The organism is Sphingomonas sp. GW822-FHT03G08, assembly GCF_058801135.1.
The window spans coordinates 1,973,495-2,027,845 of record NZ_JBXAMZ010000001.1; the positions used below are offsets into that span (position 1 = coordinate 1,973,495).

Here is a 54,351-nt window from a genome sequence, read left to right on the forward strand (position 1 = left end):
ACATGCAGAGCCGCGAATTAGTGTCGATATTGCCCGAGCCGATGAAACCCTTCATCAGCTTGTTGGCGACGTAATAGTCTTCGGTCAGCAGCTGGCCCGAGACGTAGAAGGCGACGCTGTCCGGTCCGTGCTCGGCGATCGCCTGGCGGAAGCGCTTCGCCACCAGGTCGAGCGCCTTGTCCCAGTTCGCCCGGCGCTTGCCGATCATCGGCTGGAGCAGGCGACCCTCCAGGCCCACCGTCTCGCCGAGATGCGTGCCCTTGGAGCAGAGCCGGCCATGATTGGCGGGATGCTCGGGATCGCCCTTGATCTCGACCGAGCGCGCGCCGGTGCGCGTCGCGACGATCCCGCAGCCGACGCCGCAATAGGCGCAGGTGGTGCGGGTCGCCGTCATGCTATGCCGCCGCCTTCAGCGTGCTCGCGCGGCAGATCAGCACGCGGCCGCCGCTGATCTTCACCGGGATCACCGGGGTGCAGCCCTTGTCCTCGCCCTGCGCCAGGCCAGTCGCCAGCGCGATGTTCCAATTGTGCAGCGGGCAGGCGACGCTATGGCCATGGACTATGCCCTGGCTGAGCGGGCCGCCCTTGTGCGGACAGCGATTGACCAGCGCGAACACCTTGTCGTCGCCGGTGCGGAATACCGCGATCTCCTCGCCGCCCTCGACCGGAATGGTGCGGCTGCCGCGCACCGGGATCTCCTGCAGCCAGCCGATATCGAGCCATTCGCCGATCATGCGATTTCCTCCACGCGGATGGGATTGAAGGCAGCCATGTGCGCATGCTGCTCGCGTTCCTGGCCGGCGGCGCGCTCGGCCCAGGGATCGTCCTGGCTGAAGGTCTGGGAGTGCCAGAAGCGCGCGGCGAGCGCGTCGCGACCGGCTTCGTCCTCGACGATGCGGTCCTTCACATATTGCAGGCCGATCCGCTCGATCCACGGCGCGGTGCGCTCGAGATAGCGCGCTTCCTCTCGGTAGAGCTGGACGAAGGCTGCAGCGTAGTGGAGCGACTCTTCTTCGGTCGCGACCTTCACCAGCAGGTCGGTTGCGCGGACATGGATGCCGCCATTGCCTCCGACATGGAGCTCATAGCCCGAATCCACGCAGACAACGCCGAAATCCTTGATCGTCGCCTCGGCGCAGTTCCTGGGACAGCCCGAGACCGCCATCTTGAACTTGTGCGGCATCCAGCTGCCCCAGAAGCCGCGCTCGAGCTTCACGCCGAGCCCCGTCGAATCCTGCGTGCCGAAGCGGCACCATTCGGAGCCGACACAGGTCTTCACCGTGCGCAGCGCCTTGCCGTATGCGTGTCCGGAGACCATCCCGGCAGCGTTGAGATCGGCCCAGACGGCGGGCAGATCCTCCTTCCTGATCCCGAAGATGTCGAGCCGCTGGCCGCCGGTGACCTTGACCATCGGCGCATCGTATTTCTCGACGACGTCGGCGATCGCGCGCAGCTCCTGCGGGGTGGTGATGCCGCCCCACATGCGCGGGACGACCGAATAGGTGCCGTCCTTCTGGATGTTGGCGTGCATCCGCTCGTTGACGAAGCGGCTCTGCTGGTCGTCCTGATAGTCGCCGGGCAGCGCGCAGAGCAGATAATAGTTGAGCGCCGGGCGGCAGGAGGAACAGCCGTCGGGCGTCGACCAGTGCAGCTTCTGCATCACCTCGGGGATCGACCGCATGCCCTGCGCGACGATCTCGCGACGGACATCGTCATGGCCGAAGCTGGTGCATTTGCACATCGTCTTGGGCCCGGCCTGGACTGCGTCGCCCAGCGTCACCGAGAGCAGCGTCTCGACCAGCCCGGTGCAGGAGCCGCAGCTCGCCGATGCCTTGCAGCCGGCGCGCACGGCATCGAGGCTGCACGCGCCCTTCTCGATGCAGGCGACGACCTGGCCCTTGGATACGCCGTTGCAGCCGCAGATCTCGGCATCGTCCGAGAGCGCCGCAACGGCCAGTTTAGGGTCCGCTTGCCCCCCTCCCTGGGCGAAGGCCTGACCGAAGATCAGCAGGTCGCGGAGATCGGAGATGTCCTCCTGCTTCTTGAGCAGGTCGAAATACCAGCTGCCATCGGCGGTATCGCCATAGAGGACGGCGCCGACGATGCGGTCGTCCTTGACCACCACGCGCTTGTAGATGCCGCGGCTGGCGTCGCGCAGGACGATGTCCTCGGCACCGTCGCCGCCCGAGAAGTCGCCGGCGGAGAACAGGTCGATGCCGGAGACCTTGAGCTTGGTCGAAGTGACCGAACCGCGATAGCCGGTATGTGCCTCGACCAGCCCGTCGGCGAGCGCCCGGCACATCTCCCAGAGCGGCGCTACCAGGCCATAGACATTGCCGTCATGCTCGACGCATTCGCCGACCGCGAGCACATTGGCGTCGCTGGTGACCATGTGATCGTCGACCTGGATGCCGCGGCCCACCGCCAGCCCGGCCTCGCGGGCAAGCGCGGTCGAGGGACGGATGCCCACCGCCATCACCACCAGGCTGGCCGGGATCACCCGCCCGTCCTTGAGCTTCACGCCCTCGACATGATCGGTACCGAGGATCTCGGCGGTGTCGGCGCCGGTGAGGATCGTCTGGCCGCGCGATTCCAGCTCGGACTTGAGCAGCCAGCCCGCCGCTTCGTCGAGCTGGCGCTCCATCAGCGTCGGCATCAGGTGCAGCACGGTGACCTTCATGCCGCGCAGGGTCAGGCCGTGCGCCGCCTCGAGCCCGAGCAGGCCGCCGCCGATCACCACCGCGTCACCGCCCTTCCCTGCGGCCGCCAGCATCGCATCGACATCCTTCATGTCGCGGAAGCTGATAACGCCGGGCAGGTCCTTGCCCGGCACCGGGATGATGAAGGGATCCGAACCGGTGGCGATCAGCAGCTTGTCATAGCTGACCGTGCGACCGCTGGCGGCGGTGACGGTTCGCGCCGCGCGGTCGATCCCGGTGACGCTGTCGCCGGCGACCAGCTCGATGCCGTTGTCGTCATACCAGTCGCGCGGGTTGATCACGATCTCGTCGAACGTCTTCTCGCCGGCGAGCACCGGGGAGAGCATGATCCGGTTGTAGTTCACATGCGGCTCGGCGCCGAAGATCGTCACCCGGTAGCGACCCGGATCGCGGGCGAGCAGTTCCTCGACGGCGCGGCAGCCGGCCATGCCGTTGCCGATCACCACCAGGTGCGGGCGGTCGATGTGATGGGTCATGCGTGCAACCTCACAGGGTAAAATCGAGCTCGAGCCACAGCTTGCGCGTATCGGTCGCGAAGCTGGCGGCGCGGTAATCGGCATATTTGATCAGGGCGGCGACGCGCTTGAGCGGCTTGAAACCGAGCTGCAGGTCCCATTCCTCGCCGTAGCGGCGCGCGTTCCGGTCGCTGTCGAAGCGGTGGTAGATCGCCTGCAGCGTGATCACCGGCACCTTGCCGAGCGCCAGCGCATAGCTGCCCCCGGCATAGAGGTCGCGGATGCCGTCCGCCGGGGTGACGAGGAACTTGTCCGCCCAGCCCTGGAACTTGTGCAGCGTGGCCAGCGGCGTCTGGAAGCTGGTGTTCGCCAGCCCCTTGTCCGCGCCGAGCACCTCATAGCCGCCGCTCACCCCGAAGGCCTTCACCTGGAGCTGCCCCTCGGCCAGCCAGTAATCGGCGGCATAGCGATTGGGATTGTCGCGCCAGTTCGACTGGCGGGCATAGCTGGCGGCGAGCGAAAGCTTGGCGGCGCCGAGCGGCAGCGTGGTCGCCGCCCGCCCGCCATAGGTCTGGCTGGAGAATTGCCGCCGGCCGGTCGAGTCCTGATCGACCAGATAGGCGAAGCCCTTGGCGCTGACCGGGCCGAGCTTCACGCTCGCGCCGGCGAAGACATTGTCGCCGCCGATCCCGGCGATCGGGCTCTCGACGCCGTAGATCGTGCGCGCCGCCCAGGCATAGGTCAGGTCGATCGCCACCGGCCCCAGCGCCTTGCTCTCGACGCGCACCGCATCGAAGGTCTGCTCGTTCTGCCGCCAGGCGACATTGCCAACGAAGCGCTGGTCGTCGAGCGCGATGCGCTGGCGGCCGGCGGTGAAGACGGTGTTCTTGATCCCGCGATACTGGAGCTGAATCCGGTTGATCTCGACATTCTCGGGATCGGCTACGATCGGCCAGGCGGTGCGGCCGTTCACGGTGCTGTTGTAGCGTTCGCTCAGCGCCAGCGTGCCTTCGCTCTCGGCGAGCAGCGCGAAAACACCCTGCTTGAGCTCGAACCCGGCGCGGACACGCAGCGTGAGCGCATCGGCATCCCGTGCCAGCCCGGCCTGATCGACACGCTCATAGCGAAGCCGCGCATCGACGATCGGCTTCATCTCCTGCGCCATCGCCGGCGTCGCGGCGATGGCCAGAGGAAGGAGGAGCGCGGCGCGCATCAGATCCGCACTCCCTGCGCCGCGGCGACCCAGCGCGCCCGCCACTTGCCCTTGACGAAGGTCAGGCCGGCAAGTGCGCCCAGCGCCAGCATCGCGAAGATCAGGAAGCCCGGGCCGAACCCACCGGTCGCCTGCCGCGCGAAACCGAGCGAGGAGGCAAGGTAGAAGCCGCCAATGCCGCCCGCCATGCCGACCAGACCGGTCAGGATGCCGATCTCCTTGCCGAAGCGCTGCGGCACCAGCTGGAACACCGCGCCATTGCCGGTTCCGAGCGCGAGCATCGCGATGACGAACAGGGTGAGCGCGACGCCAAGGCTGGCCGGTGACGTGCTGACGCCGAGCAGCGCGAGTGCCGCGACGATATAGACGGCGGTGAGCGCCGCGACGCCACCCACCTTGTCGGCGAGCGCCCCGCCGAGCGGGCGCACCAGCGACCCGGCGAACACGCAGGCCGCGGTGCAATAGCCGGCGACTACCGTGCTCAGCGCGAACTGATCGGTGAAGTAGATGGTCAGCGACGAGGCGAGGCCGGAGAAGCCGCCGAAGGTGACGCCGTAGAACAGCATGAACCACCAGGCGTCCGCGGTCTTGAGCGGCTCGAGATAGGCGGCGAGCGGCTTGGGCGCGGGCTGGTTCGGCGCGTCCTTGGCCAGCACGACATAGACAACCAGCACGATCGCCAGCGGGATGCAGACCAGGCCGAGCACGGCGTTCCAGCCGAACGCCTTGGCCAGCATCGGCGCGAACAGCGCGGCGAGCACGGTACCCGAATTGCCCATGCCGGCGATGCCCATCGCCTTGCCCTGATGCTCGGGCGGATACCAGCGGCTGGCGAGCGGCAGCGCCACCGCGAAGCTGGCGCCGGCAAAGCCGAGCACACCGCCCAGCGCCAGCGTGCCGGCAAAGCTGTGGACGCCCAGCCGCCAGGCGGTGAGCAATCCGGCGATCACGATCACCTGGCCGATCACCCCGGTGCGCTTCGGCCCGATCCGATCGGCGAGCAGGCCGACAAGCAGGCGGAGCACCGCGCCGGCCAGGGTGGGCGTTGCCACCATCAGGCCCTTCTGCGCGGGGCTGAGGTGCAGGTCCTTGGCGATCTCCGGCGCAAGCGGGCCGAGCAGCACCCAGACCATGAAGGCCAGGTCGAAATAGAGGAAGGCGGCGATCAGCGTCGGCGTATGACCGCTGCTCCAGAATGCCGACTTTGCCTTGCGTGCCGGAAAGGAATCGACATCGGCACCCCCGCCGATCGCCTCGAAGCCTTCGCGCGCCAGTTCCGCGATCTTCATCCGCTCTGCTCCCCCGTGCCGTCCGGCACGAAAAATCTGATGTGCCGCAGGCACGAAAAAAGCCGCTGCCGATCCCCCGCGAGGCGGTGATCGGACAGCGGCTTTGCTGAATTCCGGTGGATGTTCGCGCCTACGTCGCCGCGGACATCCGATAAGCGTCCCCCGGCCATTCGGGCGACTCGCATAAGCTGACGCGAAGTGGGTTTCTTCGCAAGTGCAAAAATTTCAGCTTTGTTTCAGGGCCTGCAGATAGCCAGAAATATCCTGCGGATCGAAAGACTTGCCATCGAAAAACCGATCGGGCGAGAGCATCAGGCTGCCCTGATGCGACGCAGCTGCGAGCGGATTCGCCAGCGAACCCTCGACCTTCATGCTCGCGCCCGGCATCGCGACACCGCGCCCGGCAAGCGCGCTGCGGTACAGGTCGGAGCGGAACACGCCCGCGGCCGCCCGCTCGGCCTCGGCACTCGGCTCGACCATCCCCCAGCGGACGAACTGCGAGTAGATCCAAAGCGCCTGGCTGCGCCACGGGAAGTTGGCCGCGCCACGGTGGAAGACCAGGAAATCGGGCAGGTCAATCACCTCCCCGCCGCGCATCAGCGGCATCCGCCCGGCCAGCGCCTGGGCGATCAGCTCGGCGGGCTGGCCGACATAGTCGGACCGGGCAAGCAGGGCCGCCACATCCTCCCGGTTGGCCGGATCGTCGCACCAGGCGGCGGCGCGGTCGAGCGCGCGGAGCAGCTGGCCGAGCTGATCGGCATTGGCTTCGGCCCAGTCGGCGCGGGTAGCGAGCACCTTCTCGACGCCGCGCTGCCAGATGTTCACGCCCGCGGCGGCGATCTCGCCGATCCCCTCGGCCACCGCGACGCTGCCCCAGGGCTCGCCCGCGATGAAGCCGTCGATCTCGCCCAGCCGCAACGCCTGCACCATCAGCGAGGGCGGCAGCACGCGCAGGGTCACATCGCGGTCCGGGTTCACCCCGGCATAGGCAAGCCAGTAGCGCAGCATCAGCGCGTGGCTCGAATAGCGATGGACGATGCCGATCACCGGCTTTCGGCGATGCAGCCCGATCGCGGCGGCGAAATCATGCGCGGTGGCGACGGGATCCTGCACGCGGTTGCGCGGATCGGGATCGAGCGCGGCCGCCAGCTCGGCCGAAAGCGTCAGCGCATTGCCATTGTCGTTGAGCTTGAACGGCGCGGCGATCGCGCAGGGCGCCTGGCTGAGCCCCAGCGTCACCGCCACGGCGAGCGGCGCGAGCATGTGCGCGCACTGGACCTGGCCATAGACCAGCCGGTCGCGCACCGTCGCCCAGCTGGTATCGCGCACCAGGGTGAGGGCGATGCCCTCGGCCTCGGCGAAGCCACGCTCGCGCGCCACGATCAGCGGCGCGCTGTCGGTCAGGGGGAGGAAGGCGATCGAAAGCGGCGTCATCGCCCGTCTCCAAACAGGTCGGCGGCGGTGATCAGGGCTTCGGCGACTTCGGCGATGCGCCGCCCCTGCTTCATCGCGGTGGTGCGCAGCAGCGCATAGGCTTCGGGCTCGCTGAGGCCCCGGCTCTGCATCAGGATCGCCTTGGCGCGATCGAGCGTCTTGCGCTCGGCAAGCTCGGTGCGCGCGGCATCGAGCTCGGTCTGCAGCCTGGAAAAGGCGTTGAAGCGGCGGATCGCCAGGTCGAGCACCGGCTTCACCCGGTCCTTGCGCAGCCCGTCGACGACATAGGCCGAGACGCCCGCATCGATCGCCGCGCCGATCATCCCCTCGTCCGACTGGTCGACGAACATCGCGATCGGCCGGGCGAGCGCGCGGCTCACCGTCAGCATCTCCTCCAGCGAATCGCGATTGGCGTTGCCGAGGTTCATCAGCACGACATCGGGCGCCATCCGCTCGAGCCGCGCGACAAAGGCACCGTGCGGGGGCACGATCTCGATTTCCTCGAAGCCGGCCTCGCGCAATCCCTCCTCCAGGATCGTGGCGCGCAGCCCGCTGTCGTCGATGATGGCAATGCGCAACGCCGGTCCCCAAGCCTACGCGCGCGAGGCTTATCCGGCGCATGCCCTGCGTCAACTTCGGACTCCCGCAAATCTGCGCCGTCGCAGTGGACGCGGCCATGGCGATATCTACACTGGCGCCATGCTTGCTGTGATGAGCGCCGTCTCCGCTTTCGTGCGCACGCGCCGGCTGGCCCGGCGGCTGGCAACGCCTGACGACGTGCGACGCTGGCAGGCCGCGAGGCTTGCCGGCTGGATGAAGGCCGCGGTGCCGCGCGTCGATGCCTTTGCGGAGGAGCCGGTTCGCCGCCTCGAGGAACTGCCGGTGATGGACAAGGCGATCCTGACCGCCGATTTCGCCGCCTATAACCGCCCCCGCATCACGGCGGACGAAATCCGCTCGGCCCTCGATGCGGGCGCGGATCGGGTGCGGGGCCATCCGATCGGGCAAAGCACCGGGACGAGCGGGAATCGCGGCTATTACGTCATCAGCGAAGCCGAACGCTTCGTCTGGCTGGGAACGATTCTCGCCAAGGCGCTTCCCGATGTGCTGTGGCGGCGGCACCGTGTCGCGCTTGCCCTGCCCGGCTTCTCGACGCTCTATCGCTCGGCCGAACGGGGGCGGCGGATCAGCCTGCGCTTCTTCGACCTGGCGCTGGGGGTCGATGGCTGGGCCGACCAGCTCGCCGCCTTCGCGCCCGACACGATCGTGGCGCCGCCCAAGGTGCTGCGGCGGCTGGCGGAGAGCGGCCGGCTGACCGCGCACAACCTGTTCAGCGGCGCGGAAGTGCTCGATCCGCTGGACCGCGCGGTGATCGAGGCTGCGACCGGCGCCAGGGTGCGTGAGATCTACATGGCGACCGAAGGGCTGTTCGGCGTTGCCTGCCCGCACGGCACGCTGCACCTTGCCGAGGATGCCGTGCGGTTCGAGTGGCAGCCATCGGGGGACAGCGGACTGGTGACGCCGCTGATCACCGATTTCACGCGGCGGACCCAGATCATGGCGCGATACCGGATGAACGACCTGCTGGTCCTTTCCGACGAACGCTGCGCCTGCGGCTCGCCGCTCCAGGCGGTGGCGCGGATCGAAGGACGGCAGGATGACGTGTTCGAGCTGCAGGATGCCGGCGGGCAGTGGCGCATGATCACGCCGGATGTTCTGCGCAACGCTGTTGTCGATGCCGATCGGGCGATCACCGACTTCCGCATCGTCCAGACCGCGGCGGACCGGATCAGCGTCGCGCTCGATCCCGCGCTTTCGCCGGAGAGCGATGCGCGGGTGTCCGCCTCGCTGGCAGGCTTGTTCGATCGCGCCGGCGTGGTGCGGCCGGAAATCAGCGTCACGCGCGGACTGACCGTCGATTTCGACCGGAAGTTGCGCCGCGTCCGGCGGGAGTGGCGTCAGAGGTAGAGTATCGCCTCGCGCTGCTCGACCGCCTGCGGCCTGCCATTGGCCAGCCGCCACACCGTCGGCCCGATCAGATCGGCCGGGCCGATCGCGAAATCGACCGCCCCCCAGTCCTTCAGTGCCTCGACCTGGTCGGCCAGCACCCGCTGGTCCTGGCGCAGCAGCGGCAGGTTGAACGCCTTGAGCACCCAGCGCTTGAGCCAGTTGGGCGCGATGCCCCGGCGCGTGGAGAACAGGGCATAGGGGCGCACCAGGTCCGTGTCCTCCGGCACGAAGATCGCGGTCAGCGAGACACTCAGGCCGCGGTCGGTGCGGAATTCGAGCTGGCCGATCGTCGGCGGGAAATAGCGCCCGATCGACACCGTCCTCTTGCCCTCCAGCAGGCGCGGCATGATGCCCTCGGCACGGGCGTTCTCGTGATAGACGGCTTGCGCGCCATCGGGCCCGAGCGACACCTCCACCCGCATCGCCCGGCGCTTGCCGGTACCGCGCAGGAACCAGGGATGGACATAATGCGGGTGCGAGGCGTCGAGCATGTTCTCGATCCCGTCGAGCAACCGCATCCGGCTGGGCGCGACCAGCCAGCGAAAATGGTCGAGCGCCGGATCGTCGAGCAGCGCAGGCAGGCGAGGGAATGGCGGCGGGGTCTCGGCCAGGCAGGTCCAGACCAGCCCGGCGCGGATCTCGACCGGCAGGACCCGAGCCGAGACCGCCGGCACCTCGTCGGAGCCAGGGACCTCGACGCAGCGGCCATCCGCGCCGAAGCGCCAGCCATGATAGGGGCAGGCGATCGTGCCGCCCTGCACGCAGCCGTCGGAAAGCTTGAGCGCGCGGTGCGGGCAGCGATCGAGCATGACGACGGGCTTGCCAGCGCTCAGGAACAGCACGACCGGCGTGCCCATCAGCCGCCGCGCCACCGGCTTGCTGCCGAGCGCGTCCAATGCCGCTAACGGATGCCAGCCCTGCGCAATCGCCACCGGCCATGCGTCGCTCATAGCCCTCGCCTCCTCATCAACGGAACTGCCAGCCGATCGAGCGCGGCCTGCATCAACCCCAGCACGGCGCGCCGTCGCCAGGGCAGATGGCCGGCGGCGACCGCAGTATATTCGATCACCCCGGTGGCACCGCGGTTGCGCTTGAACTGCGCGGCACCGGCCGAGCCGTTGAGCCGAATGCCCTTCTCGTGCGCCATCGAGGTGAACAGGAGCGTGGCAATGCGGTACAGGCCTTCTCGCCGCGGCCGGGCGGTGTCGTAGCCGACGATCGGCGGGGTCAGGACATCGCCCCGCACCAGGGCGCCCGTCACCGCCAGCAGCGTGCCCTGCGCGTCGCGTGCCCCACGATACCGCAGGATGCCCTCCCGCCAGGTCATCAGGATCCAATCCGGCGAGAAGATCGGGTTCAGCGGCGAATATTTGCCGACATAGAGCAGATGGTAGAGCTCGGCGATCCGCGCCGCGTCGGCTTCGGTCATCACCGCGAACTCGTCGATCACCAGCCCGCTGCGGCGAAGCAGGCGGAAGTCGTGCCCGGTATTCCGCCGCGCGCGCCACTGCGTTTCGAGGTCGCCGGTCACCCAGATCTGGCGACTGGCGAGCAACCGCCAGCCGTCACTCCGCGCCGCGTCGAGCAGGGCCGGCGAGGACCAGCCGTCCACCGAGCGGACCGCGATGGCATGGGCCGGAAAACGCTCGGCCAGGAAGGCGCGGATCGCCGGGAGATCGTCGCCCTGCCAGTCGCCGTGCAGGTTGGTCGACAGCATCCAGTTGTCGATATGGAGGACGCGATTGACCTGCCCCCAGCGCAACAGCCGATCGGCGGCAGCGATCATCGCGCGCAGCAGCGGTCGCAGCCACCCGGTATCGACGATGTCGAGCTCGGCCCGCGCGTAGAGGATATAGGCGCTGTGCGGCAGGCAGACATAGCTGCCTCCCACCCCGCCTTCATTGACCGTCACCGGATAGACGCGCTCGCCCGCGCGGAGCGCCATCCAGCGCGTGGCGACATTGGGGATCATCGCGCCCACGCCCGCCCGCGCGATGCCCTCGATATAGGCACGCGAATCGCAGCCGGCCGGCCACGCGCCCGGCGGCGGGTCGAGCGGATCGAACAGGATCATGCGATCGGCTCACCATTCCATTCGATGTCGGTCGTGGTCGCGCCCGCCGCACTCCCGCGCGACAGCAGCGCTCGGCTGGCGAAACGCGCGGCATCGAGCATCGCACCGATAACCGGGCGGCGATCGCCCGGCCGCCCCACCGCATCGTGGCCGAGCCTGACGTCGCGCGCCAACTGGCCAAGCCGCCCGCCCCCGATCGCAGCCGGCAGCCCCAGCAAGGCCATCGCCGGACCGAGATAGCGCAAGCCCTTAATGGGCTGCGCCTCGCCCCGGCCGAGCATCGCATCCGCGAGTTCCGGCCGCGCATCGAACAGATGCACTCCGCTAACCGCACGCGGATTGCACTCGATCGGCACCGCCACGCCCTCCGGCGTGAGGATCAGGTCGAGCGAGAGGTGCCCGGTCAGCTCGTTTGCCGCAGCCAGCGTGCGCGCGACTTCGATCGCCGCCGGGCAATCGACGGCCTCAAACGCATAGGACGCCGCCTTGCCGTGCCGCCAGACCGGGCGATACACGACCGCGGCAACCAACCGCCCTGCCCGGGCAAAGGACCAAAGGCACAGTTCCTCGCCCGCCACGAAACGCTGCGCCGCCCAGGCCCGGCCGGCGGATGGTTCGAACGCCGCCAGCTGCGCGCGCGAAGGCCGGACCAGAGTCTCCGTCGCGAAGCGGGAGAAATCTGGCTTCAGCACCAGCTCTTCGAATGCGACCGGCAAATCCTCAAGTTCGGCACGAGCCTCGATCCGCCAGGTTTCGGGCACCACTATGCCCAGTCCCCGAGCATGCTCGACGAAAGCCAGCTTCGAATGCAGCGTACGGAGCGTCCCAAGCGGCGGCACCAGCACGCGATCGCCGAGACCCGCCGCCGCAACGTAGAACACTTCCTCGCAGGTCGGGATGATCGCCACCGGGTCGAGCCTGACCACCAGGTCGCGCAGCGCGCTGGCGAACCCCGCGAAATCGCTGCGCGGCGGCGGCAGCAGATGCGTCGCGGCCACCGCCCGCGACAGGCGCGCCGCCCAGCCGGCGATCGAATCGGCCAGGTGAACTTCATGCCCCGCCGCCGCAAAGGACCGCGCCAGATCGACCGCGACCGGCGCGCGCGCACCGGTGATGAGGATCTTGCTCACGCCTCGGCTTCGGCGGCGCGTTCGGGGCAATGCGCCGGCGTGAGCCGGATCGCCGGATTGCGCTGCCAGAGCGCATGCAGCTTTGCCAGGGTCTGCTCGACGCGCCCGGCATTGCCCAGCAGGCTGCTGGTCAGCCGTGGCGGCGGCATGTTGCGGCGGATCGCGTCGCTCGACCAGGCGGCATCGGCGACCAGGAAATGCTCGCCGTGCAGGCTGTCGGCAACGACCATGCCCCAATGGCCCGGGCAGTGGCCGGGGAGCTCGGCCGCGAGGAGGCTGCCGTCGCCCAATATGTCGGCCCCTTCGGCAAAGGGCTGCAACGCGCCGGGCAGGGCAACGCGCGGCGCATCCTCGAAGAAGCGCGCACGCACCGCGATATCGGCGGGGAGCAACGCCGGCAGCACGCCGCCGAGCAGCGCCTTCACCCGCCCGCTCGAACATGCCGCGTCGAGCCCGGCACGCGCGCAGTGGATCGCGGCATTCGGAAAGGCATGGGTGCCCGCGATATGATCGGCGTGGAAATGCGACAGGACCAGATGGCGGACATCGCCCGGATCGAAGCCGAAGCGCCGCAACTGGCTCGCGACGTCCGCGCCCGGCGGCAGCGTGGCCGGGGTCAGCCAGCGATAGAAGCGTTCGGGAAATGGCCGGGTCGCGGCGAAGAATGCCGGATCATAGCCGGTATCGAACAGAATCGGCCCCTCATGGGGGTGCACGATCAGGATCGAGAGCGCGGGGAAGATCGCCGGGCGCAGGCTGCCGTCGCGGATCGTTGCGCGCTGCGGGTGGACGCAATGCCCGGCGCGGATCAGCCTGACCTCGACCTCACGCATCGATCGCCTCCGGCAGGGCATGGGCGATCATCGCGTCGATCCCGTGGCGCGGCACCCAGTCGAGCAGATCGCGCGCGCGATCGAGCTGCATCGTCTGCGAGAAGCCGAAGGTCATGACGCTGTAACGCGTCACCGGCGGTTCCGGCCTGCCGGGCAGCAGCGCGGCAACGCGTTCCATCGCGCCGGCCATTGTCATCGCCAGCCCGGTCGGCACCGTCACCAGGCGCGGTGCGCTTCCGATCCGCGCGAACAGCTGGCCCAGCAGTTCGCGCACCGGCCGCGGATCGCCCCCCGATATGTTGATCGCCTGCCCGCCCGCCGTTTCCAATCGGCGGTCGGCGGCGACGAAAGCAGCCGCGGCATCGCGCACATCGGTCGGCTCGATCAGTGCCCTGCCCCCGCCCGGCAGCGGAAACCGCCCGCGACGCCCGGCGCGCAGGATTCGCGGCAGCAGAACATTGTCATGCGGCCCCACGATCGCGCGCGGGCGGATCGCAACGGTGCGGAAGCCCGGCGCGTCGGCAGCCAGGACCAGCCGTTCGGCGGCATATTTGGTCGCGGCATAGGCATTGGCGAAACGCGGCCCGACCGGACTGTCCTCAGTCAGGCCGATCCGGTCGCGCGGTTCGGCATAGATGGAGGGCGTGGAAGCGTAGACCAGCCCCTCGCACCCCGCTGCGCGCGCGGCATGGGTCAGCCGCCGGGTCGCGGTGATGTTGATCGCCTCGAAAGCCGCACGCGATCCCCAGGGAGACGAGAGCGCGGCAAGGTGGAACACCACATCCACGCCGCCGAGCAGCGGCGCCAGCGGATCGGTGACCAGATCGGCCGGCAGGAATTCCGTTCCGAGCTGCGCACCGATCGCCCCGTCGCGGCCGGTCGCGCGCACCTGATATCCGGCCGCGCACAACTGGCCGACCAGTTCGCGTCCCAGTCCGCCGGTCGCTCCGGTCACCAGCGCATGCCGGGTCACCAGCGGATCACCGCGCCGCCCAGCGATACGCCAGCCGATGTTCCGATCAGCAGGCTGTGGCTACCGGGCGCGAGTTGACCTCGCTCACGCGCGACATGGAGCGCATGCGGCATGCCCGCCGCAATCTGGTTGCCATGGTCCCGGAAGATGTCGACCGTCCTGGCATGGCCATCCGGCACCGAGCGCTTGAGATGCTCGATCGCCGCCGCGCTTGCCTGGTGCGGCACGATCGTATCGAGCCCTTCGGCCGCCACACCGCCGTCGGCGAGCAGGTCGCGCAGGAAACGCGGGAAGCGCTTGGCGGTCGCGGCGAACAATGCGGGACCGTCCATCCGGAACTTCGATACCGCCAGGAAGGCATCGAGATCCTCGGTCGGGCGCATGCGGGTGCCGCCCGATTCAAGCCGGCACAATTCCGACCCGTCGCCGAAGGTCGCGAGCCGGCAGGCAAGCAGGCGGCTGGGGCCGTCGGCTTCGATCGCCACGGCGGCCGCGCCGTCGCCGAAGATCACCGATGACTCGGGCGAACCGAAATCGAGTGCGGCGGAAGCGATGTCGACCGAAACGATCAGGCCCCGGCGCCATTTGCCGATCGCCATTCCCATCAACAGCGTGTCGAGCGCGACGAGAAACGACAGGCAGGTCGCATTGACGTCGAATGCGGCGATGCCGCTCGCGCCGATGCCGAGCCGGCGCTGGATGAGCGGGGCGTTGCCCGGAATCGGCTGCTCCATCACGCCGCATGCCGAGATCACCACATCGAGATCGGCGGCATCCCAGTTCGCCGCCGCCAAGGCCGCGGACGCGGCAGCGGCGCCGAGCGAGGAGCTGGTTTCGTCGCCCCGCGCCCAATAGCGGGTGGCGATCGCGAAATTCGCTTCGGTCCAGCCGGGATCCCGGCCGAGCCGGGCATCGATTTCCACGGAGGGAACGGCAGTCCTGGGCAGCGCGACACCGCTGCCAGCGAAGCGAAAACCGAGGCCCCGAGTCGCATTCATGCGAATATATTGAACAGTGTCTATTTACTTGTAAAGGGGGCGCAACGAATTGCCTCGAGCACGCGGGCATGGACGGTGTCGAGCGGATCGGTTTCGCCGAGCAGCGCGAAGGTGCCGTTGAGCGTGAAGAAGCAATGGCCGTGCACCGTTGCCAGCAGCGATCGCGTCAGAGCGTCCGCTTCGTCCCGGCGCTCGGCCGGCAGCGCGGCGGCGATCTCGTCGCGCACGATCCCGGTGAGCGAACGGATATGGTCGCGATAATATTCGGGTGCTTCGACATCGTCGGGCAGCCGGTGATCGTATAGCGCCGTCCAGGCATGGCGGTGCAGGATGGCGAACTCGAAATAGGCCTCCACCAGCACCCGCAGCCGGTTACTGATCGCAGCAGCCAGGCGCGCCTCGACATGCGCCTGCCACTGCGCCAGCGTGCGCGCATTGATCGCCACGATCAGCATGTCGTGGCTGCCGAACACATTGTAGACCGTGCCGATCGAGTAGCCGATCCGCTTCGCCACCTCGCGCGCGGAGAACCGCGCAAAGCCGACTTCTGAAATCTGACGATGCCCCTCATGGACTATCATGGTCCGGAGCTCGTCCCGGGTATGATCGGACCGGCGTGCCACCGGGCCAACCTGCCCCTGAACTTTACACTGTTCAATAGATTTGCGCGCAGGAGCAGATCCGGCGACCGCCCAGCCTGTCGCTGCACTGCCCTCGGCTGGCGCGGCGCCCTCCCTTCGGCCTCGTGCCAGAAGAGACCGTGAAGATCGGGCGATCGCCCTTCATTCTCTATCCCAGCCTCAAGCGCCTGTTTGAACGATCGCCACGATGAGCGCGGCGATCGAGGTTCTCACCGGTGCCGGCGAGACGGGAGGCTGTGAACTACCGTCACGTCCAGGGATGAGCCGGTGCCGGGAACCATTCAATCGCGATGCCACAAGGCGTTCAACAAGAGGCTGAACGCAGGCGAAGGTTGCCGCCGGCTGGGATAATAGAGGTAATAGCCGTCGAACGGCTCACACCAATCCTCCAGGACGCGGAGAAGTCGCCCCTCCGCGACATGGCTGGTCACGTGATCTTCAAGGAGGAAGGCAATCCCGTGGCCGGCGAGCGCGGCGGTCATGATGAGGTCAACATCGTTGAACACGAACTGACCTTCGACCTTGACCCTGAGTTCCTTGCCGTCCCGCTCGAACTCCCACACGTACAGAGCCCGGGACCCAGGCAGGCGTAGGTTGATGCAGCTGTGGGCGGCAAGGTCATAGGGTGTCCCGGGTATTCCGCGCTCAGCGAAATAGGACGGCGCGCCAAACGCGGCCATGCGCAGCTTCGGGCTGATCGGGACCGCGATCATGTCCTGCTCGAGCCTTTCGCCAAGCCGGACGCCAGCGTCGAACCGCTCGGCGACGATGTCAACGAGCCCGCCTTCGATACTCACCTCCACATTGATGTCGGGATTCTCGGTGGTCAGCCTATCGATGACCGGCCACAACACCGCCCGCGCGGCATGGGATCCCGCCGTGATGCGCACCGTGCCTGCCGGACGATCGCGAAGCTCGGTCAGGGCGGCGAGCTTGTCGTCGATATCGTCCAGCGCGGGGCGAAGCGTCTCGATCAGCCGCTCGCCTGCCTCGGTCGGCGCGACGCTGCGCGTCGTTCGGGTGAGCAGACGCAGCCCGAGGCTCGCCTCCAGGCGTCGCATAGAATGGCTGAGTGCCGACTGCGAGATGCCGAGCTTGGCGGCTGCCTTGGTGAAACTGCGGTCTTCCGCGACGGCCAGGAACATCGCCAGGCTGCCCAGTTCTTCACGCCGCATGTCTCGTCGCCCGTACGTCAGGTTTCATGACACCGAGTCATAGACCCAAGCGATTTGCCCTGTCTAATCCGTAGAACCGGTTCGGGTTACATAGCTCCCATCGCGACAAGCAGCCGCCGCCGTCGAGCGCAGTACGGGTGCTATGCCGCTCCCATGGGCAATTGGTCCGTCGCTGACCGATTGAGGAGAAGACATGACCAGCACTCCCCCGAACGTGACGCTGAACAACGGCGTCGAGATGCCTATCCTGGGTTTTGGCGTCTTCCAGGTGCCCGATCCCGCCGAATGCGAGCGCAGCGTGCGCGATGCGATCGATGTTGGCTATCGGCTGCTCGATACCGCGACGTCCTACGGGAACGAGGAAGCGGTTGGCGCAGCGATCCGAAACCACGGCATCGACCGCCAAGCGTTGTTCGTCACGACCAAACTCTGGATCGAGGACGCGAGCTATGAGGGCGCCAAGGCGGCATTGGAACGCTCCCTCAATAAGCTGCAGCTCGATTATCTCGACCTCTGGCTGATCCACCAGCCCTATGGCGACGTCTATGGCGCCTGGCGCGCGATGGAGGAGATGCACAAGGCTGGACGCGTCCGGGCAATCGGCGTCAGCAACTTCTATCCCGACCGGCTGCTCGACTTCGTGCTTCACAACGAAATCACGCCCGCGGTGAACCAGATCGAGATCCATCCCTTTCACCAGCAGGCCGATGCGCAGGCGCTGCTCCGCGAATATGGGGTTCAGCCAGAGGCCTGGGGACCGTTCGCGGAAGGCAAGAACGGCCTTTTCAGCAACGAGGTTCTCCAGGCGATCGGCGATAAGCACGGCAAGAGCATCGCGCAGGTGGTGCTGCACTGGCTGATCCAGCGCGGCATCGTCGCGATCCCCAAATCGGTACGCAAGGAGCGCATGGCCGAGAACTTCGCGATCTTCGACTTCGCGTTCGATGCCGAGGACATCGCCCGCATCGGTGCGCTCGACCAGAAGGCGAGCAGCTTCTTCGACCACCGCGATCCCGCGATGGTGAAGTGGCTCGGCACGCGCAAGCTCTGAGTCCGCTTAGCTCCATCGCTCCGATCCTCGGGGCGTGACACGCACATCGCCACGAACCGCCCGCCAACTCGAAGGGAATTGCTCGTGAACTTCTGGAAAGGGTCTCTCGCTATCCTGCTTCTGGGGTGCGGCACCAACGCGCCGGCCGGTGCAAGCCCAGCCGCGAATGGCCCGGCCGAGCCGTTGGTCATCCAGCAGCAGGGCAGCTTTGCAGTCGGCGAGACGGTATCACAGGCGCCCGGGACCTTCGTGAACAACGCCCCGACCACCCAGGGCCAAAGCTTCCATGGCGATCACCTCTACGCCTTCTACCAGGTCCCGGTGCGGCGGCGTGCCTTGCCGATCGTCATGTTGCACGGCGCCTATGTATCGGGCCGAAGCTGGGAGACGACGCCCGACGGCCGGGAGGGTTTCCAGACGATCTTCCTGCGCCGACGCTTCCCCGTCTATCTGGTCGACCAACCTCGGCGCGGTCGCGCCGGCGCCAGTATGGTCGCAACGGCCATCGAGCCGACGCCTAACGATCAGCTCTTTTTCGATCAGTTCCGTTTCGGTGCTTGGCCGAACTACTTCGACGGCGTGCAGGCCGCGCGCGGCCCCGAAGCAATGGATCAGTTCTTCCGATCGCTGACGCCAAACACTGGCCCATATGATGCTCAGGTGATTGCGAGGGCCATGGCGGCACTCTTCGACAGGACAGGCCCAGCAATATTGTTCTCGCATTCGCAGGGCGGCGAGCCAGGCTGGCTAACGGCGATCAAGAGCGCGAACGTCAAGGCTGTCGTTGCAATCGAGCCGGGAAGCGGGTTCGTCTTCCCGAAATCGGAACTGCCGCCCGAAATGCCCAGTGTGGCCGGCACGCTCAAGCCGCAGGCCGTCTCAGCTGAAGATTTCGCGAAGCTCACGCGCATCCCGATCGTGATCTATTACGGGGACAATATCCCGACCTCGCCGACCGCTGAGCGCGGGCGTGACAACTGGCGCGTCCGTCTCGCGATGGCGAAGCTCTGGGTCGCGGCGATAAACCGGCACGGCGGCGATGCGCGGGTAGTACACCTCCCGGAGATCGGCATTCGCGGCAACACGCACTTCATGATGTCGGACCTGAACAATGTTCAGATCGCGGACCAGATCTCGCGATTCCTGGCCGAGAAGAAGCTGGATCGAGAGGACTGAGACCATGGCCAACCCAACAATCGATCACAGCAGGCGCAGATTCCTTGAGGTGTCCGCGCTCGTCCTCGCCTCAGCCTCGACAGGAGCGCCCTTCATGCACGACGCATCCGCTGAACCCGCGGCCCAGCCACTCGACTACCGCGATAACCCCTTTTCCCTCGTCTATGCAGGCGCGCTGACCGGGAACGAACCCGGCAAGGTCAACATCCACCCTGTCAAATATGAGCATCTCGGACGGGAGATCGCCGCAAACGTCTACACGCCGGCGGGCTACGATCCGCGCCGTACCTATGCCGCGATCGTCGTCGCGCATCCGAATGGCGGCGTGAAGGAGCAGGTCGCGGGTCTCTATGCGCAGCGCCTCGCCGAGCAAGGCTGTGTCACGATCACGATGGATGCCGCCTTCCAGGGCGCGAGCAGCGGCGCGCCACGCAACACCGACAAGCCGCAATATCGCACCGAGGACATCCATGGCGCGGCCGATTTCATCACCCGCTACCCTGGCGTCGATGCCGAGCGGATCGGCCTGCTCGGGATCTGCGGCGGCGGTGGCTACTCGCTGGCGGCGGCCAAGGTCGACAAGCGCTTCAAGTCCGTCGCGACGATCAGCATGTTCAATTCTGGGCGCGTGCGCCGCAATGGCTTCCAGGACTCGCAACTGGCCACGATCCAGCAGCGACTGCGCCAGGCGTCGAACGCGCGCGCCCGGGAAGCGGCGGGCGGCAAGTCTCAATATATCGGCGGAGGTGCGCCACTGACCGATGCCCAGATCGCGGCACTTCCTTTCGAGATGTACCGCGAGGGTGCGGTCTATTACGAGCGGACCCATGGGCATCCCAATTCGGGCGCCTATCCGAATTCCGGCGGCACCTATACGGCTAGCAGCCTGATGGACCTGATGCGGTGGGATGCCACTGACCAGATCGAGCTCATCGACCAACCATTGCTGATGATCGCCGGCAGCAGGGCCGACAGCGCCTATATGACCGACGACGCCTTCGCAAAGGCAACCGGCACCGCCTCAAAGGAGCTGTTTCTGATCGAGGGTGCCACGCACATCGAGACATATTGGGTCCCGCGATATGTCGATGCCGCCATGGGCAAGCTCACGCCTTTCTTCGACACCAGTCTTGCAAGCGATGTGGACTCCCAGGGGCGCCAGGCATGAAGTTCAGCACCACAATCAAGCTCGCAACAGCGGGCGCGAGCCTTCTTCTGACCGGGACACTATCGGCGATGGCGCATGCGCAAACCAGCGGCGAGGCGGCCGACAAGCAGCCGTCTCGCGCCCAGCAGTTGATGGGTGACATTGCCCCCAAGCTGGCCGAGCTGACGGATAACGTTCTCCTCGGCGACGTGTGGGAGCGCCCCGGTCTCGCGAAACGGGATCGCAGCCTTATCACGGTTGCCGCGCTCATCGCGCTCAACCGCCCCGACCAGTTGCGCTCGCACATGCAGCTCGCGCGTCGGAACGGAGTCACGGAGACTGAAATGGTGGAGGCGATCACACAACTCGCCTTCTATGCGGGCTGGCCCAACGCGATCACCGCCGTCGGCATCGCGCGTGAAGTTTTCAACGCAAAATGAGGTGGGCGACATGCACATTCATCGCCCTCGGGCTGACCTCGCTCTCGGCATTGGCAATGGCCGGAACGAATGATCCGAACCAGGAAAGCGTCTCGGTCATCCGGGCGGGCTCTGGTCCTTCAAGCGAGGGATCGCCCGATAACTTCACCGGCAGGGTTCGGGTTCAGGGACGCTTCCAGCGGGAGTCTCCGGCGCGCGTTGGCGGAGCGACCGTCATGTTCGAACCGAGCGCACGGACTGCCTGGCACACCCACCCACTAGGGCAGACGCTGATCGTCCTCCAAGGACATGGTTTCGTACAGGAATGGCAGCATTCCGCGCGGGCTATCGGCCCCGGAGACGTGATCTGGATTCCGCCGGGGACAAAGCACTGGCACGGCGCCTCGGCGGCCGAGCCCATGACTCACGTTGCCATCGCCGAAACCAGGAGCAATCGCTCGGTCACTTGGATGGAAAAGGTCAGTGACACTCAATATGCCGACGCCGTGAGTCTGGGCAACGGAACACCATGAGTTTCCAGCAACGACGCCTTTGCAATTGACGGACGACCATCGCAATCGCTCGTCGGCACACGGCACCCCAGGTCCGGAAGTCTATGTTCCGACTATAGTCGCCAGTAAACCGCTTCCGGGGCCTTCAGATGTCAAAGTCCGCAATGACCGCCGCCTGCTGGTTGAAGGCCGCGGAAAGCCACCGATGATCCCGCAGATTGGGAATCCCACCAGCATCAAAGCCAGATGGGCGGAACCATGCCTGCAGACTATTGGGCGAGCTCAAGGGTCTGCCCCTCCTTTATCAGTTGCCCGCGAAGTTTCGCGTAATCGATGTCCTGCACCGGCAACCGGTCGTCGATCGCGATCGAGGCAGCGACCGATGCGGACTGGCCCAGGATCATGAAGACCGGCTCCATCCGGATCGATCCATAAGCGATATGCGACGCCGATAGTGCCACAGGTACGAGCAGATTCGTGACCTCGCTCCTGCGCGGGACGATCGCGTCATAGCTTATCGGATAGGCCCGGCCGGGGCTCACCTCGATATTGCCTTCGTTGCGGACGAAGCCGTGCATATCGACGATCCGCTGCACATTGTGCGAGTCCATGTTGTAGGAGCCCATCCCGATCGGTCGCGGCGTCGGGCGGGTACCTCGCAGGTGGGGCTCCGCCATCACGAAGTCGGACACCATGCGGCGCGCCTCGCGCACGTACATTTCCCGGGGCCAGTGGCCATTGCGCGCGAACTCGTCCTTGCAGAGGCCCCATTTCGACATCTCCGCACGCGTCTCCGCCGGTACTCCGGGATCATTCGCCATGAACCAGAGCAGCCCCTGCTGATAGACCCTGTGCTCGCGCGCGATCTCGCGTCGCTCGGCGTCACTGCCCTCGGGATAGCCATAGTTCATCCCGATATTGTCGAAGGAGAAGGCGCCGAAGTTGTTCGTGTCGGTCTTGCCATTCGGGATCCGGTCGAACTTGCGGAAGAAGTCGCGGTAACCCGCATCCATATAGCGCTTGAGGAGCGCATACTGGCCGGCGTCATAGCCCTGGGGCCTGGAAAAGGGCACCCGATTGGCCGGCACGTCGGTGAGGCACATCCGGTAGGTGTAAGCCTGGATCCTGGCGTCGGCTGTCCCGTCAGGCGCCGGGCTCTCAGCGCTGATCCGCGGCAGCAACCCGCTCGAGCGATCACCGGCAACCCGGTAGGGATCTATGTCGAGCGTGAACTGGTGGTTGGTCGTGTTCTTCAACTGCACGCCATTCAGCGTCTCGCCATAGGTCGCATTGGCTTCCCGGCCGACCGCGAACCGGACACCGGCACCTGCCATCAGGTCTCCTTCATAGGTGGCGTCGATGAAGACCTTGCCTTCGAACCTCTGCCCCGTCCTCGAACGGAAAGCGACGATGCGCCGGTTCGCGACCTGGACTCCCAGCCTGGAGCGATCGAGCGGCTGGTTGCGGACGATCGTCACTCCCGTCGCACGCGCCCAATCCTCGTAGATCCGCTCGCCGACCCTGGGTTCGAACTGCCACATCGCCTCTCCATCGACGAAATTCTCGGCGCGAACCGGCCTGGGCGCGTGCACCCACATCTTTGGGTCGTCATAATAGCGCTTCACCTTGCGATAGAATTCGAGTGACAGGCCGCCGATCGCGCGATGATTGCCGGTATCCGACCATCCCAGACCATTGGTGGACATGCCCCCGAGATAGTCTTCGCGACATACCAGCAGGACGGATCGCCCCAGGCGCCGCGCTTCGATGGCGGCGATCACACCTCCCGAAGTGCAGCCATAGATGACTATGTCAGCGCGATTTGGCGCAGCCATCGCATTCGGTACGCCCGTACCCAAGGTGACAGGGACGATACAGGCGACTGCCAAGGCGCGGCAGAGCGTGCGCTCGATCATGTTTTCCCTTTCGTCTCTGCTCAGAAGCTCGCGGCTAGGCCGAAGAAGATGCGGCGGTCCTCACGCGCGGAGAAGGTCAGCCGATCGGGCTCGCCCAGATATTGGGAGTCGATTTCCTTGGTAAGATTGATCCCCTCGAGCGTCAGACGCAGGTTGGGAGTAAGATTGACCTGCACCGAGGCATCCAGCTGCCCGCGCCCGTTGACATAGTTGTTGCCGCCACTCGCCGCGCCGCCGACGCTGTTCAGATACTCGCTGCGATAGGTATAGGCCGCCCGCACCGAGAAGGTCTTGTCCTCGAAATAGCCGATCAGCGTGAAGCTGTCGCGGGAGAGCCCCGGAAGCGGCAGGCGCGCGCCGGTAATCGCGTCCCGGAGCGGTGTGCGGCTGTCGACATAGGTATAGTTGGCTTGGACACCGAGACCGTTGAAGGGCGCGGGCAGGAAGCGCAGGGCCTGTTGATAGGCGAGTTCGAACCCCTTGATGCTGCCATCTTCGCCATTCTGGGGCTGCGAGATATCGAACAGCCCGAAACGCTCCGAGAAGCCGGGCACGAACTCGCGGCTGACCGTGTTGACAGTGAAAGAATCGACCTTCTTGTAGAAAACCGCGCCGGTCAGCGAACTCGCCTGCGCAAAGTACCATTCCAGCGTCGCATCGGCCTGCATGGCCTCGAACGGCCGCAGGCCCGGATTGCCGCGTGATCCGGTCATCGAGACGGTATTGGGAACGAAGCTGGCGCTGACCTGATTGAGGCTGGGTCGCGATACCACCTTGGCGGCGGCTAGCCTCAGGGTAAGATCCTTGTTGAAGTTGACCGCCAGATTGGCGCTCGGCAGCCAGTAGCCGAAATCCGATTTGATGACGTTAGTCTGGGTCGCCGACAGATAGCCCAGCGTGGAGCGTGCAGTCTCGATGTATCGGACGCCGGCGTTGCCGGTATAGTCGATAGCGCCCAGCGCACCCGCGAAATTCGCCTTCACATAGGCGCCGAGCGTCTCCTGCGTCACATCCTTGATCGAGGTCGGCCCCACCGTGATGCTGGTGTCATAGGGATTGGGGGCCGCCAGCCCCAGCCCTTCACGGGCGGCCTGCTTGTCGAGCTCGCCACCAAGCAGATCGCGCGGGAAGTTTCCGGCGACGCCCGGAAAGAACGCGCCATAGTCTTTGCCATAGCTCAGGCCCGGAAGCTCATCGACAGTCAGGATGCCGTCGCCGTTGCGATCCCCCCTGCTCAACAGGCTCGCGGCCACGGGCAGGTTTTGCGGGTCGGCCGCGAGCAGTTCGACGCGCTCGTAGCGCATGCCCGTCTCGACCGAGGCAAGGATGCCCCACTCCGTCTTGTACTTCCAGTCGAGACGCGCGTCATAGCCCCTGTTGTCGGTGACGGCGTCATAGTCGAAGATCGACAGCAGCTGATACTGCGCGGGATCGTTCGGGTTGAAGTTGGCCGATATCGACAGGTCCGGCACGGCATTGCCGCCGCGAAAGTCATAGCTGGCATTCGCCACGTTCCCGGCGCGCGGAACCACAACATAGGCGAAGGACGCGCCCGGACCACCATCGCTGCCCTTGCCGCGGCTGTAGGACATGTCGAGGGTGACGCGTGCCCGATCATTTTCCCATTTCACCGATCCGCCGAGTAGCGTCGATTTCAGGTCGGTCGGTTCGTCATAGATCAGCGGGCGGACGGTCACGCCGGTGAAGGTGCCCGCAACCACGGTGCCCTTTTCGTTCACCGTGGCGGCCGTGTCATTATTGTTGAACAGCACCTGGTAGTTGACGCTGTTCCGCCGACGCTTGAGGTGATTGTAGGTGGCGTCGAGGATGACTTCCAGTTCGTCCGTCGGCCGCCACTGCGCGGTGCCATTGAGCGTCAGCCTTTTCTCGGTGCGGTCGAATACGCGCGCCATGAAACGGTTCGGCCGAAAGAGCCCGGGATCGTCGATGCCGTCGCCATTGCCGTCGATGGCGCCGGTCTGGGTCCAGCCGCCACTGTCGAAGGTGTAACCCAGTGTCTTGGTGTCTGAATAAGCGACACTGGCAAGCAGGCCGAACCGGTCACCGAGCCTGGTGGAGACCAGAGCCGACCCGCGATAGCCGACATGGTCGGCCTGGTCGGCATAGGCGCCCTGAAGTCTTCCCGCGACGACAAGATCGGCTAGTTCCAGTGGCCGCTTGGTCCGCAGGTTGACTGTCGCGCCGAGGGCGCCCTCCGGCATATCCGCGGTCGGCGATTTCACGACGACGATCGAGGAGAGGATTTCGGGGCTGATCGTCTCCAGCGCCGCGTTGCCGCCATTGCCCGGACCGATGAAATTGCGGCCGTTGATTTCCAGCCGGTTCTGCGAAATGCCGCGGATCGTGAAGGTGGAGCCATCGCCTTCGCGCCGGCTGATCTGCACGCCAGTGACGCGGCTCAGCGATTCTGCGACATTCTGGTCGGGTAGCTTGCCGATGTCCTGCGCGGTGATAACGTCGACGATGCTGTCGGCACGGCGCTTCACATTGATCGACTGCTGCAGCGACCCACGAATTCCGGTTACAACGATTGCCTGTTCGGGTGCATCCGGCGATGCCTCGACCTGGGAGCTCTCCCCGGAAGGCGAACTAGCGCCTGCGGCCTGTCCGTTTCCCACGCGCACGATTGCGATCGCGCCAGCCTCGCCATTCCGGCTGCCGAACCCCGTGCCGCGCAGCAACGCAGCCAGAGCATCTTCGGAAGAGGCAGCACCTCGAAATCCGGCGCTGTTCAAGCCGGCGATGTCCTCGACACGGTAGATCACCGGCCTGCCCGATTGTCGTGCGAATGCGTCCAGAGCAGCCTTCAGGGTGCCTGGCCGGATGTCGAAGTTTCGCTGTTGCGCCTGAGCCGGCGCCGCAATCGCGAACATGCAGGTGCTGGCGGCAAGCGCCGCAGCGAGGCTGGTGGACCTCATCCTCTTCCCCTTTTGTGCGGGTGCTCCATAGCCGCCCGTCTCCAGGGATTAGGACAATCAACGATCGGCCGGCTGTAATGCAGTTTTCTGAATTTTGATTTCCACGTCCGTTTCCGCGATTTCGAGCCCATAGGCATCGCGGAGCAACCGTGCGAACGCGCGCGGCTCCGACGCCGGGAAAGTGCCGCCGATACGGATGTTCGCGGCGGCCGGATCGGCGATGACGATCTTTTTGCGATTATAGCGGTTGAACTCGAGGGCAATGTCGCCAAGCCGTTCGTGATCGAAGCCCAGCATGCCTTCGCGCCAGGCCAGAGCCTGATCCAGGCGTTCCGGTGATGCTGCAGTCACCAGCGTTGCCGCACCATCGCTGAGCGCAACGCCGCCGGCGGTAACTATCGCCGAGCGAGCCGCGCTGGCATGTTCCGCAGTATCGACGCGCACACGCCCCTCGCGCACCCAGACCACCACGTTGCCACCAACCCGCCGGACTGAAAATTTGGTACCCAGCACGGTGATTTCACGGGACCCGGCGTGCACCACGAACGGAAGCCCATCACGGTGCGCCACTTCGAAAAATGCCTCGCCCTTATCCAGCCACACCGCACGGCCGCCGCCGCCCACCGCCGTCCTGACCCGGGTATCGGTATTCAGTTCGACGCGGCTGCCATCGGCGAGCCCGACCAGTCGGTGGCCACCCACGTCCGTCGTGAAGGTAGCGGCAGCTACGCTGCCGGTTTCGGCGTTTCTCCGATGTCCGTCATGAACGACCACGCCTATGATTGCGGCCAGCGAGGCAGCGAGGCCAATCAAGCCGCTCAAGACCCGGGGCTTTATCCGAAAAGCGTGTCCACGCTTAGCCGCCACCGCAGGACTGCCATCTCGAAGTGCAGCAATGCGATCGGCCTGTCTCCAGCTGTGCTCGAGGCGCCAATAGGCCGCCTTGTTCAGGTCGGATTCCTCGAGCCACGCATCTAGTGCCGCCTGGTCTGTATCGGACCAACCCTGCTGCTCGCGCGCGAGAATCCAGCGGGCGGCGCGGTCTCTGGCTGAACCGGCGTCGCTCACGACTCGCCCCTCTTCGCCCGTTGCGCCGGATATCTGCGCCTGACGATCTTGCCCGCGCCCCCAAGCATGTGGTCGGCCAGCGCTTTCATCCCCATCGCAAGCTGGTGATTGACCGCATCCTTTCCGATCCCGAGCCGTTGCGACGTTTCAGCGACGTCGAGCCCTTCGACCTTGCGCAGCAGCACGATCTCCCTGACGCGCGGCGACAGCTTCTCAATGCCTGCCTGCACTCTGCGCAGTGCGTCACGCGCATGCAACTGACGCTCTGCTTCGAATATGTCGATCTCCGGCGCAATGGTCTCGAGGTCTGCCACAAGCTCGAACGAAACGATGCGGGCGCGCTTTGCGCGGTTGATCAGGTGATTGCGCGCGACGGTGAACAGAAACCCCGCCGTATTGTGTGGAATAGCATTCCGGGCGCCGGTGATTGCAAGCTCGTAGACGTCATGCATCAGATCGGTCGCATCGTCCGTGCTAGGCCAGTTTCTTTTTATGAAGCGCAGCAGCGCCCCTTCAAGGGGAAGCACCTCCTCACAGAACCAGGTTCGGACCGCCTTATCCCTGTCCAATTGCTCAATCCGATCGTTGCCACGGATCGCGGCAGCTCTGCTGACCTCAGACAATCCTGGCGAGCGGAACTGTAACTCAAAAAACGTATGCCGATGACATTCGGGCAAATCGGACACGCGGACATGCTGCAGGCCGCCGCAGATGAAGTGCGGCAGGAACGTCATGAATTCCGACCGCACCGTCTCTTACGATTTAACCATCACTCAAGGGCGCCTCGACGGCCTCCGGGCGATCCGCGAAGAGGTCAGCAATTTCGATGGCAATACAGGGACGCAATGCGGCCTCGACAACGGCGTTTACGCGGCGCTCCTGCCGCTTTGCGGCGATACTCCTGCGAACGCCAGGCGTGAAAAGGGTGATGAGAACGGCATCGTCGCAGAACCGCAATTCCTTGGCACAGATTGCCGCCGCAGCGGCGGCAATCGATCCAATGGCAATCAGAATCCGTACCGGATACCGACGCGCCCGCCGCCTCCGCGACGGCCAGACCCAAAAGCTCCTTCCGCCTGGATAAATCCGCTGAGCGGCCCAGCGCCGCGAATGCTGGCTCCGATCGACGTCCGAAGCTGATCAGGCAGTGCTGGTCCGGTGATCGCGTCGCTGGCAGCGCTACTGAACAGCGTCGCGGCACTCTTACCAGCGAACTCATGCACATAGTGCACACCGCCATAGAAGGTCGCCGACGTCGAGCCGAGATGGGCCGCGCCCCCCAGCCGCGCGCCAAAGGTGCCGCGCACGCTGTTCAAACTGTCGAGCGACACCGTCTGGCCTAGTGCGGTGATGTCGTCGAGGCTGGTGTGCGACCAGGACAGCCGGGCCGAGGGCTCGACAAAGAAGACCCCCTTACCGAAGCGGGCACCCACCTCCGCCTGGGCGCCGACGCTACGTCCGGAGACGTCGTCGCTATAGCCCAGCGACCGATCGACGACTTTGAGCGAATGGAAGGCCACGCTCACCGATCCATTGGCGAAGAACCGGCCGCTCGACAGACGCCCATAGCCGCCAAGGTCGAAGCTGTCGGCAGTGGCATGGGCCGCGCTGCCCGAGAAATTGACCTTCGAGTTGATATAGCCGCCGGCAATGCCGAAGCCCGGCCGCCCGGCATTGCCGCCGCCAAAGTCGTAGCCGATCCGGGCTTCCACCTCGTCCTGCCGGTATCCGACTGCTGTATCGCTGCCGTTGATAGAGCGGGTCTGGCGGATACGCTCGGAGCCGCCGCCGAAAATGCCCCAGAGCGCGCCGGGCTGGGCCGTGCCCCCATCCCGGACGCCGGCGAGATGCGTCGCGACGGTGTCGGTGCCACGGTTCCATGCATTGGCCAGCGCCTCGTTCAGCCTGGCCAGGCGGTAGACCGGCGTGCCCGCTGCATTGCGCAACAGGAACTTCCCGCTCGCGGCGTCGAAGCCGAGATCGTAATGGACCAGGCCAATGTCGCTGACTGCCAGGGTGAAGGCATTGGCCGAGGAACCCGCGCCGGCCTGGATCAGCGCGATGGGTGCCTGACCGGTCAGGACGGCGTTGGCATTGCCAACATCTGCGAGGAGCACGGCGGTGGAGCCGGTCGCAGCGCCTCCGATGACGAGCCGATCGGCCGTGCCGTTGCCGACATCGAGTGCAACGCGGGCACCGTTCGAGCCGACATAGTCCTTCGGGAGGGTGAACGTGTCCCCGGCATGGCCGTTCGACAGATCGATCGTGCCGCCGGCATTCTCGAACCGCTCGAGCCCGAGCAAGGTCACGCTTGCGGCAGGCGCACCCGCTGCGCCGATGCGGACGGTGCCCTGATTGACGAAGCGGTCATTGCCGGTACCGAAATCACTGTCCGCGGTAGCGAGGAACAGGCCGGTATTGGTCAGCAGATCATCGCCGTCGCCGAGCAGCAGGCGACCCTTGATCGTGCCACTGTTGGCGATCGTCGCGGTGCCCGCGTCGACGCGCAGCGCATAGCCGTTGCCGCCTTCGAGCAGCCCGGCATTGGTCAGCGTGAAGCGGTGCATCGGATCTGCGGCCGCCCGCAGGCCCTGCTCCTCGCCGTCGCCCGGCTCGGCGGGCGGCACATAGGTCTGCGCGCTGACGACGACGCCGTTGACGCCCGAAACGCTACCGCCGGCGGCGATCGTCAGGGATATGTTGTTGCCGGTGGCAGTGATCGCGTCCCCCTGCGACCTGGTCGCGCCACGGACGGTGATCCCGACATCGCCGCTAGCCATCGCGTCGATCGCGGTGCCGGTCGTGCTGACCGCGCCACTGGAGACTGTCAGGTTCCCGCCGATCGCGCTCGCGGCGATGCCAATGCTGCCGGCGCCGGTGAGCGTGATGCGGTCGACCTGGATCGAGGTGTCACCGTCATAGCTGGTGACCACGGCACCGATATTGCCGTCACCCGAGCCGGTGATCGTGCCGGCCTTCAGCACCGCGTCTCCGCCGGCGGCGAGGATATCGACTGCCCGTGAGTCTGCTCCCGCGACGATGACGGTCTGGACGGTGACCGATGAATTCAGACCGCCCGCGCGGATCGCATCGGTAGCGTCGCCGCGCGTCTCTACGCTGCCCGCCTCGACACTGACATTCGCATAGGGCGAAAGGGCGAAGATGCCGGTGGCACCGACGCCGGTGGTCTTGAGGCTGTCGATGATGACGCGGACATCGTCATAGACGCTGGCAGCATAGACGCCGCGGGCATCGGTGCCTGTGGTGGTGATGGTGCCGGCATCGATAGTGATCGCGCCCGCGCCCACCGCATAGACGGCATCCGAGCGGTTGCCCGTCGTGGCGATCGATTCCGCCTTGATCGAGATGCTGCGATCGACGTCGGAATAGATGTCCATCGGGATCGCGCGGGCGATGATCCCCTCGGAATCGTCGCCGGTGGTCTTCACCGTACCGGCTTCGATCGTGGTCCAGCCGTCCATGGCGGCGGTGACGATGGCCGGCGCGTGAATCCCGGCGGTGCTAACCGCGTCGGCCTTTATCGCGATGTTGCCGAAATTGGCCTGGGCGTCGATGCCCGCGCCACCGCGCCCGGACGTCTCGACGCTGCCTGCATCGATGAAGATCGTGCCGCTATAGGTGCTGGCGAGGATCCCCTCCGCCCAGGTTGAGTGCCGGCCGCCGCCGAGATCGCCCGAGGTGATGACCTTGTCGACATTGACCCGGACGTCACCGAGCGAGCCGCTCGCCGAGATGCCGCGCGCACCGCCGCCGGTGGTGATCACCGTGGTGGCATTGATGACCACCGCGTCCCCGCCGTTGAGCGCGATGCCCGATGCCGCAATCCCCTCGCTGTGTTCGCCCGCCGTGGTGATCGTGCCGGTTACGTCGATGCTCGCCATCCCGCCGCCCGAAAGCGCCAGGGCACCGACCGCATAGTCGCCGCGCGTCTCCACCGATCCCACCGTGATATGGGCGGTCTCGCCCTCGGCGAAGCTGTAGGCGCCGATGCCGGTACCCTTACCGCCGAGGGTGGATACGGTTCCCGCCTGGACGTCCACCGAGCCGGCCACGCTGTATGCGACGATGCCCTGGCTGCCATAGCCGCTCACCTGCACCGAATGGGCATCGACCGAGACGTCGCCGATCGACAGTGCCCCGATGCCGATTGAATAGTCGCGGCGCGTCTTCACGTCGCCGGTCTTCACCGTGACCGAGCCCTCGCTGTAGTTGATCGCGTACACGCCGTGCGAATTCTCGCCGCTGGTCGCGATATTGCCGGTGGTGACCGTGATGTCGCCCCCGAAGCTCACCGCGTGCACGCCCTGCGACCCCGTGCCCAGCGTCGTCACGTTGCCGGTCTGCACCGAGACATCGCCATTGCCGCCGGCATAGATGCCGAACGAGGCCGGGCCGCGGGTATCGACGGACCCGACATCGACGTGGACCGCGCCGCTTTCGGAATAGTTGAGCGCGACGATGCCGTCCGAAAAGGCGCCCGACGTCGAGACCGAGCCTGCGCTGACGCTGATCGTCGGCGTGACCTCGTCGTCGCTGTAAACCAGGTTGCTGCGCGCGAAGATGCCGGTGGCATAGTCGCCATTGGTGCGCACACCGCCCGAGATAGCGATATCGACCGCGGTGCCGATCGCGGTCACCGCCGTCGCATCGGCCTCCGTGCCGTAGCCGCCGCCCGAAGTGCCGACCGATTCCGCATGCACGGTGGTAGTGCCCGACGCATAGGCGACGATGCCACGTGCCGAGCCGCCCCAGGCATAGGCCGCGCCGGTCTCGATCGTGGTGTTGCCGTGACTGGTCGCCGCATAGATCGCATCGGCGCCGAGACCGTAAGTGGAGACCACTCCGGTGTGGATCGCGATGTCGCCATCGGGCGTGTTCGCCCGGACGCCGAACGCCGCCTCGCCCGAGGTGCTGACCTGGTCGGCGGTGATGCTGATGCTGCCACCATTACCGGCATCGGCAATGATACCCTCGGCGCGATAGCCGCTGGTGGTGACCGTGCCGGCTTCCACGGTCACGTCGCCCGCGGCCGTGACCGCACGCACGCCGGTGCTGCGCCAGCCCGCGGTCTGCACGGTCGAGCCCGCGGCGGACACCGTGATCGCACCGCCGCCGGTGGATACGCTGATGCCGGCGGTCTCGTCATCCACGGTCGAGATCACGGTCTCCGGCGGCACGACGACAGTGAGATCCTGGGGCGGCAGCGCAGTGAGATCGTAGCGGACGCCGGTCGGATGCGCGTCGTCGGCGGGCGCACACTGAACGGTACCAGCGACCACCGGGCCGCATTGCTGGTCCGCCTGGGCAAGCGCCGGGCTGCTGGCGAGCAGCGCGGCGAGGGCGCCGGCGCTGGCTCCCCAGAGAATGCGCTTCGACGGAGAGGATTTCGGCATGCGAGCCTGCGGAGCGGCGGCACGAACCATAAGGGGCATCGGGATCTCCAGCATGGACGCCGGGGCGTCAGGTTACGATCCTGTGACGCCGTGTCGCCGAACGAGCCTTGCGCCCGGCAACCTTCGAAAAGCCAAAAATTACGGAATGCAAAAAAATGTCGCGCAAGGGCGATTTGGCGCAAGGTTACAGCGCCGTGACGGCGTCTTTCAAAATAGTGACAATCGCGCGGGTGCGACGTGCCCGCAGGCTTGGGGACGCGACAAATGACCAAGGCGGCGCAAGAAGCGGCAGGGAATATGGCACCGGCGAGCACGGGAGCCGCGAGCGCGCCGGACGCGGCACCCCCCGCGCCTGCGCCGGGAACATCGCAGATCAGCGTATCGCGCGGGCTCGGCGCCTGGCTGGCGACGCACCGCACCAGCCTGGCCTTCTCGTCCTATCAGACCGGGCAGCTGTTCCTGGTCGGGCGACAGCCGAACGGCACCGTCTCGTTCAACCAGCAGAATTTCAGCCGCGCGATGGGCCTGTCCTGGTCGAACGGCCGACTCTATCTCGGATCGCTCTGCCAGGTATGGCGGCTGGAGAACATGCTGCGCCCCGGCGAGCGCGGCAACGAGACCTTCGACATGGTGCTGGTGCCGCGCAATGCCCAGACGACGGGCGACATCGACATCCACGAGCTCGGCGTGGACAGCGATGGGCGCGTTATCTTCGTGAACACCAAATATAGCTGCCTGTGTACCCCGGACCTGACCCACAGTTTCAAGCCGATCTGGAAACCGCCCTTCATCTCGAAGCTGGCGCCGGAGGACCGCTGCCACCTGAATGGCATGGCGATGGCGGATGGCCGCCCCGCCTATGCGACCGCGGTCAGCCGATCGGACGTGCTGACCGGCTGGCGAGAGCGTCGGCACGAAGGCGGCGTGATCGTCGAAGTCCAGACCGGCCGGATCGTCACCGACCAGCTTTCGATGCCGCATTCCCCCCGAGTGGTGGACGGCCGGCTCTATGCGCTGGACAGCGGCCGCGGCCAGATCATCGAAGTCGATCCGCGGACCGGCGAAAAACGCGACATCGCCTTCTGCCCGGGCTTCCTGCGCGGGATGACGATCCATGACGGCCATGCGATCGTGACCGTTTCCAAACCTCGCGACGGGACGTTCAAGCACCTCTCGCTCGACGGCGAACTCAAGGCGCGCGACGCGGAAGCATGGTGCGGGCTGCTGATCGTCGACCTGGCCACCGGCAATCTGGTCGAGTGGATTCGTCTGGAGGGCCATATCACCGAGCTGTTCGACGTGACGGCGATGCCGGGCGTCGCCTGCCCGATGGCGGTGGGCCCCGACACCCCCGAAATGCGCGGCACGATCAGCTTCGACGCCACGCTGCTGGACAGCGCCCCGCTCTCGCAAGCCGCGTGAGCGGCGGGGCTGGGCCGGGCCGGGCACATTTCGGCAATGTGCTTGACGTTGCCCGGCGGAAAGGCTCTGCTGCACCGCAGCATTGCGAAAGCAGGGTGCCACTGCGGGTCAATGGCGGGCGAAGGGTGCAGGGGGAAAGTCAGAACACACTGGTCGCGACATTCATGCAGCACCGGGATGCGCTCGCCCGCTTCCTGGCGATACGCTGCGGCACCGACAGCGCCGAGGATCTCACCCAGGAGCTCTGGATCAAGGTCCAGCAGGTCCGTACCGAAGTCGATGTTCCCCTCGCCTATCTCTACCAGATGGCGCACCGGCTAGTCCTCGATACCCGCAGAGGCGCTTCGCGGGGGCGGGACCGCGAGCAGGACTGGAGCTTCACCCAGGGCATCACCGAAGCGGTGGAGGCACCGATGGCCGAGCGTGCCCTGCTCGCGCGCGAGCATCTGCATCAGGTCGAGCGGACGCTCGCCGAAGTCGGCACCCGGGCGATGCGCATCTTCACCCGCTACCGGGTCGACGGGATCGAGCAGCGGCGGATCGCCGAGGAGATGGGGATCAGCATCAGCACGGTGGAGAAGGATCTGCGCCGGAGCTATGCGGCGCTCGCCCGCTTGAGGGACGACAGCGATGCGGTTTAGAGCGGCCCATGGCGTCATCGGCGCGAGGAGATGCCGAGGATGAGCAAGCAACTGTCCGACGCCGAGGAACAGGCGGTCGCCTGGGCAATCCGAGCCGACGCGCCCGGTTTCGTCGAATGGGAAGCGCTGGAGCAATGGCTGGCCGCGGATCCGCACCACGCCGTGCTGTTCGATCGCGCCGTCAGCAGCGCGCACGACGCCGCCTTCGCCATCGCCGCGGTGCCGGCACGCGACCGCTTCACGCTGATCAAGGGCGACCTTGCCGACCCCGTCGAGGAAGCGCGCCGCCCCGCGCACCGCGGCTGGGCAATGGCCGCGCTCGCCGCCGGCGTGGCAGCGCTGGCCTTCGGCACCTCCTGGTTCCTGCAGCAACCGAGCCCTACGCCTGAGCAGATCGTCGGCACCAAAACGGGCGAGGTTCGGATGCTCGCGCTCGGCGATGCAAGCAGCGTGACCTTGCGCAGCGACAGCGAGGTCCGATTCCTGCCCGCCAATCCGCGCGCGGTGCGCCTGACCCGCGGTCAGGCGAGCTTCCAGGTTCGCCATGACGCCGCCCATCCCTTCACGGTTACCGCCGGCGCTGTCGAAGTCACCGATCTTGGCACGCGGTTCGACATCGATCGGGGGACGGATGCCACCACCGTCGCCGTCACCGAGGGATCGGTGGCGATCCGCGCGGCCGGCAAGCAAGTCGAGCTCCGGGCCGGGCAGCGAAGCGTCATCCCGAACGGCGCGGCACCGGGCAACCCGACCGGCCTGGTGGCCGGGCAAGGCTCCGAACGGCAGGGCGGCGCGTTGAGCTATGACGACGTCACCTTCGCCCGCGTCATCGCCGATGTGAGCCGGCGGACGGGCATTCGCATCCGGCTGGCACCGGACCTGGCAGGCCGGCACTTCGCGGGGTCGATCAACCTGGACGGTTCGGCCGAGGCCGTGATCTCGCGGCTCGAGGCCGTACTCGGCGTTTCCGCCCGCCGCGATGGCGATGGCTGGACCTTCGCACCGGCAGCGGACGGGAATCCGAACTAGCCTCGTGACCGCACTCCTGCTTGGCCCTCCCTGCCGATACGCGTGCGCGCTGCTTCTGCCGGCGCTGTCGCTGACCGTCGGGGCGGTGCCTGCCGGGGCGCAGGCAGCCCGAACCGTCCATCTCGACCTGCCCGCCGGCCCGGTCTCCACTGCCCTGCGCGCGATCGCCCTGCAGGCCGGCGCGAGCTTCGGCACTGACGATCCCGCGCTGCTCCGCCGGCGGGCGCGACGGCTGCGCTTCGATGGCGGGATCGACAAGGCGATCGAGACGGCCCTGGCCGGGACCGGGCTGGTCGCGAGACGGGTGGCTCCCGGAAGCTGGCGCGTCGCGGCGGCGCCTCCTCGCTCACGGCCGCGCCCGTTCAAGCCACCGCCACCCCAAGTTGCGCCCGACATCGTGGTGACCGGCAGCAAGATGGATGTTTCCCTCGCCCATTATCCGGCGAGCGTGGCGGTGATCGACGGGAGCGACATCGCCCATGTCACCGGCGAACATGGTACGCTGGCCATCGCTGAACTGCATCCGACACTGCTCTCGACCCGCCTGGGGCCGGGCCGCAACAAGCTGTTCCTGCGCGGCATCTCCGACAGCAGCTTCTCGGGCGCCAGCCCGTCGCTGGTGGGCCAGTATCTGGGGGACCAGAGGCTCGCCTATGCCTCGCCCGACCCCGACCTGCGCCTATACGATATCGAGCGGGTCGAGGTGCTCGAGGGGCCGCAGGGCTCGCTCTATGGCGCGGGGTCGCTCGGCGGGGTGTTGTGGATCGTGCCGAACGCGCCCGACCCGCGGCAAGTCTCGGGTGAGGCATGGGCCGGCGCCAGCGCTACCGCGCATGGCGCCGGAAGCATGGACGCCGGGCTGGTCGCCAACCTGCCGCTCGGCGAACGCGCCGCCGTGCGGGTGCTCGGCTATCACGAGAAGATGGGCGGCTATATCGACGATGTCGGACGAGGGAAGAAGGACATCAACGCCACCCAGGTCACCGGCGGGCGGATCGCGGCGCACACGGCGGTCGGCGCGCGCTGGTCGCTGGACCTGACCGCGATCGGCCAGAACGTACGCAACGCCGATGCGCAATATGAGGAGCGCATGCTCGGTCGCCTCGTCCGCGCCTCCGCCTTTGCCCAGCCCTCGCATCATTTCTACCGTGCCCTGGCCGTATCGGTCGCCGGCCCGCTGGCTGGCGGGCGCCTGCAATCGAGCTGGGGGCTGGTCGATCAGCGGCTGTCGCAGGTGTTCGATGCCACCCAGCCCGACGAGGAGCCGATCGCCTATCGCCAGCGCGATCACATCTCGCTTCTTTCCAGCGAGACGCGACTGACCCGCAGCTTCGGCAAGCGCTGGGACGGATTGATCGGCTTTGCCGCGCTGCGCTCGATCGCAATCCAGGCGCGTAGCACCGGGGCACCGTTGCAGCCCGTCAGCCTTGGGACATTGGACAGCCGGGTACGCGAAGCCACGGTCTTCGGCGAGGCGCGCTGGCATCCGGACGACCGGCTGACAGTGAGCGCCGGCGGCAGGGTTTCCTTCATCGAGATGCGCGGCGCCGCGACCGGGGTTCTCGCCAAGCCCGCCCCGGGCACCGCGCCCGCCCCTCCACTGCGTCGCCAGCGGCTCTCGACCCCCAGCCTCGCCCTTGCCTGGATGCCGGTGTCACGGGCTACGCTCTATCTGCGCTATGCAGGCGGCTATCGGCCCGGCGGGCTGACGGTGAGCGGCGCGATCGAGCGGTTTACACCGGACACCGCGCGAACCGCCGAGATCGGGTTTCGGATGCAGGCGTGGGAAAGCACCGGTCTGCAGATCGAGGGAGCGCTGGCGCGCACCGACTGGCGCAATGTGCAGGCCGATACCGTCGATGGGCTCGGGCTCCCGCACACGGCTAATGTCGGTGACGGGATCGTTCGCACCGCCACCTTCCAGTTCCGTCTTTCGCCAGCACGCGGCGTGACCGTGGCGGCGGGCGGCTTCGTCGCCGACAGCACATTAGTCGGCTGGGTACCCTATCTGGAGCAGACGGTGCGCTCTCCGCTTCCAAATGTCGCGCGGCACGGCGCCGTGCTGTCCCTCGGCTACGAAGGGCGGACCGCTTCCGGGAGCAACTTTCGCGCAAATCTCCGCGCCCATTCGCTCGGGCGTTCGATCCTGGGCTTCGGGCCAGAGCTCGCGATCGAGCAGGGCGACTATGCTTATTTCTCCGGCAATCTCAGCCTCGACATCGGCAGGACCACCCTCTCGCTGGAGGCGTTCAACCTGTTTGACACGCGCGGCAATATCTTTGCCCTGGGCACGCCATTCACCCTGGGGACTACTATGCAGGGCACCCCCCTGCGTCCCCGAACAGTCAGATTGAGCCTCCTGCGGCGTTCCTTCTGATAGCATGCATCAGGTGAGGAAACGACGTGGCGGGCATTGGCACGAAGCTTCCAGCGCTTCTTCTCGACCATCGGGTCGATACCGTCGACGATCATCCTGCGCGCGGAGTCGCGCTTGGCGCGGGCATCGGCCAGGCTGACCTCAGGCCATACACCGAGGGCGAGGACCTTCTGCTTGCCGAGAAAACGATAGCGGAAGCGCCAGTATTTGGCGCCGTTCTGCATCACCAGGAGGAAGAGAGAGCGCCCGTCGCCGATCTTGCACTGCTTCGCTTTGGGCTGGGCGTTTCTGATGACCACCAAAATTGGTGGTCTGTCGGCAAACCCGTCCAAATCCCGTCGGAAAGATACTTGAAGAAGCGTCTTCCCAGCCACTTACGCGACGATCACGGACGTCACTGGATGGGGAAAATGGTACCAGAAGAGAACCTAATAAATATTGACATCAATTTGAGAAGATTTTTCTAAATAAAATCGACGTCAATTCCATACCACCAAATACACCCAATTTGCAGAGCGTGGATCGGGTTCGAGTCCTTGGCAACGTACCTTCATCTAAACTTTCCAACAAAACATCTATACTACAGCGCCGCCGCCGTGTCCATGCGGACGCCCTCGGATTTATCGATTTTTCCTCACTAAACAGCGGGACTCACATTCTAGAATATCGATCCGGATCATTTCCAGGGGGCACCAAGAATGAGCTTCCCGGTCTTGAGCGCCCGCGCGCAACTCGCGCTAATCGGACATGCTCCCTGTCCGGAGGTACGGCCCGCGGCAGCGGTCGCCACAGGCTGCGAAAGCCGCTCTCTCAATCTAAATTCCGCGAAAGGCGCACTGCACCATGGTCCGGTTGCGCAAACCATTCACGATGTGCGTAAAACCATCACATACCGCAGAATTTGCGAAATTTAATCGCGCGGGTGCGAGCCATCACCGCCCAACCGAGGCGAGACCTCGATTGGGAAATCGCGCTACGCCAACCCATCCCGTGGGCTCGAGGGTCGGCAATCGTGGAATCGGAAGGAGATTGACGCGACCCAGTCTGCTCGCGGGTTCTCAGCCCGGCTCGGCTGTCCGAAAAACGACTACAAATTTCGGACAGCCGGCATTCGTTACGAGCGCCGATAAGGCCGATATCATTCAACGATGCTTTGGCGCACCGTTTCGATAGGCAGGAACAAGGTCCTGGAGCCCGCTGGAAAAATCTGGAAGCCGTACTTGGTGTAGAAGCTCACGGCGTCATCATCGATCGCATGGACGATTAAGGCGCGAAGCCCACCAATGCGCGAAGCTTCCGCGGTTCGCTGCAAGGCCTCGCGAAGGAGCGCCGGCCCTAATCCCTTGCCAGCATGGCGTTTGTCGACTGCGAGACGGCCCAGCACCATCACTGGAACGGGATTGGGCAAGCCTTGACGAATCTTCTTCGGCACCTCTTCGCGCGTGACGCTTCCAAAGGCGAGCGTGTAATACGCAACTACATTGCCGGCATCCTCGCCTAGCCTGGCATCGACGACATAGGTCCGGGACGCCTTGCCTTCATTGTCGAGGGCATGGGTCTTGAGCCAACTGTCGAGCGGCGGCTTGCCGCACTCGAAGCCGTCCAGTCGATGGTCTGCGGTGATTGGCGTCGGTGCCGCGTAAGCTGGTCTGGGGGCGCCGAGTGGCTCAATTACTCCCAAGGCGACTTGCTCGCCATCAGCTTGCGCAGCGCGTCGACCGGCGCTGGCGGGTTTTCAAGGACATCGGCAAGGGCATCGCTCGCCTCGGCATCGAGATGGAAAACGCGCTGATCCAGCAGTACATCGATCGCACGCTGTCGAGCGCTCTCGAGCACGAACTCGGTGCGTGATTTATCGATGGTCGCGGCCGCGCGATCGATGAGGTCGCGCGTCTGCACGGGCAAACGCATCGTGATCGATGTATCGGCCTTCGGCCGTTCCGCTACGCTGGCCATGATCCCATCCTTGGTACGTCTCACCCGGCACATATTGGAATTGTACTAACAATGTCAATACAGGCAATTTTGGATGCGACCTTCTTCAGCGTGCTGAAAGCGGTCGACGCTCCTCATAGGCGGTGATCCCGCAAGCCGTGCTGCCACCGGTCGGGCGAGTAGTCCCCAGGAAATATCAGCTGATTATACCCTGCGGGGTATAAACCAGAAATATACCCCGCAGGGTATAGGCCCGCCCCGCCGATCAAAGGGCGGTCCACCGAAGCGACCTGTTCGGAAAGCCGAACTGAGCCAGGGGCCGAACAAATTCTACAGTTCGAACGAAAACTGCCGCCCGTCCTCGACGGCAAAGGAATGACCATCGAGTCGGGCCGCCACGGCTCGCGCGAGTTCGGTCGCGGCCTGCTCGCGCAAGCGAGGGCTGGGAGCAGTGATACCCACTCGCGCCCAGCCCGGCGCATGCAGAATAGCCTCTGATATATCGGTCGGGTCGGCGAATCGGTCCATAAGCTCAGAATAGAACAAAATATGAACATTGAAAGCGTCCACGTGCCAACCGCTGCGTCGGGGCAAGGCCTACCTCACCGCTTGCGCCGCAAGGACCAGACGAGACCGGCCAGGCTTGAGATGACCGCCGCCAAGCCCAGAAGCATCGCTTCGTTGAGAATGATCATGACAAACTCCTGTTTGGAGTCGACTCATGTTCACTCTATGTTCCTACATTTCAAGCTGATTCTTCGCTCGGGGCGATCCAGCAGCAGTATCGATACCGACGATCAGCCCGTCGGCAAGCCACTGGCCGAGCATCGCGCCAGCGCGCGCGACGCCAGCATTCTCGCCAAGCGCCTCGGCCAGCGCGGCGCACAGGTCCGGGAACGGCATGCCCGACCGAGCCCGGAGCACTGTCTGATATTCGAGCTGATCGGCCGCACGGAAGCGCGGTGCTTCCCCGTCACGCCAGGCCAGGATAGCGCCCACCTCGGGCAAATAGGCCACCGACGGCGGTTCCGCGCCCTCCGCCAGCGCCGACCAGATGGCGGGCGCATTGGTGGTCAGCGCGGCAAGGTCCAGCGAGGGAGAGAAGCCCAGCACGGCACGATCCCAGTCGACCGCGCCGAGATCCGCGACGGAAAGCGCCGCAGCATTGGGCGCGACGAATGCCTCGGCAAGCGCTAGGTCGATCCAGGCGAGCTCGGCGACCTCCGGATCGGCGGGATACAGCAGCGCCAGCGTGGCGGGGAAATCGCGGGGATAGGCGTCGAGCGTCCAGGTGCTCGGCTGCACACGGGCGACATGCGCGACCACGGCCTGGTGGAACGCATCCCCGCCGACCCAGTCGCGCGTCCGGGCGAAACTTTCTTCCAGGCAGGCGGCGAGCTGCGCGCGGAAATTGTTCTGATGGATGCGCAGGCCCGGGGCGACATCATCACCGCCCAGCCGATCGACGGCGGCCTCCTCCTCGCGCGCCAGCCAGGCGCGCATGTCGCGCTGCAGCTCGAGCAGGCTCATGCCGCCACCCGCATGCCATCGGCCGCGATGCGCCGGGCAGTGCCGAGCTCGGCGAGCAGTTCGTGCAGCGGTGGGATCGCGTCGTCACGCTCGATCATCGTCGCGACCGGACCGAGCCGGGGCAACGCATGGGCGTAGAGCTTCCATACGGACACGGGCACCGGTTGGTCGTGCGTGTCGATCAGCAGCTCGCTGCCGTGGCTGTGCCCGGCGAGATGGATCTGGCGCACCCGCGCATGCGGAATCCCGTCGAGATAGGCGAGCGGGTCGAAGCCGTGATTGCTCGCGCTGACGAACACATTGTTGATGTCGAGCAACAGGCCGCATCCGGTACGTGTGCAGAGCGCGTCGAGGAACGCCCATTCGGTCATGTCGGCGGGTGCGAAATCGATATAGGTCGAGGGGTTCTCGATCAGCATCTCGCGACCGAGCGCGTCCTGCGCGCGCGCGACATTGTCCGCCACCACGTCGAGCGCCTCGTGGGTATAGGGTAACGGCAGCAGATCGTGCGAATTGAAGCCTTCGATCCGCGACCAGCTCAGATGATCGGAAACGAAGACCGGTTCCACCTCATCCACGAGCGCGTGTAGCCGCGCGAGATAGGCGCCGTCCAGTCCATCGGCCGAGCCGAGCGACATCGACACGCCGTGCAGTGCCACCGGATAGCGCTCGCGCACCTCGCGCAGGATCCGGCGCGGGCGCCCGCCCTCGACCATGAAGTTCTCGGAGATCACCTCGACGAAATCGACGGCGACCTTGGTCTCGAGGAACTCCGCATAATGCGGCTTGCGCAGGCCCAGGCCGAAGCCGGCAAAGGGAGGGATCATCGGGGCGGTCCTGAATAGGGTTGGCCGGCCCGGCGCCTGGGGAGCGCCGGGCCGGCCGAGGGGGTCACTTCGGCGCGGTCAGGCTGCCGCTGGCGGCCTTGCATGCCTTGGCGGTCACTTCCTTGAAGCCCTGGCCCTTGCAGTCGTTCTGACCCTTGCAGTCGTTCTTCGCGGTCTTGCAGTCCGAGGTGCCCCTGCAGGTGTTGATGCCATAGCAATGGACGACCTTGGCAGCACCGGCGCCCGACTTGGCGATCGCGGTGGTCGGCGCGGCGGCGGTGATGGCGATGACGGCGGCGGAAGCGGCGAGGCTGACGCCGGTGCGGACGATGGTCATGGGGGATACTCCAGAATAGGTTCAGCCGGATTGGCTCTCCCTATTCGGGCCCGCGGGGGCCCCGGTTACAGCCGTCAGCGAATTTACCAGCGCAGCAGCCGCGGGCCGAGCAGCGCGCCGAGCGAGGCGGCGAGCAGGATGCCCAGCGAATACCAGGTCAGCACGAAGATCGCCGACACCTCCGGGCAGTGCATGCAATAGACGGTCGCGGCAAAGGCGCCCGCCGCGAGGCCCGCCGCCGCACCGGCTGCGCGTAGCCTGGTCGGTGCCAGCCGGCGGAACGACCAGAGCAGCCCGATGAAAATCGGCATCGCCAGCGCCAGCACCAGCCAGGGGCAGATCATCCAGCTATGCCCCAGCCACATCGCCAGCCATTCGCCAGGCGGCGTGCGTGCAAGCTCCGCGACGCCGAGGATGGCGAGCAAGCTTACCGGCACCACCAGCAGCCAGGCCCAGCGCAGCCGGGCGCTGTCCGGCCGGGCGAGCTGCACCACCATCACCACCGCCGCGATCGCGAGCGAGAAGGTATAGCTCCACTTCACCCAGAAGGCGGTGCCACGCATCGCGAGACCGAGATCCGGCCGGATGCCGAGCACCAGCGCCACCAGCGCCGCAGAGACGAGGCCTCCCAGCGCGAGGCCGATGCCGAGCCGCCAGCCGACCGTGCGCCGCGGCACCGGAGGCACGTTTTGCGAGAGGCGGGAGATGAGGTCTTCGGTATTCATCGCGCGCCTCCCTGGATACGCGCCACCAGCGCCTTCAGCCCGCGATGCACCGATACCTTCACATCGGATTCGCCGATCCCGCCTGCCTCGGCAGCTTCGACCACGCTGAGGCCCTCAATGCGAGTGGCACGGATTGCAACGGCCTGCTTCACGGGAAGTACCGCCAGCAGGTCCTCGATATCCAGCCTGGCCACGAGCGCATTCTCGAAATCCGCCGCTACCAGCGTCTCCTCCAGTCCTTCGATCGGCTGCAAACGGCGCGTGCGACGGAAATGATCGACCATCTTGTAGCGGGCGATAGCGAAGAGCCATGCCGTAAAGGCGCGCCCGCGGTCATAGGTGGCACGGCGCGTATGCACCGCGATCAGCGTTTCCTGCACCAGATCCTCGATATCGTCATCCGAGCCATTTGCGCGGTGCCGGTAAAAGCCACGCAGGAGGGGAACGAGCAAACGCAGTAATGCCGCATGGGCAGCGGCATCGCCGTCCAGCCCATCGACCATCAATGTACGCAGCGCATCCTCGTTCGCTCGCATTCCCGCTCCTCGAGCAAGAGTTCGGCTCGATCGAACCGAAGGTTACACGTGCTCCGAAATTTTTTTCGAGCGCTTTTTGTAACGCAACCGCAGGCGACAACGAACTGGCAGGGTGATCGGCTTCTCCCGCCTCCTCGTCGATCACCGCGCGGCCCGGCTTCCCCCGGCATGGGCCGCGCGCCGGAGGCATGGTTCATGAAGGACAGATATCATGCGTTCGACCAACGCTACCCTCGCCGCCACCCTCGCCATCGCCGTCGCTGGCGCCGCGCTTGCCCCCGCCGCCCCGGCCCAGACCAAGCCCGCCATGGAGAAATGCTACGGCGTTTCGCTGGCCGGCAAGAATGACTGCAAGGCCGGCGCCGGCACCAGCTGCGCCGGCACCTCCAAGGTGAACTACCAGAGCAATGCCTGGAAGCTCGTCAAGGCAGGCACCTGCACTACGATCAAGACGCCCAAGGGCAATGGCTCGCTGACCCCCAAGGCCTGAGGCCGCGCGGCCGGGGCGCGCACCCGCATGCGCCGGCCGCCGCTTTCGGAGACGCTCCCCATGACTTCGCCAACCGCATTCTACCTGCACCTCACCCGCCGCGTCTCCTCGCTGGTACCGGATGCGCTGCTGCTCCTCCTCGCGCGGCTGGGCATTGCCGGCGTGTTCTTCATGTCGGGCCGCACCAAAGTGGACGGCATCCTGCACATCACCGACGGTACCTATGAACTGTTCCGCACCGAATATGCGCTGCCCCTGGTCCCGCCCGGGATCGCGGCGGTGGCGGCGACCTGGTCCGAACATGTCTTCTCGATCCTGCTCGTGCTGGGCCTGGCGACGCGCTTCTCGGCGCTGGCGCTGTTCGCGATGACGCTGGTGATCGAGATCTTCGTCTATCCCGATGCCTGGCCGACGCATCTGAGCTGGGCGGCGATCCTGCTGCCGCTGGTCGCCCGCGGCGGCGGTGCCTGGTCGCTCGACGGGGCCCTTGGCAGACTGCTAAACCCCACCACCTATGAACACTGAGTAGTCGGTCAGCGACTGCCTGGGCGCTGCCAGAAAATGTAAGGCTGACAGGATGGTCGCGCTTCGATAGGCTCCCTGCGATGGTCGATATGGCATCTGCGAGAAGAGAGAAGCTCGTCGCCGATCTCGGCCTGGTCGCCGATGGCAACGAAGCCGCCCTGCGTGACGTCTATGATGCAACGTCCGCGAAGCTTTTTGGCGTCTGCCTGCGTATCTCGGGAGACCGCGAAGCCGCCGAGGATATCTTGCAGCAAGTGTACATCAAGATTTGGAACCGGGCCGGGCGCTTCGATGCCAAGCGTTCGAGCCCGATCACCTGGCTGTGCGTGATCGCCCGCAACACTTCGCTCGACTGGCGGCGGGTAAACGGCAATGCCGCATATCTGCCCGAGAGCGCGGCCGCAGCGATCGCGGACGATCGCCCGCTCGCTCCGGACAAGATCGACGCGGAAGCACAGCAAGCGCGGATCTTCGATTGCCTCGACGCGCTCGAGGAGCGCCCGCGACGTGCGATCCGCGCCGCGTTCTTCGATGGCCTGACCTATGCGCAACTCGCCGAGGCCATGTCGGTGCCGCTCGGCACCCTCAAGAGCTGGGTGCGCCGCGGACTGATCCAGCTCAAGGGATGCCTGGGCGATGCCTGAACCGATGACGCCCGAGGAGCGCGACGCGCTCGCCGCCGAGCTGGCTTTGGGCCTGCTCGAAGGCGATGACCGCACCCGCGCGATGCGGCTATTGTTGTCCGATCCCGAATTTGCCGCTGCCGTCGATGGCTGGAACCTGCGCTTCGAACCGCTCTATGGGCAGTTCGAGGCACAGCCCTCGCCCGAGCTCTGGCCCGTTATCCAGCGCCGCCTGCACGGCACGGACAATCGCCGCATGCGGCGCAGCCTCGCGCGCTGGCGGATCGGCGCGGTTGCGAGTGGCGCGCTGGCCGCGTCGCTTGCCGCGATCCTTCTATTGCGGCCCGCGCCGGTCGAAATCGTGCGCGCGCCGGACAGGGCGGTGATCGCCCAGCTCGGCAGCAGCGATGCGCCAGCACTGCTTGCCGCTGCCTATGATCCCGCGCGCGGCGTTCTGCGCATCCGGGCCGTCCGCCTGCCGGGCAGTCAGCTGGCGCCCGAACTCTGGGTGATCCCGGCGGACGGCGTGCCGCGCTCGCTCGGCCTGGTCTCGGCGGACGGCGTGAGCCGGGTCGATGTTCCGGTGCCCCATCGTGCCCTGCTCTCGGACGGCGCCACGCTGGCGATCACGCTCGAGCCGCGCGACGGGGCGCCGCACAAGGCGCCCAGCAGCGCTCCGATCGCGGCCGGAAAAATCTCGACGATCTGAGCTTTGGCTGCATCCGCCGGACACCCGCGGCCGTAGCTTCTCCGCACCCAGGCTCCGGGTGCCGGAGAAGGAAGCCAGAATGCCCAACCTCAAGAAGCTCAGTCTCGCGATCGCCGGTTCGGCGCTGCTCGCCACCGGTGCGGTCGCAGCCGTCCAACACTATCCGATGGTCGGCGGCGCAGCGATGTACCCGACCAAGAACATCGTCCAGAATGCGATGAACTCGAAGGATCACACCACGCTCGTCGCCGCCGTCAAGGCGGCCGGGCTGATCGACACCCTGTCCGGGCCTGGACCCTTCACGGTCTTCGCTCCGACCAACGCCGCCTTCGCCAAGCTGCCTGCGGGTACCGTCGACATGCTGGTGAAGCCTGAGAACAAGGCCAAGCTCACCACGATCCTCACCTATCATGTCGTCCCCGGCAAGATGAGTGCCGCAATGCTGGCCAAGAACGCAGCGATGCACGGCGGCAAGGCGATGCTCACCACCGTGCAGGGCGAAAAGCTCACCGTCACGAAGGGCCCCGGCGGCGGCTGGTGGGTCGTGGATGCGAAGGGCGGCAAGGCCAAGATCACCATCGCGGACGTCAACCAGTCGAACGGCGTGATCCACGTCATCGACGGCGTGCTGATGCCCTGATCCCCCGACGCGTTCCTTTGGGAGCGCGCCGCTGCGCCTGTCGGTGACGGACATCCCTCCTGTCGGCCGATGCCGGCAGGCGCAATGCCGAAAGCCGCCGTTCGCCCTGGACGGCGGCTTTCCCGTGCTCAGAAGAGATGAATGCGCAATCAAAGCAATCCTTCAGCGCGAAAGCTGAAGACCTCCGCGCGCGTCACGATGAGGTGATCAAGGACCCGCATGCCAAGGCACCGCGCGGCTGCGACGACCTGCTGGGTCAAGCCGTCGTCCGCGCGGCTGGGCTCCGCTTGTTCCGAGGGGTGATTGTGGACGAGTATCAAGCCTGCGGCGCCAAGTTCGAGTCCGCGGCGAACGATCTCCCGAACATAGACCGGGCACTCGTCGATCGTCCCTTGGGCGGGCACCTCTTCGCGCAGCAGACGGTTGCCGGTGTCGAGATAGAGGATACGCATCTGCTCGGTGATCTCGCTTCCCTGCGCGAAGCGTAGATAGTCCTTGAGATCGGCATAGTGCTTGATGACCGGTCGGTCCTCGATGCCTTGCCGCAGCGCCCGGCCCATCGCCTGCCGGATCGTCACAAGCCGGTCCGTCAGCTCCGCATCCCCCTGCACGGCGCGGAAGATCTCGGCGCGGGGGGCCAGCAGCGTCGCGCGCAGCGATCCGAAATATTGGAGCAGCCGGTCGGCATCGGCTGCTGCATGGGTTTCCCGCCCCGGCCGAAGCAGCGCGTTCAGAAGCTGCCGGCAGCGCGGCGACGGCTTGCCCGATGGTGCCCGATTATGCCGAGGGAGAGGAGGAACAGCGCCGGATAGCTCGAGGCGCCCACCATCAGTGCATAGGCCATCCGCGACAAGTCGGGCGTGACCATCCGGGCCAGATGGCCCGTCGTCGATATCGCCTGCAACGCCACTACCCATATCAGCCACCGCCGGTCGGCCTGGACCATGACCCAGACCAGCGCGCCCAGCAAGCTCAGGTCCACGATCAACACGCCGATTTCGATTGTCCGGTAGCCGCCGGTCACGCTCGACTTGAGCAGGATCGATCCGGCGGCCGCCGCAAGGAAGAGAAACGCTACGATCCGCTCCGGCCAGCCGCCCCAGCGCAGTGCCGCCAGGCACAGCAAGGGCAGGATCAGCCAGAAGGCATAGACGTAGAGATAAGCCGCGACCACCATCCGCCCACGGGATCACCATGGGCGGCGGCGGTCAATGCGTCACGCGACGCGGCGCAGCGCCGCATTCGGCTCGCAGTCGGGCCCGAAGGTGAGCGGGATCCCGAGATCCTCGGACAGGGCAGCGAGCATCCGGTGCGCGTCCGCAAAGCTGTTCGCCGCGGCGACCGCCTGGCTGGTCGCGGTGGCGATCAGTGCGAGCGCCTCGGCGCCGGTCTGGGGCGGCAGCTGCGCCTTGTCGCGCTGCTCGATGATCGTCGCGATGCAGCGCGCGCCCTGCGCGGCGCTGTCCTGCGCGGCCTTCTCGGCGGGAAAAAAGACATGGGCCACCGCCTGGGCGGCTTCGATACGGGTCTTGGGCATGCGTGTCTCCTCGCCCGGAGGGCGAGGCCCCGCGGGTCAATGTCTGGGTTGCATGAGGTCGGCGAGCGCCTGGAAGCCTTCGGCCAGAGGCCGGGCCGCCGCGGCGACGATCACGATCGCGGCCGCGATCACCGCGGCCAGGGCAATGCGGTGGACAGGGCTCAGGTCATTGCGGCGCGCTCCGCTGGCGAGCGGCTGAAGCGCGGGGATCTCGGGCGAGGCGTCCCTCCTGGCCGCCACGTCGCGAACGACATTTGCCCCCCGTTCAACCACGTCGAGTTGATAGGATGGGCCCTGGCTAACGGGTATCGGCCTCGCCGCCGCTTCCCCCTGGGTGGGTATAACCACCGGGTGGGTACGGTTCTCGAACTCCGCAAAGGCGCGGGCCGCGGAGAAGCGCGAGTTGGTATCGAGCTTGCGGAGCGCCGCCTTGATATGCGCCTCGACCGTCTCGTCGCTGATCCCGAGCAGCAGCCCGATTTCCTTGGCGCCCCGATCACGCGCGACGAGCCGCAGGCACTCGGCCTGGCGCGGCGAGAGACTTTGAAAGAGCTCGGGTTTCATCGTCCGTGGGGATACGCAATCGCTCAGGGGGATGCATCCGAATTGGCGGTGCCGGTGCCGATCATGAACCGAAATGGACGGATATCCCCGGAGGGCCGCCGGCCCCATCACGACGCCGACGGACGTGCTCGGACCGAACCGGCACGAAGCCGTGCGTGCCGACTGGCAGCGCAGGCAGACGCGTGGCAAAGAAGAGGAATGCCGCTTCGCGATATCGAGCTCTGGTCCGCCGCCAGCATGGTCCTCGCGACCCATGGCGAACGTGCGCCGCTGTTCGTCGCGGAGCGGATCGGCGCGCTGGCGCTGGCCGGCGATGCCGAGGGCATCGCGGTCTGGCAGGCGATCGCGCGCCGGCTTTCCGAGCTGGGTGCGGATGCCGGCCCTGTGGCCGTGACGCACTGAGGACATCATGCTGCTTTCGCTTCTGGGTATCGTCACCACCGGTGTCGCCTTCACCTGCACGCCCGTCGCGGTGTGGGACGGCGATGGCCCGATCTGGTGCGCCGAAGGCCCGAAGATCCGGCTGCACGGGATCGCCGCGCGCGAGGTGAAGCGGGTGCGTGGCGGGATCGTCGATGGCGGGTGCAAGCCCGGCCATCCTTGTTCGGCCATATCCGGAGTTGTCGCCCGGGACCGGCTCGTCGCTTTGCTTGGCGGCGCCAGAGGGAGCTTGCCGACCGGGCATATCCGCGTGACGGCGCCTGCGATGCGCTGCATTTCCTATGGCTCGGGCAAGGGCACGCGCACCGCCGCGGCCTGTTCGCTCCCGGGCTTAGGCGACCTGTCCTGCGCTTTGGTCCGCGCGAACGTCGTGCTGCGCTGGCGATCCTATGGTGGTGACGAGGTCTGCCGCTGATGCCGCTGGGTGTCGCGCTTAGCCTCGAGGGGCTTCTGCTCGAGGATGGCCGGCATCTGTATCTGCGCATGGACGATGGCGGCGGCTGGCGCATCGAGGCGGGCTGGTCCGCCCGCAAGCTCGTCGGTCAACGGGTTCGGATCGAGGGCACGCGCGACGGGTTCGACCTGTGGCGGCGAAGCGGGTCGTGCCTGTCTCCGGAACGGAGTGAATCTGATTCGTTTCGGAGGAAGTTTCGGGGGCCACTCACCCGAATGTGGGATGCAGGCGCGGTTCCTGGCTGCCTAGGAGCGAGAGGCATCTTCCGTTGCCCGGTCAATCCCTCCCCTACGCGCCGTTCGAAGCGTCGCGCTGGCGATCCTTTCATCGAGAGACCGGGTGGCGCACGGCCGGGTGGCCGACGCGCATGTCCAGGCCGCCCGCGGCTAAAGGCGTTGGCGCGTGTTTTCCCAAGCACGTTCTCATCATCCGGCTTTGCCGGGAGATGTGTGTAGGGCGGCCGCCGCCGCGGAACACACCGGCGGCTCGCGTTGGTACATATTGAGTTAGGTCCAGCACGGTGCCGGAGGATGGCGGCGAGTAACGTCTAGAGAAGCGTCGGCAACGGCTCGGCGGGCGGAGTACCGTGAACCTGGCGGACCGCGAGAGTGCCGGCCGGAAGGATGCGCAGCGCGTCTGCGGCGGTAGTAGCAGCGTCGAGCCACGCTGCCCATTGATCGCGCGCGAGGGGAATGACCTGTCGATGGTGATATGGCGCTACATCAGGACCAGCATCCAACGTCAGCATCGTGAAGGCCTCGCCGATCACCGGATCCCTGCGCCAGATTCCAGCAATGGCAAACCAGTCGTGATCATTGAGCGTGAACAGCCACTTGTTCTGCCGCTTCTGCTTCGGATCATCGGACTTGGTGAATTCGTAGAACCCGTCGGCGAGGATGAGGCACCGATTGGCCGCGAAGTCGCGGCCCTCCGCGCGATAGTTATAGACCGGCTTGCCCGTCAGTCCCGGCCAGCTCCATCGCCTGTTGACCAGTGCGCCTCGCCCGCTCTCGCCCTGCGGATTGGTGACGATCGGAGCGACATCGGTGATCATGATGTCCTCGCGCGCGGCCACATTGGGTGTGCCCTCCGGCGTATCGATGTCGATCTCTAGCTCGTCGAAATCCTCCATGATCGAGGCGATATCCACCTCGAGGCGATAATCATTGCACATGAGAGATCCTCGATTTGCACGCAGGCTTCGTTCGCATTATGTTCTCACCATGCAAGCGAGTCCCTTCGAGTCGGATGCACCCTTTGGCAGCCGCAAGATCATCATCCGGCGCAACCCGCGGTCGGGCAAGCCCCAGGCGATCGAGGCCAGCTGGGGGCTCGAGCCGTGGGAGCCGGACGGCAAACCATTCAGGTTCATTCGCTCCGAAGGCCGCACATTCCCCCATCAACGCTGCTTGGTGCCAGCGAGCGAATTCCAGGTGACCAATGGCGAGCGCAAGTTCCGCGTCACGCTCGACGACGGGAATTTCTTCTATCTCGCTGGGATCTGGCGCCCGAGCTCGGGCGAGCGTGACGTCAGCTACGCGATCATCACGATTCCGGCCAATCCGGACATCTTCTTCTACCAGGAGCGTCAGGGCGCCGTGTTGCTCCGGCGTGAGAACATGGCCTGGCTCGACCTCACTCAACCCGAATCCGAGCTGCTGAGGGCGCTGCCCAAGCACAGCTATCAGATCGAGGAAGTGGGCAAGCGGGGCCTCGCCGACCGCCAGCGCATGCTGGCTCTTTGATCGAGATCGCACATGTTCAGCCAGACATCTCCCATGACCGCGCCCGTCCAGCTAGCCTCCGCGGCGACCGCGCAACTCAATTCGGTTGCGCTGACAGGCGCCCAGATCGCCGCGGCGCTCCAGATCCTTGCGGGGTTACCGGAGCCGCAACGCGACGGTCCGTTTGCACAGGGGGTTGCGCTTCGGACCTACGCGCTCGATGCGGGCTTTTCCGACGTAGCGATCGCCGGTGCGGCGCTGCACGCGCGCGTTACGGCTCTCGCGAAATGGACGGCTCTGCACGACCCGCTACGGCAGTCAGATCCGGGAGCGGCGATCGAAGCGACGGCCCGCCACCCGCTTGTCCAAGTGGATGGCGGAATTGGCTTCGAAGGTGCGGCCTTTCAGGAAATGATCCTCTTCATCGAGGAATTGCCCTGGTAGCGTCCGGCCGAATCGAGCGACTACCGCCTATCGTTTCAAATAGGATGCGACCGCATCGGCTCCGCTGCCGACGGCATCGACGGCCTCCTGCAGACGTTCTCGGCTCACGCCGAACTTGTCCGTCCAATATTACACCTCGTAATCCTCACCCATCGCGATGCGGGAGCTGTCCTGCGGCGCGCGCAGGGTCTTGTTTTCCGCCATGTCGGTCTCCTCTTTTGCTGAGGGCCCAACGCTTCCGATTCCCGTGAGTTTCCGGTGGGTTGCGTCGGGGCGGAACGAACCGTTGCTGAATCGAGTCTAGGAGAGATGGCACGCATGGCCGTCAAATCCGTCAATCCTCCCCGGCGCCGCAAAGGCTCCTCCCTCAAGGATGCCCAGAAGCCACCGGCGTTTCGCCCTGTGCAACTCGCCCAGCTCGTCGACACCGTTCCGGCGGGCGATCGCTGGCTTCATGAAATGAAGTATGACGGGTATCGCACGCTCGTCGCCATCGGCGGCGGCAATGCGCGCGGATATACTCGCTCCGGCCTCGACTGGTCCGATCGCTACCCGGCGATCCTGCCCGAGGGCTCGAGCCGCCTGCGCTACTCCGAACATATCGTCGGCAATGGCGAGCGGCTGCTCGGCCAGTTCTGCGGGGCCGGTCTCGAGGGCGTGATCTCCAAGCTTGCGTCGAGCAAATATGTCGGGTCGCGCTCGGGAAGCTGGGTCAAGACCGAGTGCATCAAGCGGCAGGAATTCGTGATCGTCGGCTGGACGCCTTCGGACAAGTCGCGAACTTTCCGTTCGTTCATCCTTGGTCTGCACGATCAGGGCCATCTCCGCTACGCGGGCAAGGTCGGGACCGGCTTCGGCACCGACGAGCTATTCCGGCTCATGGAGTTGATGCGCCCCTTCGAGATCGAGGGTCGCACCCTCGAGGCCCCGCGCGTCGAGCTTCGGGGAGCGCACTGGATCGTGCCGAAGCTCGTCGCGGAGATCGCCTATACCGAGATGACCAACGAGGGGACGCTGCGTCATCCCAGCTATCTGGGTCTTCGGGCCGACAAAAAGCCCGAAGCGGTGGTGCTGGAGACGGAAGCGCCTGCCGCCATGGTGGGCGCGCCCGGTTCAGGCGTGAAGATCAGCAATCGCGAACGTGTGATCTATCCGGAGAGCGCGATCACGAAAGGCGAACTTGCGGACTATTACGAGGCGGTCGCGCCGATCATCTGCCCTGGGTCGGATCGCGACCGATCAGTCTGGTGCGATGCCCGCAGGGCCGGGCCCGGAAATGCTTCTTCCAGAAACATGATGCGGGGAGCTTCGGGGATGCCGTCCGGCATGTCGGCATCCAGGAGAAGGACGGCCATGAGGAGCCCTATCTCTATATCGACACAGCCGGCCTGATGACGTGCGTCCAGATGGGCACGATCGAGTTTCACGGCTGGGGTGCAAGGATCGAGGATGTCGAAAAGGCCGACCGGCTGGTGTTCGATCTCGACCCTGACGTCGGTCTCGACTTCGAGAATGTCCGCACCGCTGCCTTCCATTTCCGCGATATCCTGCGCTCGATAGGGCTGGAGACCTTCCCCATGCTCACCGGCGGCAAGGGCGTGCATGTCATCGCGCCGCTGACTCCGCGCGCGGAGTGGCCGGAGGTGAAGGACTTCGCGCACCGGCTGGCGCTCGCGGTCGCGCAAAGCGACCCGGAGAATTTCACGGCTGCGCTGCCGAAGGTACAGCGCAAGGGCCGGATCTTCGTCGATTATCTGCGCAACCAGCGCGGGGCGACCGCATTGATGCCCTATGCCGTGCGTGCCCGGGAGGGGGCGCCCGTGGCGGCGCCGATCATCTGGAAAGAAATGGAGACGATCGACAAGCCTTCGCACTTCTGCATTCGAGAGGCTGGTGAGCTGCTACGGCGCGCCGGATCCAAGGCGCTGTCTAACTGGGGTCGCGCCGATCAGGAACTCCCGGACCTGTGAGGATCGCCACCTATAATGTGAACGGCGTGAACGGCCGGCTACCGGTGCTGCTGCGCTGGCTGAATCTGGCCGAACCCGACATCGTATGCCTCCAGGAGCTGAAGGCCCCGCAGGACAAGTTTCCGGAAAAGCCCATCCGGGACCTCGGCTATGATGTGGTCTGGCACGGGCAGAGCCGCTGGAACGGCGTCGCGCTCCTCAGCAGGATTGGCGAAATTCACGAGACGCGGCGAGGGCTGCCCGGCGACCCCGAGGACGTCCAGAGCCGCTACCTCGAGGCCGCG

55 protein-coding genes and 3 pseudogenes (2 of these 58 only partly in view) are annotated in these 54,351 nt (G+C 66.0%); 23 read left to right on the plus strand and 35 right to left on the minus strand.

Annotated features, from left to right (window positions below; translation table 11 throughout):
- The 7 genes from AC1RJ5_RS08990 to AC1RJ5_RS09020 all read right to left on the minus strand — a co-directional run.
- Window positions 1–394: the 5' end (the start) of a molybdopterin-dependent oxidoreductase gene (locus AC1RJ5_RS08990; RefSeq protein ID WP_493112859.1), read on the minus strand. The gene continues 2,195 nt to the left of window position 1, outside the view; the window shows 394 of its 2,589 coding nt (coding positions 1–394); its start codon is at window positions 392–394; the stop codon falls past the left edge of the window.
- A 1-nt stretch (window position 395) separates the two neighbouring features.
- Entirely contained in the window at window positions 396–734 is a 339-nt protein-coding gene (gene nirD / locus AC1RJ5_RS08995) for a nitrite reductase small subunit NirD (RefSeq protein ID WP_342249954.1), read from the minus strand.
- A complete protein-coding gene (gene nirB / locus AC1RJ5_RS09000; RefSeq protein ID WP_493112861.1) occupies window positions 731–3,196 on the minus strand; it encodes a nitrite reductase large subunit NirB in 2,466 nt (821 codons plus the stop codon). Before nirB ends, nirD begins: the two co-directional genes overlap by 4 nt.
- Before the next feature lie 10 nt (window positions 3,197–3,206).
- On the minus strand, window positions 3,207–4,388 hold the full coding sequence (locus AC1RJ5_RS09005) for an alginate export family protein (RefSeq protein ID WP_342249956.1): 1,182 nt from the start codon (window positions 4,386–4,388) through the stop codon (window positions 3,207–3,209).
- Entirely contained in the window at window positions 4,388–5,677 is a 1,290-nt protein-coding gene (locus AC1RJ5_RS09010) for a nitrate/nitrite transporter (RefSeq protein ID WP_269574183.1), read from the minus strand. Before AC1RJ5_RS09010 ends, AC1RJ5_RS09005 begins: the two co-directional genes overlap by 1 nt.
- Before the next feature lie 225 nt (window positions 5,678–5,902).
- Entirely contained in the window at window positions 5,903–7,111 is a 1,209-nt protein-coding gene (locus AC1RJ5_RS09015; RefSeq protein WP_342249957.1) for a CmpA/NrtA family ABC transporter substrate-binding protein, read from the minus strand.
- Window positions 7,108–7,689 carry an ANTAR domain-containing response regulator gene (locus AC1RJ5_RS09020; RefSeq protein ID WP_184170618.1) on the minus strand — a complete coding sequence of 194 codons (582 nt, stop codon included), beginning with the start codon at window positions 7,687–7,689 and terminating at the stop codon, window positions 7,108–7,110. The genes AC1RJ5_RS09015 and AC1RJ5_RS09020 overlap by 4 nt, the downstream gene beginning before the upstream one ends.
- Before the next feature lie 121 nt (window positions 7,690–7,810).
- Between AC1RJ5_RS09020 and AC1RJ5_RS09025 the strand changes: the two genes are divergently transcribed.
- The gene (locus tag AC1RJ5_RS09025) at window positions 7,811–9,079 is read left to right on the plus strand and encodes a F390 synthetase-related protein (protein WP_493112865.1); all 1,269 of its coding nucleotides are present in this window, start codon (window positions 7,811–7,813) and stop codon (window positions 9,077–9,079) included.
- Here the strand turns inward: AC1RJ5_RS09025 and AC1RJ5_RS09030 are convergent.
- From AC1RJ5_RS09030 to AC1RJ5_RS09065, 8 genes are all read right to left on the minus strand, one after another.
- Window positions 9,070–10,071, minus strand: coding sequence for a Rieske 2Fe-2S domain-containing protein (locus AC1RJ5_RS09030; RefSeq protein ID WP_493112866.1), 1,002 nt, complete (start codon window positions 10,069–10,071; stop codon window positions 9,070–9,072). The genes AC1RJ5_RS09025 and AC1RJ5_RS09030 overlap by 10 nt on opposite strands.
- A complete protein-coding gene (locus tag AC1RJ5_RS09035; protein WP_493112868.1) occupies window positions 10,068–11,195 on the minus strand; it encodes a hypothetical protein in 1,128 nt (375 codons plus the stop codon). The genes AC1RJ5_RS09030 and AC1RJ5_RS09035 overlap by 4 nt, the downstream gene beginning before the upstream one ends.
- Complete coding sequence (locus tag AC1RJ5_RS09040) at window positions 11,192–12,325, minus strand: ATP-grasp domain-containing protein (RefSeq protein ID WP_493112869.1); 1,134 nt, start codon at window positions 12,323–12,325, stop codon at window positions 11,192–11,194. Before AC1RJ5_RS09040 ends, AC1RJ5_RS09035 begins: the two co-directional genes overlap by 4 nt.
- On the minus strand, window positions 12,322–13,158 hold the full coding sequence (locus AC1RJ5_RS09045) for an MBL fold metallo-hydrolase (RefSeq protein WP_269574177.1): 837 nt from the start codon (window positions 13,156–13,158) through the stop codon (window positions 12,322–12,324). The genes AC1RJ5_RS09040 and AC1RJ5_RS09045 overlap by 4 nt, the downstream gene beginning before the upstream one ends.
- Window positions 13,151–14,131: an NAD-dependent epimerase/dehydratase family protein gene (locus AC1RJ5_RS09050; protein ID WP_493112872.1), complete on the minus strand. Its 981-nt coding sequence runs from the start codon at window positions 14,129–14,131 to the stop codon at window positions 13,151–13,153. Before AC1RJ5_RS09050 ends, AC1RJ5_RS09045 begins: the two co-directional genes overlap by 8 nt.
- Window positions 14,128–15,129: a 3-oxoacyl-[acyl-carrier-protein] synthase III C-terminal domain-containing protein gene (locus tag AC1RJ5_RS09055; RefSeq protein WP_493112874.1), complete on the minus strand. Its 1,002-nt coding sequence runs from the start codon at window positions 15,127–15,129 to the stop codon at window positions 14,128–14,130. The genes AC1RJ5_RS09050 and AC1RJ5_RS09055 overlap by 4 nt, the downstream gene beginning before the upstream one ends.
- Window positions 15,130–15,149: 20 nt before the next feature.
- The gene (locus AC1RJ5_RS09060; protein ID WP_493112876.1) at window positions 15,150–15,710 is read right to left on the minus strand and encodes a TetR/AcrR family transcriptional regulator; all 561 of its coding nucleotides are present in this window, start codon (window positions 15,708–15,710) and stop codon (window positions 15,150–15,152) included.
- 341 nt (window positions 15,711–16,051) lie between these two features.
- A complete protein-coding gene (locus AC1RJ5_RS09065) occupies window positions 16,052–16,945 on the minus strand; it encodes a LysR family transcriptional regulator (protein ID WP_269574173.1) in 894 nt (297 codons plus the stop codon).
- 193 nt (window positions 16,946–17,138) lie between these two features.
- Here AC1RJ5_RS09065 and AC1RJ5_RS09070 point away from each other — a divergent pair, with 193 nt between their 5' ends.
- From AC1RJ5_RS09070 to AC1RJ5_RS09090, 5 genes are all read left to right on the plus strand, one after another.
- Entirely contained in the window at window positions 17,139–17,996 is an 858-nt protein-coding gene (locus tag AC1RJ5_RS09070) for an aldo/keto reductase (protein WP_493112878.1), read from the plus strand.
- Window positions 17,997–18,080: 84 nt separating this feature from the next.
- On the plus strand, window positions 18,081–19,172 hold the full coding sequence (locus AC1RJ5_RS09075) for an alpha/beta hydrolase (RefSeq protein WP_342249967.1): 1,092 nt from the start codon (window positions 18,081–18,083) through the stop codon (window positions 19,170–19,172).
- A 4-nt stretch (window positions 19,173–19,176) separates the two neighbouring features.
- A complete protein-coding gene (locus AC1RJ5_RS09080; RefSeq protein ID WP_493112880.1) occupies window positions 19,177–20,340 on the plus strand; it encodes an alpha/beta hydrolase in 1,164 nt (387 codons plus the stop codon).
- Window positions 20,337–20,759, plus strand: a complete 423-nt coding sequence (locus AC1RJ5_RS09085; RefSeq protein ID WP_493112882.1) for a carboxymuconolactone decarboxylase family protein — start codon at window positions 20,337–20,339, stop codon at window positions 20,757–20,759. Before AC1RJ5_RS09080 ends, AC1RJ5_RS09085 begins: the two co-directional genes overlap by 4 nt.
- Window positions 20,756–21,271 carry a (R)-mandelonitrile lyase gene (locus tag AC1RJ5_RS09090; protein WP_493112884.1) on the plus strand — a complete coding sequence of 172 codons (516 nt, stop codon included), beginning with the start codon at window positions 20,756–20,758 and terminating at the stop codon, window positions 21,269–21,271. The genes AC1RJ5_RS09085 and AC1RJ5_RS09090 overlap by 4 nt, the downstream gene beginning before the upstream one ends.
- 248 nt (window positions 21,272–21,519) lie before the next feature.
- Here the strand turns inward: AC1RJ5_RS09090 and AC1RJ5_RS09095 are convergent, their stop codons facing one another.
- From AC1RJ5_RS09095 to AC1RJ5_RS09115, 5 genes are all read right to left on the minus strand, one after another.
- Window positions 21,520–23,166 carry an FAD-dependent oxidoreductase gene (locus AC1RJ5_RS09095; RefSeq protein ID WP_342249971.1) on the minus strand — a complete coding sequence of 549 codons (1,647 nt, stop codon included), beginning with the start codon at window positions 23,164–23,166 and terminating at the stop codon, window positions 21,520–21,522.
- Window positions 23,167–23,186: 20 nt separating this feature from the next.
- Window positions 23,187–26,105 carry a TonB-dependent receptor gene (locus tag AC1RJ5_RS09100; RefSeq protein WP_493112886.1) on the minus strand — a complete coding sequence of 973 codons (2,919 nt, stop codon included), beginning with the start codon at window positions 26,103–26,105 and terminating at the stop codon, window positions 23,187–23,189.
- Between the two features lie 57 nt (window positions 26,106–26,162).
- A complete protein-coding gene (locus tag AC1RJ5_RS09105) occupies window positions 26,163–27,173 on the minus strand; it encodes a FecR family protein (RefSeq protein ID WP_493112888.1) in 1,011 nt (336 codons plus the stop codon).
- The gene (locus AC1RJ5_RS09110) at window positions 27,170–27,907 is read right to left on the minus strand and encodes an RNA polymerase sigma factor (RefSeq protein ID WP_269574165.1); all 738 of its coding nucleotides are present in this window, start codon (window positions 27,905–27,907) and stop codon (window positions 27,170–27,172) included. Before AC1RJ5_RS09110 ends, AC1RJ5_RS09105 begins: the two co-directional genes overlap by 4 nt.
- A gap of 273 nt (window positions 27,908–28,180) precedes the next feature.
- Window positions 28,181–32,587 (minus strand): beta strand repeat-containing protein, encoded by a 4,407-nt coding sequence (locus AC1RJ5_RS09115; RefSeq protein ID WP_493112890.1) that lies wholly within the window; start codon window positions 32,585–32,587, stop codon window positions 28,181–28,183.
- 297 nt (window positions 32,588–32,884) lie between these two features.
- Between AC1RJ5_RS09115 and AC1RJ5_RS09120 the strand changes: the two genes are divergently transcribed.
- The 4 genes from AC1RJ5_RS09120 (at window position 32,885) to AC1RJ5_RS09135 (ending at window position 38,056) form a co-directional block, all read left to right on the plus strand.
- A complete protein-coding gene (locus AC1RJ5_RS09120; RefSeq protein ID WP_493112892.1) occupies window positions 32,885–34,009 on the plus strand; it encodes a TIGR03032 family protein in 1,125 nt (374 codons plus the stop codon).
- Window positions 34,010–34,173: 164 nt separating this feature from the next.
- The gene (locus AC1RJ5_RS09125) at window positions 34,174–34,650 is read left to right on the plus strand and encodes an RNA polymerase sigma factor (protein ID WP_269574161.1); all 477 of its coding nucleotides are present in this window, start codon (window positions 34,174–34,176) and stop codon (window positions 34,648–34,650) included.
- A 39-nt stretch (window positions 34,651–34,689) separates the two neighbouring features.
- Window positions 34,690–35,679 (plus strand): FecR family protein, encoded by a 990-nt coding sequence (locus AC1RJ5_RS09130; protein ID WP_493112894.1) that lies wholly within the window; start codon window positions 34,690–34,692, stop codon window positions 35,677–35,679.
- Window positions 35,680–35,683: 4 nt separating this feature from the next.
- Window positions 35,684–38,056: a TonB-dependent receptor gene (locus tag AC1RJ5_RS09135; protein ID WP_493112896.1), complete on the plus strand. Its 2,373-nt coding sequence runs from the start codon at window positions 35,684–35,686 to the stop codon at window positions 38,054–38,056.
- Between the two features lie 113 nt (window positions 38,057–38,169).
- On the opposite strand, the pseudogene AC1RJ5_RS09140 reads toward AC1RJ5_RS09135, so the two are convergent.
- From AC1RJ5_RS09140 to AC1RJ5_RS09180, 9 genes and pseudogenes are all read right to left on the minus strand, one after another.
- A pseudogene (locus AC1RJ5_RS09140) lies at window positions 38,170–38,430 on the minus strand (Arm DNA-binding domain-containing protein); the annotation flags it as partial.
- Between the two features lie 764 nt (window positions 38,431–39,194).
- Window positions 39,195–39,737: a GNAT family N-acetyltransferase gene (locus tag AC1RJ5_RS09145; protein WP_269574157.1), complete on the minus strand. Its 543-nt coding sequence runs from the start codon at window positions 39,735–39,737 to the stop codon at window positions 39,195–39,197.
- Entirely contained in the window at window positions 39,728–40,012 is a 285-nt protein-coding gene (locus AC1RJ5_RS09150; protein WP_269574156.1) for a type II toxin-antitoxin system TacA family antitoxin, read from the minus strand. The genes AC1RJ5_RS09145 and AC1RJ5_RS09150 overlap by 10 nt, the downstream gene beginning before the upstream one ends.
- 309 nt (window positions 40,013–40,321) lie before the next feature.
- Window positions 40,322–40,519 carry a DUF6771 family protein gene (locus AC1RJ5_RS09155; RefSeq protein WP_269574155.1) on the minus strand — a complete coding sequence of 66 codons (198 nt, stop codon included), beginning with the start codon at window positions 40,517–40,519 and terminating at the stop codon, window positions 40,322–40,324.
- Window positions 40,520–40,729: 210 nt separating this feature from the next.
- Entirely contained in the window at window positions 40,730–41,521 is a 792-nt protein-coding gene (locus tag AC1RJ5_RS09160; protein ID WP_269574154.1) for an HvfC/BufC N-terminal domain-containing protein, read from the minus strand.
- Window positions 41,518–42,348, minus strand: a complete 831-nt coding sequence (gene bufB / locus AC1RJ5_RS09165; protein ID WP_269574153.1) for an MNIO family bufferin maturase — start codon at window positions 42,346–42,348, stop codon at window positions 41,518–41,520. Before bufB ends, AC1RJ5_RS09160 begins: the two co-directional genes overlap by 4 nt.
- Window positions 42,349–42,412: 64 nt before the next feature.
- Window positions 42,413–42,685 (minus strand): BufA2 family periplasmic bufferin-type metallophore, encoded by a 273-nt coding sequence (bufA2, locus tag AC1RJ5_RS09170; protein ID WP_269574152.1) that lies wholly within the window; start codon window positions 42,683–42,685, stop codon window positions 42,413–42,415.
- 83 nt (window positions 42,686–42,768) lie between these two features.
- Complete coding sequence (locus AC1RJ5_RS09175) at window positions 42,769–43,410, minus strand: DUF1109 domain-containing protein (protein WP_269574151.1); 642 nt, start codon at window positions 43,408–43,410, stop codon at window positions 42,769–42,771.
- Window positions 43,407–43,946 (minus strand): sigma-70 family RNA polymerase sigma factor, encoded by a 540-nt coding sequence (locus tag AC1RJ5_RS09180; RefSeq protein WP_269574150.1) that lies wholly within the window; start codon window positions 43,944–43,946, stop codon window positions 43,407–43,409. The genes AC1RJ5_RS09175 and AC1RJ5_RS09180 overlap by 4 nt, the downstream gene beginning before the upstream one ends.
- A 211-nt stretch (window positions 43,947–44,157) precedes the next feature.
- Between AC1RJ5_RS09180 and AC1RJ5_RS09185 the strand changes: the two genes are divergently transcribed.
- From AC1RJ5_RS09185 to AC1RJ5_RS09205, 5 genes are all read left to right on the plus strand, one after another.
- A complete protein-coding gene (locus tag AC1RJ5_RS09185; RefSeq protein WP_269574149.1) occupies window positions 44,158–44,436 on the plus strand; it encodes a BufA1 family periplasmic bufferin-type metallophore in 279 nt (92 codons plus the stop codon).
- A gap of 60 nt (window positions 44,437–44,496) precedes the next feature.
- Window positions 44,497–44,961: a DoxX family protein gene (locus AC1RJ5_RS09190; RefSeq protein ID WP_269574148.1), complete on the plus strand. Its 465-nt coding sequence runs from the start codon at window positions 44,497–44,499 to the stop codon at window positions 44,959–44,961.
- A gap of 80 nt (window positions 44,962–45,041) precedes the next feature.
- Complete coding sequence (locus tag AC1RJ5_RS09195; protein WP_269574147.1) at window positions 45,042–45,605, plus strand: sigma-70 family RNA polymerase sigma factor; 564 nt, start codon at window positions 45,042–45,044, stop codon at window positions 45,603–45,605.
- Window positions 45,598–46,293, plus strand: a complete 696-nt coding sequence (locus AC1RJ5_RS09200) for an anti-sigma factor (protein WP_269574146.1) — start codon at window positions 45,598–45,600, stop codon at window positions 46,291–46,293. The genes AC1RJ5_RS09195 and AC1RJ5_RS09200 overlap by 8 nt, the downstream gene beginning before the upstream one ends.
- 79 nt (window positions 46,294–46,372) lie before the next feature.
- Complete coding sequence (locus AC1RJ5_RS09205; RefSeq protein ID WP_493112903.1) at window positions 46,373–46,933, plus strand: fasciclin domain-containing protein; 561 nt, start codon at window positions 46,373–46,375, stop codon at window positions 46,931–46,933.
- A gap of 149 nt (window positions 46,934–47,082) precedes the next feature.
- Here the strand turns inward: AC1RJ5_RS09205 and AC1RJ5_RS09210 are convergent, their stop codons facing one another.
- The 4 genes from AC1RJ5_RS09210 to AC1RJ5_RS09225 are packed head-to-tail and all read right to left on the minus strand — an operon-like array spanning window position 47,083 to window position 49,034.
- A complete protein-coding gene (locus AC1RJ5_RS09210; protein ID WP_493114665.1) occupies window positions 47,083–47,667 on the minus strand; it encodes a JAB domain-containing protein in 585 nt (194 codons plus the stop codon).
- Entirely contained in the window at window positions 47,664–48,110 is a 447-nt protein-coding gene (locus AC1RJ5_RS09215) for a hypothetical protein (protein ID WP_269574144.1), read from the minus strand. Before AC1RJ5_RS09215 ends, AC1RJ5_RS09210 begins: the two co-directional genes overlap by 4 nt.
- Before the next feature lie 39 nt (window positions 48,111–48,149).
- Window positions 48,150–48,470: a hypothetical protein gene (locus AC1RJ5_RS09220; RefSeq protein WP_269574143.1), complete on the minus strand. Its 321-nt coding sequence runs from the start codon at window positions 48,468–48,470 to the stop codon at window positions 48,150–48,152.
- Between the two features lie 36 nt (window positions 48,471–48,506).
- Window positions 48,507–49,034, minus strand: coding sequence for a helix-turn-helix domain-containing protein (locus AC1RJ5_RS09225; RefSeq protein ID WP_269574142.1), 528 nt, complete (start codon window positions 49,032–49,034; stop codon window positions 48,507–48,509).
- 198 nt (window positions 49,035–49,232) lie between these two features.
- Between AC1RJ5_RS09225 and AC1RJ5_RS09230 the strand changes: the two genes are divergently transcribed.
- The 3 genes from AC1RJ5_RS09230 to AC1RJ5_RS09240 are packed head-to-tail and all read left to right on the plus strand — an operon-like array spanning window position 49,233 to window position 50,384.
- Window positions 49,233–49,436: a DUF6961 family protein gene (locus AC1RJ5_RS09230; RefSeq protein WP_269574141.1), complete on the plus strand. Its 204-nt coding sequence runs from the start codon at window positions 49,233–49,235 to the stop codon at window positions 49,434–49,436.
- A 7-nt stretch (window positions 49,437–49,443) separates the two neighbouring features.
- Window positions 49,444–49,890 carry a hypothetical protein gene (locus AC1RJ5_RS09235; RefSeq protein ID WP_269574140.1) on the plus strand — a complete coding sequence of 149 codons (447 nt, stop codon included), beginning with the start codon at window positions 49,444–49,446 and terminating at the stop codon, window positions 49,888–49,890.
- Window positions 49,890–50,384 carry a DUF5818 domain-containing protein gene (locus tag AC1RJ5_RS09240; protein ID WP_353739207.1) on the plus strand — a complete coding sequence of 165 codons (495 nt, stop codon included), beginning with the start codon at window positions 49,890–49,892 and terminating at the stop codon, window positions 50,382–50,384. Before AC1RJ5_RS09235 ends, AC1RJ5_RS09240 begins: the two co-directional genes overlap by 1 nt.
- Window positions 50,385–50,476: 92 nt before the next feature.
- On the opposite strand, the gene AC1RJ5_RS09245 is transcribed toward AC1RJ5_RS09240, so the two are convergent.
- A complete protein-coding gene (locus tag AC1RJ5_RS09245) occupies window positions 50,477–51,103 on the minus strand; it encodes an SOS response-associated peptidase family protein (protein WP_269574139.1) in 627 nt (208 codons plus the stop codon).
- A 49-nt stretch (window positions 51,104–51,152) separates the two neighbouring features.
- Here AC1RJ5_RS09245 and AC1RJ5_RS09250 point away from each other — a divergent pair, with 49 nt between their 5' ends.
- Complete coding sequence (locus AC1RJ5_RS09250) at window positions 51,153–51,674, plus strand: SOS response-associated peptidase family protein (protein WP_493112908.1); 522 nt, start codon at window positions 51,153–51,155, stop codon at window positions 51,672–51,674.
- A 33-nt stretch (window positions 51,675–51,707) separates the two neighbouring features.
- Window positions 51,708–52,097, plus strand: coding sequence for a hypothetical protein (locus AC1RJ5_RS09255; RefSeq protein ID WP_269574137.1), 390 nt, complete (start codon window positions 51,708–51,710; stop codon window positions 52,095–52,097).
- 27 nt (window positions 52,098–52,124) lie between these two features.
- Here AC1RJ5_RS09255 and AC1RJ5_RS09260 read toward each other — a convergent pair.
- Window positions 52,125–52,214: pseudogene (locus AC1RJ5_RS09260) on the minus strand (DUF3606 domain-containing protein); the annotation flags it as partial.
- A gap of 342 nt (window positions 52,215–52,556) precedes the next feature.
- On the opposite strand from AC1RJ5_RS09260, the pseudogene AC1RJ5_RS09265 reads away from it, so the two are divergent.
- The 3 genes and pseudogenes from AC1RJ5_RS09265 to xth form a co-directional block, all read left to right on the plus strand.
- Window positions 52,557–53,090 (plus strand): annotated as a pseudogene (locus tag AC1RJ5_RS09265) (ATP dependent DNA ligase); the annotation flags it as partial.
- Between the two features lie 254 nt (window positions 53,091–53,344).
- Window positions 53,345–54,067 carry a non-homologous end-joining DNA ligase gene (gene ligD, locus AC1RJ5_RS09270; RefSeq protein WP_493112910.1) on the plus strand — a complete coding sequence of 241 codons (723 nt, stop codon included), beginning with the start codon at window positions 53,345–53,347 and terminating at the stop codon, window positions 54,065–54,067.
- Window positions 54,064–54,351 carry the beginning of an exodeoxyribonuclease III gene (gene xth / locus AC1RJ5_RS09275; RefSeq protein WP_269574135.1) on the plus strand. Its footprint extends 486 nt past the window's final position, so 288 of the gene's 774 nt are visible here — the first part of the coding sequence; the start codon lies at window positions 54,064–54,066; the stop codon falls past the right edge of the window. The genes ligD and xth overlap by 4 nt, the downstream gene beginning before the upstream one ends.

Bases quoted from the DNA above. Each gene is read 5' to 3' on its own strand.
- nirD (WP_342249954.1), bottom strand. From the start codon at position 734: ATGATCGGCGAATGGCTCGATATCGGCTGGCTGCAGGAGATCCCGGTG.
- nirB (WP_493112861.1), bottom strand. From the start codon at position 3,196: ATGACCCATCACATCGACCGCCCGCACCTGGTGGTGATCGGCAACGGC.
- AC1RJ5_RS09005 (WP_342249956.1), bottom strand. From the start codon at position 4,388: ATGCGCGCCGCGCTCCTCCTTCCTCTGGCCATCGCCGCGACGCCGGCG.
- AC1RJ5_RS09010 (WP_269574183.1), bottom strand. From the start codon at position 5,677: ATGAAGATCGCGGAACTGGCGCGCGAAGGCTTCGAGGCGATCGGCGGG.
- AC1RJ5_RS09015 (WP_342249957.1), bottom strand. From the start codon at position 7,111: ATGACGCCGCTTTCGATCGCCTTCCTCCCCCTGACCGACAGCGCGCCG.
- AC1RJ5_RS09025 (WP_493112865.1), top strand. From the start codon at position 7,811: ATGCTTGCTGTGATGAGCGCCGTCTCCGCTTTCGTGCGCACGCGCCGG.
- AC1RJ5_RS09030 (WP_493112866.1), bottom strand. From the start codon at position 10,071: ATGAGCGACGCATGGCCGGTGGCGATTGCGCAGGGCTGGCATCCGTTA.
- AC1RJ5_RS09035 (WP_493112868.1), bottom strand. From the start codon at position 11,195: ATGATCCTGTTCGATCCGCTCGACCCGCCGCCGGGCGCGTGGCCGGCC.
- AC1RJ5_RS09045 (WP_269574177.1), bottom strand. From the start codon at position 13,158: ATGCGTGAGGTCGAGGTCAGGCTGATCCGCGCCGGGCATTGCGTCCAC.
- AC1RJ5_RS09055 (WP_493112874.1), bottom strand. From the start codon at position 15,129: ATGAATGCGACTCGGGGCCTCGGTTTTCGCTTCGCTGGCAGCGGTGTC.
- AC1RJ5_RS09060 (WP_493112876.1), bottom strand. From the start codon at position 15,710: ATGATAGTCCATGAGGGGCATCGTCAGATTTCAGAAGTCGGCTTTGCG.
- AC1RJ5_RS09065 (WP_269574173.1), bottom strand. From the start codon at position 16,945: ATGCGGCGTGAAGAACTGGGCAGCCTGGCGATGTTCCTGGCCGTCGCG.
- AC1RJ5_RS09070 (WP_493112878.1), top strand. From the start codon at position 17,139: ATGACCAGCACTCCCCCGAACGTGACGCTGAACAACGGCGTCGAGATG.
- AC1RJ5_RS09080 (WP_493112880.1), top strand. From the start codon at position 19,177: ATGGCCAACCCAACAATCGATCACAGCAGGCGCAGATTCCTTGAGGTG.
- AC1RJ5_RS09085 (WP_493112882.1), top strand. From the start codon at position 20,337: ATGAAGTTCAGCACCACAATCAAGCTCGCAACAGCGGGCGCGAGCCTT.
- AC1RJ5_RS09090 (WP_493112884.1), top strand. From the start codon at position 20,756: ATGAGGTGGGCGACATGCACATTCATCGCCCTCGGGCTGACCTCGCTC.
- AC1RJ5_RS09095 (WP_342249971.1), bottom strand. From the start codon at position 23,166: ATGATCGAGCGCACGCTCTGCCGCGCCTTGGCAGTCGCCTGTATCGTC.
- AC1RJ5_RS09100 (WP_493112886.1), bottom strand. From the start codon at position 26,105: ATGAGGTCCACCAGCCTCGCTGCGGCGCTTGCCGCCAGCACCTGCATG.
- AC1RJ5_RS09110 (WP_269574165.1), bottom strand. From the start codon at position 27,907: ATGACGTTCCTGCCGCACTTCATCTGCGGCGGCCTGCAGCATGTCCGC.
- AC1RJ5_RS09115 (WP_493112890.1), bottom strand. From the start codon at position 32,587: ATGCCGAAATCCTCTCCGTCGAAGCGCATTCTCTGGGGAGCCAGCGCC.
- AC1RJ5_RS09120 (WP_493112892.1), top strand. From the start codon at position 32,885: ATGGCACCGGCGAGCACGGGAGCCGCGAGCGCGCCGGACGCGGCACCC.
- AC1RJ5_RS09125 (WP_269574161.1), top strand. From the start codon at position 34,174: ATGCAGCACCGGGATGCGCTCGCCCGCTTCCTGGCGATACGCTGCGGC.
- AC1RJ5_RS09130 (WP_493112894.1), top strand. From the start codon at position 34,690: ATGAGCAAGCAACTGTCCGACGCCGAGGAACAGGCGGTCGCCTGGGCA.
- AC1RJ5_RS09150 (WP_269574156.1), bottom strand. From the start codon at position 40,012: ATGGCCAGCGTAGCGGAACGGCCGAAGGCCGATACATCGATCACGATG.
- AC1RJ5_RS09155 (WP_269574155.1), bottom strand. From the start codon at position 40,519: ATGGACCGATTCGCCGACCCGACCGATATATCAGAGGCTATTCTGCAT.
- AC1RJ5_RS09160 (WP_269574154.1), bottom strand. From the start codon at position 41,521: ATGAGCCTGCTCGAGCTGCAGCGCGACATGCGCGCCTGGCTGGCGCGC.
- bufB (WP_269574153.1), bottom strand. From the start codon at position 42,348: ATGATCCCTCCCTTTGCCGGCTTCGGCCTGGGCCTGCGCAAGCCGCAT.
- bufA2 (WP_269574152.1), bottom strand. From the start codon at position 42,685: ATGACCATCGTCCGCACCGGCGTCAGCCTCGCCGCTTCCGCCGCCGTC.
- AC1RJ5_RS09175 (WP_269574151.1), bottom strand. From the start codon at position 43,410: ATGAATACCGAAGACCTCATCTCCCGCCTCTCGCAAAACGTGCCTCCG.
- AC1RJ5_RS09180 (WP_269574150.1), bottom strand. From the start codon at position 43,946: ATGCGAGCGAACGAGGATGCGCTGCGTACATTGATGGTCGATGGGCTG.
- AC1RJ5_RS09185 (WP_269574149.1), top strand. From the start codon at position 44,158: ATGCGTTCGACCAACGCTACCCTCGCCGCCACCCTCGCCATCGCCGTC.
- AC1RJ5_RS09190 (WP_269574148.1), top strand. From the start codon at position 44,497: ATGACTTCGCCAACCGCATTCTACCTGCACCTCACCCGCCGCGTCTCC.
- AC1RJ5_RS09195 (WP_269574147.1), top strand. From the start codon at position 45,042: ATGGTCGATATGGCATCTGCGAGAAGAGAGAAGCTCGTCGCCGATCTC.
- AC1RJ5_RS09200 (WP_269574146.1), top strand. From the start codon at position 45,598: ATGCCTGAACCGATGACGCCCGAGGAGCGCGACGCGCTCGCCGCCGAG.
- AC1RJ5_RS09205 (WP_493112903.1), top strand. From the start codon at position 46,373: ATGCCCAACCTCAAGAAGCTCAGTCTCGCGATCGCCGGTTCGGCGCTG.
- AC1RJ5_RS09215 (WP_269574144.1), bottom strand. From the start codon at position 48,110: ATGGTGGTCGCGGCTTATCTCTACGTCTATGCCTTCTGGCTGATCCTG.
- AC1RJ5_RS09220 (WP_269574143.1), bottom strand. From the start codon at position 48,470: ATGCCCAAGACCCGTATCGAAGCCGCCCAGGCGGTGGCCCATGTCTTT.
- AC1RJ5_RS09225 (WP_269574142.1), bottom strand. From the start codon at position 49,034: ATGAAACCCGAGCTCTTTCAAAGTCTCTCGCCGCGCCAGGCCGAGTGC.
- AC1RJ5_RS09230 (WP_269574141.1), top strand. From the start codon at position 49,233: ATGCCGCTTCGCGATATCGAGCTCTGGTCCGCCGCCAGCATGGTCCTC.
- AC1RJ5_RS09235 (WP_269574140.1), top strand. From the start codon at position 49,444: ATGCTGCTTTCGCTTCTGGGTATCGTCACCACCGGTGTCGCCTTCACC.
- AC1RJ5_RS09240 (WP_353739207.1), top strand. From the start codon at position 49,890: ATGCCGCTGGGTGTCGCGCTTAGCCTCGAGGGGCTTCTGCTCGAGGAT.
- AC1RJ5_RS09245 (WP_269574139.1), bottom strand. From the start codon at position 51,103: ATGTGCAATGATTATCGCCTCGAGGTGGATATCGCCTCGATCATGGAG.
- AC1RJ5_RS09250 (WP_493112908.1), top strand. From the start codon at position 51,153: ATGCAAGCGAGTCCCTTCGAGTCGGATGCACCCTTTGGCAGCCGCAAG.
- AC1RJ5_RS09255 (WP_269574137.1), top strand. From the start codon at position 51,708: ATGACCGCGCCCGTCCAGCTAGCCTCCGCGGCGACCGCGCAACTCAAT.